The sequence below is a fragment of the Stenotrophomonas sp. 10L48 genome (genome assembly GCF_056395105.1).
This window is the reverse complement of the sequence record NZ_JBFTIX010000004.1, coordinates 54,613-110,500: the sequence shown is the minus strand read 5'-3', so window position 1 is coordinate 110,500 and position 55,888 is coordinate 54,613. Positions and strand designations below refer to the sequence as shown.

Genomic DNA, 55,888 nt, shown 5'->3' with positions numbered 1-55,888 from the left:
TCCCGATACGCAACCAGAGCGAGGACGGCGGCACCACCCAGATCAACAGCATCTACATCAAGAACCGCCACGACCGCTGGGACCGCAGTAACCGCGGCGCGATCGCCAGTTTCAACTGGGATATCGGTGACCTCTCGCGGCTGACCCTGCGTGCCGGCCACACCGAAGAGACCTTCCACAACAACCAGGTCTACTGGGGCGTGCGCGCCTACCCGAGCAACCTGTTCGTTGACTATGCCAACGACAGCCATGGTTTTCCGAACGCCGTGGGTGTTTCCGATTCCAGCCTGCTGACCAGCTCGGCGTTCAAGCTCAATCCGGCGCAGGCCTATATCTCGCCGCGCGACGCCAAGGAAAGCATCGACAACCTGCGCGCCGACTTCAGCTACAACATCGATGCCGATGCACGCGGTTTCGGTCTGGCTGCCGGTGCCGAGTATCGCCACCTGAAGATCTGGCAGGACATCGATTTCGATTACTACAAGACCAGCGCGACCTTGAATGACTATCTGTACCCGGGTTCGACCCTGCTTGGCAGCGTTCCCGGTTTCCCGTTGATCGACAACCGCAAGTGGCATGACGAGCTCTACCCGAAGCTGGGCAACAACGATGCGGCGTACCCGAATGCCGACTTCACCAGCGATTACAAGTACGTGGAAGACATTGCCAACGCCTACGTGTCGGCGCATTACGCCTGGGACCGGCTGCTGCTGATCGGCGGCCTGCGCTACGACCACACCACCTTCGATGCGTTCAGCCCTTTCAGTGAGGATGGTGGCACCACCTACACGTCTGCATTCCGCAAGAGCAGTGGCGGCTACAACAACCTGCTGCCGTCGCTGAACGCCACCTTCAAGCTGAGCGAAGACCAGCGCCTGAGGTTCTCCGCCAGCCGCACGCTGGGCCGGCCGACGCCCAGCAACATCGCCCAGGCCACCAGCACCAGCTGCGGCGACGACGAGCTGGGCGGAGGCTTCTGCACCATCAAGCAGGGCAATGCCTCGCTGCAGCCGCGCCGCTCGACCAACCTCGATCTTGCCTGGGACCTGTACTTCAACGGCAACAACGGCCTGGTCTCGGTGGCGTTGTTCGACAAGGTCATCAAGGACGACATCTACACCCTGACCACGTTCGAGAACGTCGGCGACATCCGCTACCGGATCACCCAGCCGATGAACACCGATGAGTCGACGCTGTGCGGTGTCGAGTTCGCGGTAGCCAACCGCAACCTGCAGTGGGGCCGCCACCGCTTCGACATGTACCTCAATGCCACCCGCCTGGACGGGCAGACCAACTACCGCATCAGCGACGGCAGCGAGCGCCGCCTGGACCGCCTGCTGTACCAGCCGGACTGGTCGGTGAACGGCTCGGTGATCTGGCGCATGCCATGGAAGAGCTCGCAGCTGCGCGTATCCGGCACCTACCGCAGCCGGATGCTGGTCGACTTCGGCGATACCCAGTGGCTGGATTCGTACTACGACCCGTACATGACCTTCAACCTGGCCTTCAGCCACAAGGTCAGCAAGCACGTGACGCTGAAGTACGAGGCCAAGAACCTGTTCAACACCCAGCCGACCTACAGCACCGGTCCGAACGGGCGCTTCCGCACCGAGATCGATGACTACGGCCGCTTTTTCTACTTCCACATCATCTACAACTGAAGGCGACCGTCTTGGATACGATCAATCGCAGGCGCTTCCTTGCCCTGTCCGGACTTTCCGCATTGGGTGCGTGGGCCGGAACGGCCCGCGCGCTGGCCGCGCAGAACGATGTGGCAGCGCTGAATCCGCGCAATCTGCTCGCATCGCCGCGCTTTGCCAGTACACCGTTCACTCTCGGCGTGGCGTCGGGTGATCCGTCGGCCGACGGCGTGGTGCTGTGGACGCGGCTGGCCACCGAGCCACTGGTGTTCGGCGGCGGCATGCCAACCCGGCCGATGGCGGTGGCATGGCAGCTGGCCGCCGACGAGAGCATGCGCACCGTGGTGCGGCAGGGCACCGCCCTGGCCCACCCCGAGCTCGGCCACGCGCTGCACGTGGAACTGGACGGCCTGCTGCCGGGGCGGCCGTACTGGTACCGCTTCACCGTGGGAGGCCATGCCAGTGCGATTGGCCGCACCCGCACCCTGCCTGCGGCCAACGCGCGGGTCGACCGCGTGCGCTTCGCGGTGGCCGGTTGCCAGCACTACGAGGAGGGGCACTACAGTGCATGGCGGCACATTGCCGAGGAGCCGCTCGACTTCGTGTTCCATTACGGCGATTACATCTACGAGGGCGAAAGCCAGCCTGGCGTGCGCAGGATGAACGGCCAGCCGTTCACCAACCTGCGCAACCATGTTGGCCCGCAGACCTACACGCTCGACGACTATCGCCGGCGCTACGCGCAGTACAGGACCGATACGGACCTGCAGGCCGCGCACGCCGCGTCGCCGTGGTTCGTCACGTTCGATGACCACGAAGTGGACAACAACTGGGCCGGCGCCGAGGACCAGGACGGCACGCCCAGTGAAGTGTTCCTGCTGCGCCGCGCACAGGCATTCCAGGCGTACTACGAGAACATGCCGCTGCGTGCTTCGTCGTTCCCGCGCGACGGCCATATGCAGATGTACCGGCGCGCGCGCTATGGCACGCTGCTGGACCTGCACCTGCTCGATACCCGCCAGTACCGCAGCAAGCAGGTGGACATCGCGCAGCGCGGGCAGGTGGAATCTCCCGAACGCAGCATTGTTGGCGCAAAGCAGGAGCAATGGCTGTTCGACGGCCTGGCCGATGCCGCACCACGCTGGCACACCATCGCCCACCAGGTTTCGCTGGGCAACTACCTGCGCGAGAAGGACGGCGTGGTGCAGGCCTCCGACGACCAGTGGTCCGGTTATCTGTCCAGCCGCCGCCGCCTGCTCGATCACATCCAGAAGGTGGGCTTCGGCAACGTGGTAACCGCCTGTGGCGATGCGCACCGCCACTATGCCAGCGACCTGGTGCAGGACAATGCCGATTCCGGGGTGATTTCCAGTGAGTTCCTGGCCACTTCGATCACGTCGGGCGCGGACGGGCAGGGCGTGGATGCCTATGCAGAGAACCAGCTGCGGCACAGTCCGCACCTGAAGGCGACGACGGACAAGCGTGGTTATGTGCTGTGCGACGTCACCCGTGATGCCTGGATCGGTGACATGAAGACGCTCGATACCGTCATGCAGCCAAACGGCGCGCTGCAGAGCTGGAAGCGCTATGCCGTGGAGCACGGCCGGCCGGGGTTGCAGGAGGCCTGAGCGGGATGTCCCACCCTGTGGAGCCGAGCACGCGCCCGGCTCCACAGAATCACTTTCAGCCGTGATCGAAGCGCAGCGGTTCGCTGCCCATGGCAGGGTCGCTGGTGCCAGGCCGGCCGTCTTCGGCACGTCCGGCGAGGCGTTGCTCGACGCCCTGCGAGCGCACGATCAGGTCGTACCAGCCTGCGGTTGGTGCGGGATCCCAGGCCAGTACGGTTTCCGCGCCGGCCACCAGCTGCAGTTCGCGGGTGGGCATGTGGCCGGCGTAGGCGCCGGCCTGCACCTGGACCTTCCGCGCTGAAGGCGATGGATTGCGCAGTGTCAGGCGCATCTGGCCGTCCGCGCGCTCCACGTGCGCGTGCAGCGGCGCGAGCGTGCCATCGCCGCGATAATGGCGATGGAATCCATTCGGTCCCAGCAGCCAGAGATCGTAACGACCCTGCGCATCCAGCGGCCAGCGATCCTGCAGCGGGGCACCCGGTACCACGGTGTAACGGCGCGGAACGGCGTCCAGGCGCAGGCGGTCGTAGACATGCAGCACGGCCGCGGCGCCATCGCTGGCCAGCTGCAGGGTGAGACCAGCACCATCCACCGATGTGGCCTGCACGTGCGGCCGATAGGGCAGTGCCCGTGCAGGACGTACGCCGGGCTCCTGGCGGGCCGGATGCAGGCCATCGGGCAGCGCGGGCACGGTACGGCCGGGCAGGGCGGCAGCGCGCGCGGCGACAGCGGTGACATCGGGCAGCGCCTTGGCGAAGGGGCGGGTGTCGCGCTGGGCGAAGTCGAAGGCGTTGCTCAGATCACCGCAGACCGCACGCCGCCACGGCGAGATGTCCGGCGCGGCGACGCCGAAGCGGCGCTCGATCAGACGCAACACCGACGTGTGGTCGTACACCTGCGAGTCGACCCAGCCGCCGCGGCTCCACGGTGAAATCACATACAACGGTACGCGCGGGCCAAGCCCATAGGGGCGCCCACGCAGCTCGGCGGCATCGTATTTCTGGTCGCCCGGTGCCGGGTGGCGGTGGTATTCGCCCTCGGTGCTGACCGCCGACGCACCGGCCCAGCCGGCACCAAGCGGGGAGGGCGGTGCGGGTGGCGGCACATGGTCGAAGAAGCCATCGTTCTCATCGAACATCAGCAGCAGGGCGGTACGGCTCCACACCTCTGGATCGGCGGTCAGTGCATCCAGCAGGCGCGCGGTATAGGCGGCGCCCTGCGCGGGGCTGGACGGACCGGGGTGCTCGCTGCCGGCTGCGTCGGCAATGATGAAACTGACCTGCGGCAGGCGGCCGCTGATCGCGTCCTCGCGCAGCTGCGCCAGGCCACGGGTACTGACGCCGCGCGCGCGCAGCTCCGGGTCATGCCCCGGGGCGCCGCGGTACGCCTGGCGGAAGGTCTCGAACCCGGCAAGCGGGTTGTCGGTGAAGTTGTCGGCCATGTCCTGGTAGATCTGCCAGGACACGCCGGCCTGCTGCAGCCGCTCGACATAGCTGGCCCAGCGGTACGAGTCCGGATGGCCGCCCAGCTCGGGGAAATTGTCGTGCGAATTGGCGATCACCGGGCCGCCTGCCTGGCCTTGGGCGTCGTTGTGGCCGGTCCACAGGAACACGCGGTTCGGGTTGGTGCCGGCCTGCATCGCGCAGTGGTAGGCATCGCACAGCGTGAACGCATCGGCCAGGGCGAACTGGAACGGCATGTCGCTGCGCTGGAAGTAGCCCATCGAGTGGTTCTGCTTGGCCTTGGGCCAGTGCGCCATGCGCCCGTGGTCCCACGCCTGCTGTGCATCAGGCCAGGTGTGGGGCGTGCCTTCCACCCGCATGTAGCCGAAGTGCGCAGCGGTATCCAACGGGAAGGGGGCGATGGCGCGTTGTCCGCTGGCGTCGGGCTGCAGCCACAGGCTGCGCGGGCGGTCGCCAGCGGGCAGCGGCGATGCCGGGGCAACGAAACGGTCACCGAAGCCACGCACGCCTGGCAACGTGCCGAAGTAGTGGTCGAACGAGCGGTTCTCCTGCATGAACACCACGATGTGCTGCAAGTCCTGCAGGCTGCGCGTGCGCGAAGCAGGGGCGATCGCTGCTGCCCGGGCGATGCTGGGCAGCAGCGGCGAAAGGCCGGCGGCGACGCCGGCCTGCAACAGTCGGCGTCGGCCGGTATCAGTCACAGGGTCACACTCACAAGTCCACGCGGAAGGAGATGCCGACGGTGCGCGGGGCGCCGATGAAGGCGTTGTCGCGGCCGTCCACCCCTGCAAGATAACGCTTGTCGGTCAGGTTGCTCACCACCAGGTTGGCGCCCATGCCCTTCAGGCGCGGCGACAGGCCCTGCAGGTCGAAGCCGATGTTGGCGTTGAACACGGTGGCCGAGGGCAGCTTGTTGACGTTGGCCGCATCCAGGTAGCGTTCGCCCAGGTAGCGACCGGACAGGCCGAAGTTCCAGTTCTCGCCCTGCCAGTCGGCCGACACCACCAGGATCTGCTCCGGCTGGCCGATCACCTTGGCGCCATCGACGATGCCCAGCTGCGTGTCGCGCGCGTCGTTGCCGCTGCCCAGGTACTTGGAACGGTTGTAGGTGTAGGCCGCATTGATGCGCCAGCCATTGTCCCAGCCGTAGCCGAAGGCCGCTTCCAGGCCGTTGCTCTCCACGCCGCCGAAGTTCTCGTAGACGCCATCGGTCTCGCCGAGGTAGTCGATGCCGCTGACCAGGCCGGCCGGCAGGTAGACGATGCGGTTGTCGAACTTGATGTTGTACAGGGTGACCGAGGCGGTCAGCGGCCAGCGGCTGATGCGCATGCCCAGTTCGATGTTGTCGGCGGTCTCCGGTTCGACGTTGCGGAAGCGCTGGGGATCGGTTTCACCCAGCACGCCGGACGGGATCGCGGCGAAGTTCTGCGAGTAGCCGGCGAACAGTTCCATGCCCTCCACACCCGGGGCCCAGGTGAAGCCGGTGGACAGCAGCGGATCGGACTTCGAGTCGGACTTCACATTCTCGGCGGCGCCGATCACGCGGCGGCGGGACTGGTCGACGAAGAACTGCTTTACGCCCAGGCGCGCGCTGAACGGGCCGAAGCGGGCCACGTCCTCGACGTAGTACATCTGCTCATCGACCTTGTACTTGTCCTCGAACTGCACCCAGTAGGGCTGGTGGTCGAAGGCGATGTCCTGGCCGACGTTGAGCAGGCGGTGCCAATCGCGGCGCACGGAGCGGTCCAGCTTCTCCACCCACAGCCCGCCGCGCACGGTGTTGTCGATGGCGCCGAAGGTCTGCCGCCATTCAACGTCGGCGGTAACGCCCATGCGATCGTTGTCGTAGTGGGAGTGGCGGTAGGACTGCGCGCCCTGCACGTTGCCGGCGTAGCAGTTGGGGTCGTACTCGGCGCTGAAGCCGAGTCGCGGCGTGCAGCTGGCCAGGCGCTGGGCGGAACTGCCGTCGGGGTTCACGAAGTAGATCTGGCCGCGGTTGCTGCCACCGTAGACCGTCCTGCCGCCGAGGTACTCCGACTGCGGGCGACCGGCACCGTCGTCGTTGACGTCGGCCAGGTACGGCGGCAGCCAGTCACCGCGGCCCTGCATGCGGTGCCCGTAGGCGGCCATCGAGGCCTTGAAGCCGTTGCCGCCATCGAAGGCTGCGCGCAGGTAGCCGAACGTGTTCTCGCGCAGTGCGCGCGAACCGGAGCGGTAGTTCTGGTCCAGGTACGGAATGCCGGTCAGGGTGCCGACCAGGCCGTCGCGGTCGGGGTTGGTGGCGAACCCCTTCGGCGAAACACTGGTGTACTCCGGCTCGTCGGCATCGTTGTAGGACAGGTAGCCGGTCAGGGTCCAGCGGTCCAGTTCGGTGATGAACTTGCCGGCGATGTTGTCGTTGCTGGTGTGGCCGGTGCCGTCGATCCAGTCATGCACGCGCGCCGACGATGCGCTGATCCACGCGCGGGTGTGTCCTGCAAGCAGGCCGGTGTCGTAGCGCACGTAATACTTGCGCGCTTCATTGTCACCGGCACCCACCACCATGCGCAGTCGCTGCTCCTGCAGTGGGTCGCTGGTGAGGAAGTTCAGCGTGCCACCGAGTGCTTCGTTCGAGCGCGAGGAGATATCGGCCGTGCCCTGGCTCACTTCCACCGTTTCCAGGTCGAGCGTGTCGATGTAGCGGTTGGCCAGCGAGCCGCCGCCATAACCGGAACCACCATTGGGCAGGCCATCGATGGTGGTGCCGATCTGCTGGGTGTCGCGGTTGGTGACAAAGCCGCGCATGCTGATCTGCGTGCCCCACACCGACGAACCGGTGGCATCGGCTTCGCTGACGACCACGCCGGGCACTTCGTTGAGCGCGCCATTGACGCTGCTCAACACCGTCTGCCGGTTCAACGTTTCCTGGCGCACCGAGGTCTTGGCATAGCTGGTGGCCTGGCCGATCACCTGTACCTGGTCCAGGGTCCGCGCGTCGGCGCTTCGCGTATCGGCCACATCGCCCTGCGGTGCTTCAGCCAGGGCATCCAGTGCGGGAGCAATCAGCAGGGCAAGCAGCGAGATACGGGGAAAGCGCGCAATCGTTCGCATCGAAACCGGACCTTCAAGGGAGGAAAGTCCGGGAGTGTCGGCAGCGCCGATGACATGGCGGTGACGCGCAGATGCAGGGAGTGTGTTGTGTGACGGCCGGCAAGACCGGGGCGTTGGTCAGTAGCGCGCGTCCTTCGGTTTCGGATCACGCGGCCAGTCCTTGGCTTTGCCGGCGAAGTCCGGGCGCGGCTGGTTGATGAAGTAGCTGGCGATATCCACCGCGTCCTGGTCGGGCATCACCTGCTGGCCCAGTGGCGGTTCACGGGTCATTGCCGGCGGCATGTTGTGCTTGACGAAGCCTGCGGCCTTGTACAGCCGCGCCATGCCGGCACCGATGTTGAAGCTGCGCTCGCCCCACAACGGCGGGAACGCGATATCGCCGCTGGCGTCGCGCCGGCCTTCGCCGTTGTCGCCGTGGCAGGCGGCGCACTGCGCGGCATACAGCGTCTGTCCACGTATCGGGTCCGGTGTCAGCGTGCTGTCGATCGGCCCTTCGCTGGGCGCGGCCACGCGCGCACCCTCTGGTACCGGGCGGCTCAGCCACGCCATGTATTCCAGCATCGCACGCATCTCCGGCGCGTCCTTGGCCAGCGGCTTGCCGTTCATCGAACGCTGCAGGCAACCGTTGATGCGCTCGGCCAGGCCGATTTCCCTGCCCGGTCGCGGCATGTAGCGCGGGTAGCTGCCGCCTCCGGTGTTCAAGTAGTGGTTGCCGAACGGTCGCTTGCCCTCGGCCATGTGGCACGAATTGCAGTTCAGATCGTTGCCGACGTTGTCCGGCAGCAGGCGTGCGGTCTCGTTGAGCAGGCGACGGCCGAACATCACCGCGTCGGCGTTGCCGAGGCTGGCGATCTCCTCGGCACTGGGCACGTGGTACTGGCCCACCACCTGGCCGTGGCTGTCGAGGATGTCCAGGGTCCTCGCGACTTCCGCGTCCAGGTCCGGGTACAGGTGCTGGTACAGCAGCGTGCCAGCACCGGCCAGCAGCACCGCAACGACCGCGCTGGCGATCAACACTGTCGAACGCTTCTTCGAACGCCTCATTGCGCCGTCTCCTGCGGGACCACATGCGCCGGCTTGTCACGCACCACCCGGCGCATGCGCGCTACGTCCAGTTCAGTGACCGCGCTGGCCTGGTTGCCCCAGCTGTTGCGGATGAAGGTGAGGATATCGGCGAGCTGCGCATTGGGCAGCTGCTCGAAGCCCGGCATGGTGAATGCCATGCGGTCATGCGCGGTATGTGGCGTGCGCCCGCCGGTGAGGGTTACCTGCACCAGCGAGCTGGGATCATCGGCGAAGACGATGGAGTTGCCCGCCAGGGCAGGGTAGACCCGTGGCATGCCGCGGCCATCTGCGCGATGGCAGGCCTGGCAGTGTTCGGCGTAGGCCAGCGAACCGGCCACCCGGTAGTCGCCGCCGCGCAGTGCGGCGGTAGTGGTGTCGGTGCCCGGCGTCCACTGCGCGCTGCGCCCTTCGCGGGCCGGCAGCTGCTTCAGGTACCGCGCCATCGCCAGCAGATCGGCGTCGGACAGGTACTGCGTGCTGTGCTCGACCACATCGGCCATGCCGCCGAAAGCCGCGGAGCGATCGGTGCGGCCGGTACGCAGGAACTCGACGATTTCGGCTTCGCTCCAGCTGGCCAGGCCGGTCTGTTCATTGCGCAGGTTCTTCGCATACCAGCCTTCCAGCACCGAGCCGGACAGGAACTGGCGGCTGCCATCGTCGGCCATCGCCTTTTCCTGGAAGGCCAGCCCACGCGGGGTATGGCACGCGCCGCAATGGGCCAGGCCTTCAACCAGTTCGGCGCCGCGCTGCTGGCCGGCATCCAGGGTGGGATCAGGGCTGAAGCTGCGCGGGCGTGCGAACAACAGCTGCCACCAGGCAAGCGGCCAGCGCATGTTTGCCGGCCACGGAATCGTGCTGTCGGCGTTGTCCTGCCGGACCGGCTGCACCGCACCCATGAAGTAGGCATACAGCGCCTTGATCTCGGCATCGCTGGCGATCACGTACGAGGCGTAGGGCATGGCCGGATACAGCGGCTGGCCGTCATGGCGGATGCCACGCCGCACCGCGCGCTCGAAATCGGCGTAGTCGTATGCGCCGATGCCGGTCTCCGTGTCCGGTGTGATGTTGGTCGAGTACAGCGTGCCCATCGGGGTCTGCATGCCAAGGCCACCGGCGAACGGCCTGCCGCCCGGTGCGGTATGGCAGGCGGCGCAGTCGGCAGCACGCGACAGGTACCGGCCCTGTTCGATCAGGGCCGGGTCGTGGATGTCGACCTCGGCGTGTTGCGGTGGGGCGAACCAGTACGGTGTACTGCGGGCGATGCCGTAAGCGGCGGCCAAGGTGGCGGCCAGGGCAATGGCGAGCTTGAACGGGGTGCGCATGCCGGCACTGTGGCCATTCGTGCGATGGCGTTCATTGATCCGGATCAATGCTTTGGCCGGTCGCGACATTGTGACAAGCTGAATCGATCCTGCGCTGTCATCAACCCGTCATCCAGCTGCGATAGATGGCGCCGGGCGTGGCCGCTAACCTGCCACGCTGTCGCACTTTTCCCCTGACTGCCCATGAAGCGCCTGCTGCTGCTTTTGCTGGCGTGCGCCGGCCTGTGGCTGGCTGCATGCTCTTCCTCGATGACGGCCTCGTCCACCTCGCTCAGCGACCGCCTGATCGCGCCCGGTGGCGTCTCGCCCCTGCTTGATCAACCGCGTATCGCCGCAGCTGTGGCCGCGCTGCCGAACCGGCATGGCTTCGCCCCGGGCCGTGATGGCGTGCCGATCTTCTGGCGTGCTTTCGATCCGGGCGACTACGGTGCGCGCTACCACTACCTGCCGCAGCAGCACCAGAACGGCCTGCCGCTGGATACCGGGTTGAGCCTGTCCGTACCGCAGCCGTTCCGCGCGCAGGCGCCGCGCGGCACTGTGGTGCTGCTGCACGGCTGGATGATGAACGGTGATTCGATGCTGCCATGGTCGCTGCAGCTGGCCGAGTCGGGCTACCGCGTGATCACCCTGGACCTGCGCAACCATGGCCAGTCCGGCGCCGGTCCCTCCGGCTACGGCACCTACGAGTCGGACGATGTTGTGGATGTCATCGCCGAACTGCGCGCGCGCGGCGAAGTGATCGGCCCGCTGTACCTGTTCGGTGTTTCCTACGGCGCTGCCACCGCATTGTTCACCGCCGACAAGCTGGGCGACCAGGTCGCCGGCGTGGTGGCGATGGAATCGTTCGCCAATGCCGGGGTTGCGATCCGCACCATGATTCCGCATCTGATGGCCCTGCAGCCGGAAGGGTTGAAGGCACAGGCCATCGCTTCGTATGCACGCTGGCGCTACGGCAGCCAGGACATCAACCAGGTGGTGGCCGCCGCCAGCCGCCGCATCGACGTGGATCTGGACAAGGTGGATGTTGCCCGCGCGCTGGCCGATACCCGCGCCTGCGTGCTGCTGCTGCACGGGCAGGGCGACCAGCACATTCCGGTCAGCCAAGGCCGCGCGTTGGCGCAGGCCAATCCGCGTGCGCACTACATCGAGATGCGCGGCGAAGATCACATCACCCTGCCGCTGCGGCTGGACCTGCTGGCCAGAGTGGTCGATGACTGGATGGCGCGCGACGAGCACCATCCGAAAGCCGCGTGTCCGGCACCGCAGTTGCCGGCCCAGGCCGAATGGCTGGTGCATGGCGTCGACACACCCGCAAAAACCCCAGCACGCGGCTGAGCTTCAGGGCAGGCGGCGGGCCAGCGAACGTGCAGATGCCGCTACACCCAGCAGCATCGCTGCCACGCACAGGAAGGCAAAGCCCAGGCTGGTGGCATGGGCGAGCGCGCCGATCGCTGCGGGGCCTGCAAGAATGCCGGCATAGCCCAGCGTGGTGACTGCGGTGATCGCAATGCTCTCCGGCATCGCGCGCTGCTGGCCCGCCATCGAGAACAGGGCGGGCACGATGTTGGCGCAGCCCAGGCCCACCAGCACGTAGCCGACCAGCGCCATGGCGAAGGAGGGCACCAGTGTGGCCAGCGCGAAACCGGCCGCAGCGGTGATGCCGCCGATGACGATGGTACGGGTGCGGCCAAGGCGCTCGACGATGCCATCGCCGAACAGGCGCATCGCCGTCATCGCCAGCGTGAAAACGGCAAAACCGGCACCGGCCTGGTCGCGCGGCACGTGGCGTATTTCGGCCAGGAACACCGCGCTCCAGTCCAGCATCGAACCCTCGGCCAGGAACACCACGAAGGCGAGCACGCTGATGAACAGCACCACGCCGTGCGGCAGGGCCAGCATCGGGCCGTCATGCAGAATGCGCTGCGGGCGCCAGTGCGGTGCCGACAACAGGGCCACCAGCAGCATCGCCGCCACGGCAACCAATGACGCCAGCCACAGGGGCGTGCCGAGAACCAGCAGGCCGGTCATGCAGCCGGCGCCGATGAAGCCGCCGATGCTGTAGAACGCGTGGAAGCCGGACATCATCGGCCGCCCTGCATCGCGCTCGACGGCCACCGCCTGCATGTTCATCGTGCAGTCCATCGCCCCCACACCCGCACCGAACACGAACAGCGTTGCTCCCAGTGCCAGCGGCGTGGGGGCGAGCGTCAGCAGTGGCAGGGCGAGCAGGATCAAGGCCGTGGTCGCGATCATCAAGCGGCGCGAGCCCAGGCGCGCGGTCAACGCACCGGCCAGTGGCATCGCCAGCAGCGAGCCGAGGCCAAGGCACAGCAGCAGCCCGCCCAGGCTGGCATCGGACAACCCGGCCTTGGCCTTGGCGAAGGGCACCATCGGTGCCCAGGCAGCGGTGGCAAAGCCAGGAATGAAGAACGCAGCGCGGGTCGCGTGCTGCTGGGCGCGGGGAGAAGAGGGCGTCATGCGCGAGGAAGGCTCCAGAAGATCCTCTTCATGAAAACGTTTTCAGAAGCCATCGGCAAGTGCCATGGATGACATCGGGCGACGCATACGAATGCAGTGGTCCGGATGCGTCACCGTTGATTAACGCCATCAGTGGAGAGTAGCCCGACGGTCGGCATTCCGCCCGGCCGCCGCCGGAGATCAGCGCATGAGCACCACACCGACCATCCTCCTCGTCCATGGGTTCTGGGGCGGGGCCGCACACTGGGGCAAGGTCATCCTGGAGCTGCACCGCAAGGGCCACGACCAGGTGAAGGCGGTCGAACTGCCGCTGACCTCGCTGGTCAACGACGCCGAGCGGACGCGCAGGATGATCCGCCAGATCGATGGCCCGGTCGTACTTGTCGGGCACTCCTACGGAGGCGCGGTGATCACCGAAGCCGGCAACCAGCCGAATGTGCAGGCGCTGGTCTACATCGCCGCATTCGCGCCGGACAGTGGTGAGAGCCCCGGTGGCATCACCCAGCAGCACCTGCCCGAAGCAGCACCGAACCTCGCCCCGGACAGCGATGGCTATCTGTGGCTGCGTGCCGACAAGTTCCATGAGAGCTTCTGCCAGGACCTCAGTGCCGACGAAGGCTGGGTGATGGCGGTGACCCAGAAGGCGCCGCTGGCCAGTACCTTCGGCGATGCGATCAGCGATCCGGCGTGGAAGCACAAGCCGAGCTGGTACCAGCTTTCCAGCCAGGACCGGATGATCGCGCCACAGAACCAGAAGGCCATGGCCGAACGCATGCAGCCCAAGCGCCTGCTGCAGCTGGAGGCAAGCCATGCCTCGCTGGCCTCGCATCCCTCCGAAGTGGCAGCGCTGATCCTGGAGGCCGTGGCTGCCGTCGACGGCTGACTATCGCCAGGCAGCAGTCCCAGGTCAGGCACTGGCGCCACCCCACGACAGCGGGGGCGCAGGAGAGTAAACTCCTGCGCCGGCCGCCCTTGGCCGCATTTCCCCCTTCCCCTCGAGCCGCCGCCAGAGGATCCCACCCCTTCGTGGAGGTCCCGTCGTGTCGTCTGTGCCTGTTCGTTTTTCCGTGCTGTCCCTGCGTCGCCGCCCATTGGCGAGGGCCCTTGCCAATGGTCTTCTGCTGACCACAGTGGCCACTGCCGGCGCCGCCTCGGCGCAATCGGCGCCGGTTGAAGAAGAGGGCAGGACAGCCTCGCAGACCCTGCAGACCGTGCAGGTCACCGCCAACCAGCTGGGCACCATCACCGAGGGCAGCGGCGCGTACACGCCGGGTACCATCGCCACCGCCACCCGCTTGGTGCTGACTCCGCGGCAGACCCCGCAGACCATCAGCGTGATCACCCGTGCGCAGATGGACGACTTCGGTCTGGATGGCATCGATGACGTGATGCGGGTGACCCCGGGCATCAGCATCGTCACCTACGACAGTGAGCGCACCGAGTACTACGCACGTGGTTTTGCCGTGCAGAACTTCCAGTACGACGGCATTCCGATGTCACGCGACTCGGCGTACTCGGCCGGCAATACGCTCAGCGATACCGCGATCTACGACCGCATCGAAGTGCTCAAGGGCGCCACCGGCCTGCTGACCGGCATGGGCGACCCCGGCGCGACCATCAACCTGGTGCGCAAGAAGCCGGGCAAGGAATTTGCTGGCAGTGCGACGCTGGGGGTCGGCCGCTGGGACGACTACCGTGCCGAAGTCGATGTCGGCGGACCGTTGACCGCCGATGGCCGCGTGCGCGGGCGCGCGGTAGGTGCCTGGCAGGACAAGCATTCCAATCTGGATTTCTACCAGCGCACCAGCAAGGTCGGCTATGCCGTGCTGGAAGCCGATCTGGGCGAACGCACGCTGCTGACAGTCGGTGGCGACGTGCTGGAGAGCGATCCCAAGGGCTCGACCTGGGGCGGTATTCCGCTGCTGGACAGCCAGGGCAATTTCAACGACATGCCGCGCTCGTTCAACAACGGCACCCACTGGAGCGGTTGGCGCCAATACGTGCGCACCGGCTTTGCCACGCTGGAACATACCTTCGACAACGACTGGGTAGCCAAGCTGCAGCTCAACCATCAGGTCAACGGCTACGATGCGGCACTGGCCGGTGCGGCCGGTGGCAATCCCAATCCGGTCACCGGCGAAGGCGTCTCGTTGTGGCTGGGCAAGTACGTCGGCAAGACGGTCAGCAACGCGGCCGACTTCTATCTGAGCGGCAATTTCGGCCTGTTCGGTCGCCAGCATGAACTGGTGGTCGGCGGCAGTGCCTCGCGCAAGCGCTGGACCAACACCGGCTATTCGCCGCAGCCCGGGTACCCGACCGCCGTTGCCGACTACAACAGCTGGAAGGGCGACATCCCGGAGCCGGAATGGCAGCGCGGTTATGGCAACAATGAGGTGACCCGCGAGAACGGCCTGTACGTGGTCGGTCGCTTCGACGTGGCCGACCCGTTGAAGGTGATCGTCGGCAGCCGCCTGGCCAGCTACCGTTCGCCGCAGACGCGCGAGACCGGCGTGTTCGTGCCTTATGCCGGCGTGGTCTACGACCTTGGCCAGCACTATTCGGTGTATGCCAGCTACAGCACCATCTTCAAGCCGCACAGCGAACGCGACGAACAGGGCAAGGCACTGGATCCGCTGGAAGGCCGCAGCTATGAAATGGGCCTGAAGGCGGAGTTCCTCGACGGCCGCTTCAATGCCAGCGCGGCACTGTTCCAGCTCGACCAGGACAATTTCGCCCAGCCTACAGGYGGCAAAACGCCCAACGGAGAAGACGCCTATCGCGCACTGATGGGCGTACGCACCAAGGGCTACGAACTGGAGATGTCCGGGCAGTTGGCCGAGGGCTGGCAGGTGCAGGGTGGCTTTGCGCACAAGATCGCCCGCCAGGCCGGCAGCAAGGTGACCACGCTGGAGCCGGAAAACCAGTTCAGCCTGCACACCAGCTACCGCCTGCGCGGCGACTGGCAGGGCCTGACCGTCGGTGGCGGTGCGCGCTGGCAGGACTCCACGTTCGGCGACATCACCAACCCCGCCAGTGGCACGTCGGTGGTTCATCGCACCCAGCCGTACTGGCTGCTGGATGCCATGGCCCGGTACCAGTTCAACGATCGCCTGTCGGCCACGGTCAACGTCAACAACCTGCTGGACAAGCGCTATTACACGATCTTCAGCTGGTACAGCACCTACACCTGGGGCGAGCCGCGCAACGTGCGGCTGGCAGTGACGTACAGGTTCTGATCGCGTTGCAACAGGACATGCCCGCGATGCCGGATGGCATCGCGGGCATGCTGGTTACAGCTTCAGGTCGAACACCAGCACTTCGGCGTCGTTGCCGTTTTCCAGGGTCAGCTGTGCCTCGTCGCTGACCTGCAGTGCGTCACCCGCTTCCAGGGTGATGCCGTTGACCTGCAGCTGGCCACGCGCCACCTGCACATACGCGCCGCGGCCGGCAGCCAGGGCGTGGTGCAGCTTCTGCTCGCCATCGAGGATGGTGGCGAAGATGCGCGCATCCTGATGGATATGCAGCGAACCATCGGCGCCATCCGGCGAGGCGATCAGGCGCAGCTGGCCGCGCTTGCTCTCCGGCGTGAAGTGGGTCTCCTCATACGACGGCGCGATGTTCTCGGCCTCCGGGAAGATCCAGATCTGCAGGAAATGCACCGGATCGCTGGCCGAATGATTGAACTCGCTGTGGCTGACGCCGCTGCCTGCGCTCATGCGCTGCACGTCGCCGTAGCGCAGCACCGAACCGGTGCCCATCGAGTCCTTGTGTTCCAGCGCGCCGCCCAGCACGTAGGAGACGATCTCCATGTTGCTGTGGCTGTGGGTGCCGAAACCCTGGCCGCCGATCACCTTGTCTTCGTTGATGACCCGCAGCGGGCCGAAGCTCACATAGCGGGGGTCGTAGTAGCTGGCGAACGAGAAGGTATGGCGCGAGGACAGCCAGCCATGCTCGGCCAGGCCACGGGTAGCGCTCTTGCGGATCTGCAGCATGATGGAATCTCCTTGTTCGATGGTTTCGATGGGGCGGGGTGGGCGGGTAGCCGCTGTGTTTCCCCGTTGAAGAGAAGTATCCGCTTGCACCTTGGGTTTGAAAAACGGATAGTTTTGACAGCCATCATCGAAAATTTCGAATGCTCAAGCTCAGCCTCGATGCCCTGCAGATCCTGGATGCGATCGACCGCCGAGGCTCCTTTGCCGGCGCCGGCAAGGCCCTGCACAAGGTGCCTTCGACCATTTCCTACACCGTGGCCAAGCTGGAAGAGGATCTGGGGGTGCAGCTGTTCGACCGGATCGGCCCGCGGGCGGAGCCGACCGAGGCCGGGCGCGCGCTGCTGGAGGAGGGCAGGCACCTGCTGCGTGCGGCCCGGGAGCTCGAGCTGCGGGTGCGGCGGGTGGCCTCGGGCTGGGAGGCGGAATTGACCCTGGCGGTGGATTCGGTGTTTCCGACCTGGCTGCTGGGGCCGGATATCGCCGCGTTCCGCGAGGTGGCGGCGCCCACCCGGCTGCGCCTGTTTGGCGAAGCACTGTCCGGTACCTGGGAAGCGCTGCTGGACCGGCGCGCCGACCTGTTGGTCGCGGCTCCCGGTGAGGGTCCCAGTGGCGGGGGCTACGTGGTCGAGCCGCTGGGCAGCGTTGATTTTGTGTTTGCGGTGGCACCCGGGCATCCGCTGGCGTCCGTACCGGGTGTGCTGGGCCGCGAGCAGTTGGCGCCGTATTGCGCGATCGCCGTGTCCGACTCTGCGCGGCGGCTGCTGCCACGAACGGTGGGGCTGTTGATGGGCCAGGAGACGTTGACCGTGCCGGACATGGCCAGCAAGTTGAAGCTGCAGTGCCAGGGGCTGGGATTCGGCTTCCTGCCCGAGCCTTGCGCGCGCGCGGCGGTGGCGCGCGGCCAGCTGGTGATCCGCGAGGTCGAGGAGCACAAGCCGGAAGAGACCTTCTGGCTAGCCTGGCGCACCGGTGAAGATGGCGCGGCCCTGCGCTGGTGGCGCGAGCGCTTGCGGCGGCCGGAGCTGCTGGCGCAATGGTGGCAGGCGATGGCAGAGGGGTAGGGTTCGGCAGGGCTGCGCCCTGCACCTGCAGTAGTGCCGGCCGCTGGCCGGCAACCTCAACAGCAACAGCAACAGCAACAGCAACAGCAGAAGCTGGTTTCCTGTGGGGAGGCGGGGTGGGTCCGGTTGCGGGAGACGCCGTAAACCCGTCCATGGGGGCTTGGCCGCGGCATCCATGCCGCGGACACTCCCGCAACCGGACCCACCCCGCCTTCGACAGATTTCCGGCGATCTGTCGGTGCTGTTGCGGTTGGTGGGTGTCGACCCTGGTCGACACGGTAGATCCACGCCATGCGTGGATGCTCTTCGATCAATTGTCGAAATATTCGAACTCCAACTCGAACTCGATGGAGATTCATCCACGCATGGCGTGGATCCATCGGATCGCGAGAATCTGTCAGAGGTGGGGCGGTGTCGGAGTGCGGGGTGTCAGCCGCATGGATGCGGCTGCCAAGCCTACAGGGACGTACTTGCGGCGTCCCCGCACTCCGGCACCGCCCCGCCACCCCACGGAATGCCAGCTGTTGCTGTTGCTTGCGCAGTGGCTTCTGCAGGTGCAGGGCGCAGCCCTGCCGAACACGCATAAAAAAACAGCAGGCCGAGGCCTGCTGTTTCGGTGTAATGGTGCGCCCGGAGAGATTCGAACTCCCGACCGCCTGGTTCGTAGCCAGGTACTCTATCCAACTGAGCTACGGGCGCCAATTACATAAACTTGTTGTGTTGATCGTGTGTGGTGCGCCCGGAGAGATTCGAACTCCCGACCGCCTGGTTCGTAGCCAGGTACTCTATCCAACTGAGCTACGGGCGCGCGGTACACAATCAAATTTTACTGCACTTCCAGCGGCGGATGCTGAAGGTCTGTCGAGTGGTGCGCCCGGAGAGATTCGAACTCCCGACCGCCTGGTTCGTAGCCAGGTACTCTATCCAACTGAGCTACGGGCGCCCTGCGACAGGAGCGGAATTATGCGGATGTCGGCGCGAGTCGTCAACGCTTTTGTGAAAATTTTCACCCAACTGAATGAAAAACGCCTCTGCGACAGCCTCCGGGTGTTTCATCCACGCGAAGTGATCGGCCTGCGTACCCAGCTCCTGCGCAGAAAGCACGCGTAATTCCGAGGCGACATTCGGCAGTTTCGCCAGCAGCGCCTGCATTGATCCGCTCGGCGCCAGCCAATCGTCTTCCATCAGCACCGCCTGCGCACTGCCGTGCACGCGCGCCATCTGCGCATCCAGGTCCTCGTCCATGCCTGCGGCGGCGTAGTGATTGCTCAGCCCTACGCGTGCCCAGTCAGCGATCAGTCCGCGTGCTTCGGTGCCGCCGAAACCGAGCCGGCGCCCGTGCAGCACGCCCTGGCGCCGCGCGATCCACGGCAGGAAGCGATAGATCAGTGGCAGCAGCCAACCGCGTGGTGGCGGGAACGTGCGCCAGAACGGTGTGCCGCTGGCGGCCAGCCACAATCGATCGAACGCCTGTGGTTGGCGTCCGGCGTGCACGCAGGCCAGCTGCCCACCCAGGCTGTGGCCACCGATGATCCATGGCAGTGCCTCCTGCGCGTCATCGGCATCGGCGAGCAGGGCCTCGCTGGCCGGCAGATCGTGGTCGAGAATCTGCCGGTAGCCCCAATCCTGGCTGCGCGACGGGCGCAGCGAACTGCTGCCATTGCCACGCCATTCGTGCAGGTAGACCGCCACGCCCCTGGCTGCAAGTGCCTGCGCCAGTGGTACGTAGTGGCGCGCGGCCACGCCCAGCGCCGGCAGCCACAACAGCCGTGCCAGCGGCTGTGCGGGCGCACAGGCGATCACGTCGAAACGGTGGCCATCGCCGCTGTTCACAGTGAGCGCGCGTAGCGAATCACTCATGCGTGGGGCGCCGCGCCGAAGTGGTCCAGTACCAGCACCTCGCTGCGACCGGGCGCATAGCCCTGCTGCAATCCGCGCGCTACGTAGTCGATGCCGGCTTCGCAGGCGTTGGCCAGGCTCAGCCCGTTGCAGAGCTGCGCGGCGATGGCCGAGGCCAGCGTGCAGCCGGTGCCATGCGCATCCAGTGGCAGGCGGGCATGGATGAATTCTTCGCTGCTGACGCCGTCGAAGTAGCGGTCGACCACGCGGTTGCCTTCGTGCAGGTGCCCGCCCTTCAGCAGCACTGCACCGGCGCCCAGATCAAGGAGCGAGGCGGCGGCCCGCTCTGCATCGTTGCCATCGGCGATGCTGCGGCCGACCAGCAGCTCCGCTTCGGGTGCATTGGGGGTGACCAGGGTGGCCAGTGGCAGCAGCCGTTGACGCATTGCCTGCAGCGCGCTGTCCTCCAGCAGGCGCGCACCGCTGGTGGCCACCATCACCGGGTCGAGCACCACGTGCGGTGGTCGATGGCGTTCCAGTGCATCGGCCACCGCGTGGATCACCTCGGCGTTGGCCAGCATGCCCAGCTTCACCGCGTGGATGTCGAAGTCGTCGAAGCAGGCTTCGATCTGCGCGCGCAGGAAGTCGATCGGTGGCACGTGCACGGCGCGGACGCCGCGGGTGTTCTGCGCGGTCAGTGCGGCAATCACCGACAGCCCATGCACGCGATGCGCGGCGAAGGCCTTCAGGTCGGCCTGGATGCCGGCGCCGCCGCCGGAGTCGGAGCCAGCGATGGTCAGGGCGGAAACAGGGGTGGTCGGGCTCATGCAGCGATTGTGCCGTGCTGCCTTGCCAGGGGGTAGTGCCGGCCGGGCTGCGCCCGGCACCGGCACAAGCAACAGCAACACCTGGAGCAACGGCGGCATGTGGTGGGATGCGGGGTGGTGTGGGCCTGCAGGACACGCCGTAGACCCGTCCGTGGGGGCTCGATGGCGCCATCCATGGCGCCAACGGTCCTGCAGCCCCACACCGCCCCGCATCTGACGGCTTCCTGCGCAGTAGATCCACGCCATGCGTGGATATCGCGGAAAAGATCGGATGGACAACGTAGAACCACGCCATGCGTGGATGACGCCATGCTCAACGCCGCCAGCGCGCCCACTGCTGGTAGGACACATAGCCCAGCCCGGTCAGGCCGGTCAGCAGGGCAGGGGCCAGCAGGGCGTCGTATTGCCAGCGCACGAACAGCCAGGCGCCGATCACGCCGCCAGCAAGGAAGCCGCTGATGATCAGGCCGCTCAGGGTCAGGCGTCGTACCTGCAGCGGCAGCCCGCGCAGCAGGTGGCCCAGGCCGATGCCGAGGTCGGTGAACATGCCGCTGAGATGAGTGGTGCGTACGACGGCACCACTGAAGGTGGTGGCCATCGCATTCTGCAGTCCGCAGGCCATCGCGGCCGCCAATGCGCCCCATATCTGATGCTGCTTGAACAGCGGAATGGCCGCCAGCAGCAACAGCGATTCCAATGCCAGCGCCACGCCGTAGCGCCGGCCGAGCTGCAGTGCGCTGTCCTGGATCAGCAGTCCGCTGACCATCGCGCCCAGCGAAAACGCGATCAGCAGCCCCCACAAATGGCCGACCGCGCGCCAGTCACCTTGCGCCAGTGCCATGCCAAGCTGGCTGGTGCTGCCGGTCATGTGGCTGACCGCCTGGTGTTCAAAACCGAGGAAGCCAACCACATTGACCATGCCGGCCACGCACGACAGGGCGACCGCGCCGATCCAGACCCAGGTGGGCAGGCGGATTCCCATGGCAGGCCCCTCAGGGCCCGCCGAAGCCGCCGTTGAACTGCAGCTCGCTGAAGGTCCCGCTGGCCGGGTCGAAGACCGCGCCCCAGAACTGCGCGCCGCCATCGCAGACCCGTACCGCCTCGCGGGCGGGCCGCAGGCTGTTGTCTTCAGGCAGATGGAACGCGTTGATGTAGATCACCTGCTTTCCGTCCAGCTCGATGCCGACGTACTGGCGATCGAAATCCAGCACGTGCGGCACCTGCGCTTCCAGCGATGCCAGCTTCGCTTCCAGCTGGTCCACCTGCTGCCGGCTCGGTGCCCAGTAGCCGCTGACCCGCCCGGCCTCGCGGCCGGGGCTGGGGCGCGAGCAGGTGTCGAGCACCTGCGCGGCGATGATCGGGCGGGTGACCACCCAGGACTGGCCACTGCGTTCTGTGGTCGGCACGCTGGCCGGTCCCTGCGTGGTCGCGCAGGCACCGAGCAGCGTGGCAATGGCGACCGCCAGCGATGGCAGCAGCAGACGGGTGCAGCGGTTCACAACACCTCCGAGGCGTAATCGGCCAGCCGCGAGCGTTCACCGCGACGCAGCGTGATGTGCGCGCTGTGCGGCCAGTTCTTGAAGCGGTCCACGGCGTAGGTCAGGCCCGACGTGGTTTCGGTCAGGTACGGGGTGTCGATCTGTTCGACGTTGCCCAGGCAGACGATCTTGGTGCCGGGACCGGCACGGGTGATCAGCGTCTTCATCTGCTTGGGGGTCAGGTTCTGCGCCTCGTCCAGGATCAGGTAACGCGACAGGAACGTACGGCCGCGCATGAAGTTCATCGAGCGGATCTTGATGCGGCTGGCGAGCAGGTCGTTGGTGGCCTGGCGGCCCCAGGTGCCGCCTTCCTGGTTGTGCGTCAGCACTTCCAGGTTGTCGGTCAGCGCGCCCATCCACGGCGTCATCTTCTCTTCCTCGGTACCGGGCAGGAAGCCGATGTCCTCGCCGACGCTGACCGTGGCGCGGGTCATGATGATCTCGCGGTAGCGCTGCTGGTCCATCGTCTGCGCCAGGCCGGCGGCCAGTGCCAGCAGGGTCTTGCCGGTGCCGGCGGTACCGAGCAGGGTGACGAGGTCGATCTCCGGATCCATCAGTGCGTTGAGTGCGAAGTTCTGCTCGCGGTTGCGCGCGCTGATGCCCCACACGGCATGGCTGCCGTGGCGGAAGTCATCGACCAGCGACAACACCACCTTGCCATCGCCGACGATCCTGCTGACGCGCAGCTCGACTTCGTCTTCGCCCGGCAGGTACACGTACTGGTTCGGGTACCACTCTTCGCCGTCCTGGGCGAGGATTTCGTAGTGCGTGCGGCCCTTGTCGCTCCAGCTGCGCAGATCCTCGCCGTGGCGCTTCCAGAAGTCTTCCGGCAGCTCGGTGGCGCCGGTGTAGAGCAGGCTGAAATCGTCCAGCGCGCGGTCGTTCTCGTAGTCTTCCGAGACGATGCCGGCGATGGCCGCCTTGATGCGCAGGTTGATGTCCTTGGAGACGAACACCACCGGGATCTCCGGCGTTTCTTCCTTCAGCGCCAGGATCGCGCCGAGGATGGCGTTGTCCGGGATGACCTTGCCAAAGCTCTTGCCCGCGTCGAAATGGCTGGTCTGGAAGCGCAGCAGGCCCACGCTCTGCTTGCCGCGCAGCTGCAGGCCCTGCGGCCGCTGCAGCGGAATGCCCTCGGCCAGGTTGTCCAGGCCCGAAGCCTGCACCAGCTCGTTGAGGAAGCGGCTGACCTGGCGGGCATTGCGGCTCGCTTCGGTCGTGCCCTTCTTGCCGTTGTCCAGCTCCTCGATCACCTGCATGGGCAGGTAGACATCGTGCTCCTCGAATTTGAACAGCGCGGTGGGATCGTGCATCAGCACGTTGGTATCCAGCACGTAGATGCGCTTGCCTCGGGTCATCATCGGTTCCTGGTTACGGACAGGGAAAAACCACCACGGCCTGCTGCAGGGCAGGGTGGTGGCGGACAAAGTGGGCGATGGGACTCACTTGGACTGATTGGCCTTCAGTTCGGCGAGGACGGCGTCGGCATGGCCGGCGACCTTGACCTTGCGCCATGACTGCACGATGCGGCTGTCGGGGGAAATCAGGAAGGTGCTGCGCTCGATGCCACGTACCTGCTTGCCGTACATGTTCTTCATCTTGATCACGTCGAAGGCGCTGCACAGCGCTTCGTCGGCATCACTGACCAGCGGGAACGCGAAGCCCTGCTTGGCACAGAAGTTGTCGTGGGACTTCACCGAGTCGCGGGAGACGCCAAGCACGACCGCGCCCGCTTTCCTGAAGTCGGGCAGCAGTGCGTTGAAGTCGATGCCCTCGGTGGTGCAGCCCGGGGTGCTGTCCTTGGGGTAGAAGTACAGCACCAGCCACTGGCCGGCGTAATCGCCGAGGGTGGCCTGGGCGCCGCCGGACAGCGCCAGCGGCAGGGAAAGGGTGGTGCTGTCCAGGGTATCGCCGTTGTTCATGAGGTCCTTCTGTCGAGCCTGGGTTCTTTCTACGACAATTGCATGAAACGCCACGCGCCCGTGAGGAGCGCGCGAAGAATCAGGGTTTCAATCAGAACTTCATCGGGTCCATGATCGCGTCCAGGTTCAAGTGGTCGCAGAACTCGAGGAAATCATCGCGCAGGGCGGCGATATGCATGTTGGCCGGCACGCCGATGGTGACCTGTGCGCTGAACATTTCCGCACCGGTCTGCATGGCGCGGTAGCGCGTGCTCTGCAGGGTCTCGATGGTGATGCCCTGGCGGTCGAAGAAATCGGCCAACTGGAACAGGATGCCCGGCTTGTCGGCGGCGATCACCTCGACGATGTACGGCAGCAGGTTGGACTGCGCCTGCTTGGCTTCGGTGCGATACCACACCAGCTTCAGGCCTTCCTCGCGCTCGAGCCGGGTCAGCATCGCTTCCAGCTTGGCGACCGAATCCCAGGAGCCGGTGGCCAGCGCGGTCACCGAGACATCGCGGCCCACGGTGGCCAGGCGTGCATCCACCAGATTGCACCCGCTGTCGGCGATGCGGCGGGTGACGGACAACAGGGGGGACTCCGGATGCGTCGTATAGGCGTTGATCAGGAGGTGGTTTTCGCTCGGCGCTGGGCGCGGGGTGGTGTCGGTCAAGGCGATTCCGGGTAATGCATGCGTTAGTCTGAATGCCCGCCAGAGGCGGGGATCCACCGGTGTCCAGCATACTTGCCCGTGCTTTCGCGCCGCAAGTAACATTCAGAACGCCCGCGCCCTTCCGTGGCGGACGTTTTCCCTCCCCAGCCAAGAGCAGCACGTCCTTGTCCCTTTCCGGCCTCATCACCGCGCTGGCGACCCCCTTCCGGGCCGACGGCGCACTCGACCCCGACGGTTGGCAGCGCCTGCTGCACCTGCAGCTGGAGGGCGGCGTCCAAGGCGTTGTCGTTGCCGGCTCCACCGGCGAGGCAGCCACCCTGTCCGATGCGGAGTACGACCAGCTGCTGGCCAGCGCGGTCGAACGCATCGCCGGCCGCGTTCCGGTCCTGGCCGGTACCGGCCTGTCCGGCACCGCCAAAACCATCGAGCAGACCCGCCGTGCTGCCGCGCTTGGCGCCACCCACGCGCTGGTGGTCACCCCGCCGTACGTGCGGCCGACCCAGGCTGGCCTGATCGCGCATTACCGCGCGGTCGCCGACCAGGCCGGAGTGCCGGTGGTGCTGTACAACGTGCCCGGCCGCACCGGCTGCGACATGCTGCCGGAGACCGTGGCCGAGCTCGCCAGCCATCCGAACATCGTCGGCATCAAGGAAGCGGTGGGCGATACCGGCCGCGTGCGGGCACTGCTTGACCTGCGCAGCCCGACCTTTGCCGTGCTCACCGGCGATGACGGCACGGCCGCACGTTCGATCCAGGCCGGCATGGACGGTCTGATCTCGGTCGGTTCCAACGTGCTGCCCGGCGCCTATCGCCGGATGTGCGACCTGGCCGCTGCCCGCGACCATGAAGCCGTTGAATCCTGGGACGCTCGCCTGCAGCCGTTCCATGACTTCTGCGGTGTCGAATCCAACCCGATTCCGGTCAAGGCGCTGTTGCGTCGGATCGGCATCGGTCACGATCTGCGCCTGCCGCTGCTGCCGCTTTCGGCCGCACACGCGCCTGCCGCCGACCATCTCGCCGGCGATATCGCCGCCCTCGAAGCCCTTTCCAGCCACTGACCTTCCGTCTTGGTCTGATCCAGGAGATTCACATGCGCCAATCCGTTTCCGCCGTCCGCGTGCTGTCCTTCGCGCTCCTTGCCGTGGCCACCGCAGCCGGCACCACCGGTTGCTTCAAGCGTGGCGTCAAGGGCGACTACGCTCTGGCCCCGGAAGTGCGTCCGCTGGAAGTGCCGCCGGACCTGAACCTGCCGGCAGGCGCCGGCAACAACCAGGTGCCGACCCTGAGCTCGGCGACCAAGCCGGCCACCCCGGCCGCCGCTGCCCCCGCCGTCAGCGCCACCGGTTTCACCATTGCCGGCAGCAAGGATGAAGCCTTCGCCAAGGTCGGTACCGCGCTGGAAGGCGTGGAAGGCCTGACCATCGCTACCCGCGCGCAGCTGCTGGGTTCGTACGACGTGGCCTATGAAGGCAGCAACTTCCTGGTCCGCGTGGTCGCCGTCGACGCCGGTGCCTACATCTCCGCGGTCGACCCGCGTGGCCTGCCGGCCACCGCCGAAGCCCCGGTGAAGCTGATTGCCGCGCTGAAGGCCAAGCTGGCCCCGTAATGGCCGGTTGGGCGGGTGCGGAGCCTGCTGGTTCGCACCTGCCGTGGTAGACGCCGGCCCTGGTCGGCGCCTTTGTGCCAACCAAGGTTGGCAGCTACCAGGGCCAGAACGGAAAAGGGCGCCCTGGGCGCCCTTTTCATTGCCTGCGGGTTCGCACCTGCCGTGGTAGGGGCCGACCTTGGTCGGCGCCTTTGYGCCAACCAAGGTTGGCAGCTACCARGGCCAGAACGGAAAAGGGCGCCYTGGGCGCCCTTTTCATTGCCTGCTGGTTCGCACCTGCCGTGGTAGAGGCCGACCTTGGCCGGCGCTTTTGTGCCAACCAAGGTTGGCAGCTACCAGAGCCATGGTGCCTGCGCCTCAGCGCTCCAGCAGCTTCAGCTTGTCCGGCTTGCCATCCCACTCACCGGCGTCGGCCGGCGGGTCCTTGCGCACGGTCAGCACCGGCCATTCCTTCGCCAGTTCTGCATTGAGGGCGACGAAACCTTCCTGGCCGGCGGGAACATCGTCTTCCGGGAAGATCGCGTTGACCGGGCACTCGGGTTCGCAGAGGGTGCAGTCAATGCACTCGTCCGGGTCGATCACCAGGAAGTTCGGGCCTTCGTGGAAGCAATCCACGGGACACACTTCCACGCAATCGGTGTGTTTGCACTTGATGCAGTTTTCGGTGACGACAAATGGCATGGGTAGGGGGCGAATCGCTTTCTGAACCTGCCAATTCTAGAACAGGTTGGCCCCCGGTGTCGGTTGCCGTGTGAAAGTGGGGCGGATGGGTGGCCCGAAGACCCATTTGGCGGCGTGCCCGCCCTGTGCGACGCTGCCAGGGCCGCCGGCCCGCTTCGGTCGGCCCCTTCCTTGCAGGATCCTTCATGTCGCCAGTCCAGCCCGGTGCCGCTTCCAACGGCGGTGAGAACACTGCCTTCATCGTCCTGATCAGTTGCGCCGCCACCCTCGGCGGGTTCCTGTTCGGCTTCGATAGTGGCGTCATCAATGGCACCGTCGATGGCCTGCGCCAGGCCTTCAACTCCAGCGAGGCCGCGCTCGGCTTCGAGGTCGCCTCGATGCTGCTGGGGTGCGCGATCGGGGCGTTCGTGGCCGGTTGGCTTGGCGATCGGCTGGGACGTCGCGGCGTGCTGATCGTGGCGGCCGTGATGTTCCTGGTGTCGGCGCTGGGCGCCGGCGCTGCACATGCCTCCTGGTTGTTCGTCTGCGCACGCGTGCTCGGCGGGTTCGCTGTCGGTGCGGCCAGCGTGATGTCGCCGGCCTACATCGCCGAAGTCGCCTCTGCGCGCTATCGCGGCCGGCTGGCGACCGTGCAGCAGATGGCGATCATCTGCGGCCTGTTCGCAGCGTTCCTCAGCAACTATCTGCTGGCTCGGGCGGCGGGTGCGTCGACCGAGCCGCTCTGGCTGGGGCAGGAAGCCTGGCGCTGGATGTTCTGGATGCAGGCACTGCCGTCGCTGCTGTTCCTGCTGTTGTTGCTGGTGATCCCGGAAAGCCCGCGCTTCCTGGTGATGAAGGGCCGGCAGGCGCAGGCGAGGGCGGTGCTTGGCCGGTTGTACGGCGAACGTGCCGCGGTGAACAAGCAGGCCGAGATCGAAGCAAGCCTGGCCCAGGACCAGCACAAGCCGCGATTCGGCGACCTGATCAACAAGGCCACCGGCAAGCTGCGCCCCATCGTCTGGGTCGGCATCGGCCTGGCGATGTTCCAGCAGCTGGTCGGCATCAATGTGGTGTTCTATTACGGCGCGGTGCTGTGGCAGGCGGTGGGTTTCTCGGAAAGCGATGCGCTGCTGATCAACGTCCTGTCCGGTGCGCTGAGCATCGGCGCCTGCCTGCTGACGGTGGTGCTGATCGATCGCATCGGCCGCAAGCCGCTGCTGTGGGTCGGTTCGGTCGGCATGTCGGTGGCCCTGGTGCTGATGGTGGTGGCCTTCGCCAGCGGCAGCCTGGCCGAGGGGCGCCTGCAGCTGTCCGACGGCATGGGCCGGTTGGCGCTGGTAGCGGCCAACGTCTATGTGGTGTTCTTCAACATGTCGTGGGGCCCGGTGATGTGGGTGATGCTGGGCGAGATGTTCCCGAACCAGATCCGCGGCCCGGCGTTGGCCGTGGCCGGTGCGGCGCAGTGGACCTCGAATTTCGCGATCACCGTGACCTTCCCGATGCTGCTGGCCGGCATCGGCCTGGCCGGTGCGTACGGCATCTACACCGTGGCCGCGATCCTCTCGATCATCTTCGTCGTCCGCTACGTGCGCGAGACCAAGGGCAAAGAGCTGGAGCAGATGGAAGGCTGATGGCTTGGCCTGAGTTTCAGCGCCTCCCTGTTCCGAGGGGAGGCGGCAGGCCAGCCGCTCCAGGACACGCCGTATACCCATCCATGGGGGCTCGATGGCGCCATCCATGGCGCCAACGGTCCTGGAGCGGCTGGCCTGCAGCCTCTCGACAGATCGCGGGTGGCGGACACACGCAAGCGCGTCCGGGCTGATCTGCTTCGGAGGAGCGAGGCTGTTCTTGATCTTGCCGCCGGCGCGGGAATTGTCAGGAGGGGGCGGGCCACCCTGTCCTGGACCGTTGGCGCCATGGATGGCGCCATCGACCACCATGGATGGGCTTTTGCGTGTCCAGGACAGGGTGGCCCGCCCCCTCCCTCGCAGGAACAAGGAGGCGCTCAAGCGACCAGCCCAGTCGGCGACACGATTCCGGAAAACAGAAAAGCCCGCACAAGGCGGGCTTTTTCGGTTCCTGCTGCGGCGACTGGTGCTCCCTAGGGGACTCGAACCCCTGTTTTAGCCTTGAGAGGGCCACGTCCTAACCACTAGACGAAGGGAGCAGTGTGTCGCTGCCGGTGCAGGAGCGCTAGTATATGCACCTCGATGCCATTGGGCAATCCCGAAACTTCAACCGGAAGCGCCAACATCATTTCCTCTGCTACATCACCGTTCAGCCTGCGCGTCATCCCGCGCGACCAGCACACGATCTCCCGCAAGGACATCAGCCCGAACGCTTTGCGCGTGCTTTATCGACTGCGCGATGCCGGCTTCGGCGCCTACCTTGTCGGCGGCGCAGTGCGCGATCTGCTGGTCAATGGCCAACCCAAGGATTTCGACGTGGCCACCGATGCCACGCCCGAACAGGTCAAGCAGTTGTTCCGCAACTGCCGCCTGATCGGCCGCCGTTTCCGCCTGGCCCATGTTGTGTTCGGCCGCGAGATCATCGAAGTCGCCACCTTCCGAGCCAACATCGATGACGGCAGCGGCGACCGCGAAATGGAAAACGGCATGCTCGTGCGCGACAACGTGTACGGCAGCATCGAAGACGACGCCATCCGCCGCGACTTCACCTGCAATGCCCTGTATTACGCCATCGAGGACTTCTCGGTGCGTGACTACACCGGCGGCTTCGAAGACGTGCAGGCACGCCTGATGAAGCTCATCGGCGACCCGGTGCAGCGTTACCAGGAAGACCCGGTGCGCATGCTGCGTGCGGTCCGCCTGGCGGCCAAGCTCGGCTTCCAGATCGAAGAGGGCACTGCCGCACCGATCCCGCAGCTGGCCGGCCTGCTCAACGAAGCCGCACCGGCGCGCCTGTTCGAGGAAGTCCTGAAGCTGTTCCTGTCCGGGCATGGCGTTGCCAGCTTCGAAGGACTGGAACGCTACGGCCTGTTCGACGTGCTGTTCCCGGAAAGCGCCAAGGCGCTGAAGTCGAACCGCACCGGCGCGCTGCGCCGCATGCTGGTCGAGGGCCTGGCCAACACCGATGCACGCGTGGCCAATGACGAGCCCGTGTCGCCGGCGTTCCTGTTCGCGCTGCTCCTGTGGCCGGCGTATTGCCGCGCACAGGCAACGCTGCTCAAGCAGGGCGTGGCACCGGAAGAGGCGCAGCGTCGTGCCGCCGACCGTGTCACCGTGCAGCAGCTGAGCACCATTGCATTGCCGCGCCGTTTCTCGCTGCCGATGCAGGAGATCTGGCTGCTGCAGGCGCGCTTCAGTTCGCGCCAGCGCAAGCGCGTGATGCGCACGCTCAGCCACCCCCGTTTCCGTGCCGCCTTCGATTTCCTGGCCCTGCGCCAGGTGGCATCGGCAGAGCACGAAGCCGACGTCGCGTTCTGGCGCGAAGCGCAGGCGCAGTCCGGGCATGAGCTGGATTCGTCGCTGGATTCCCTGCACAGCGATGCCGGCGATGAGGAGGGTGGAGCGCCGCGCAAGCGTCGTCGTCGCCGTCGTCGTCCCGATGGCGCAGCTGCCGGTGCTGCCGAGTAATCCATGACCGGTGCCTGGATCGGGCTGGGTGCCAATCTTGGCGACGCAGCCAACACCGTCCGCGCGGCCATTGCCGCGCTGGACGAGCTGCCCGGAACCCGGCTGACGCAGGCGTCGCGGTTGTACGCGACGCCGGCATGGGGCAACGAGGACCAGCCACCCTTTGTCAACGCAGTGGCCTCGGTCGACACCGATCTGCCCGCCGTCGAGCTGCTGCAGGCCCTGCTCGCGCTGGAGCAGCGCTTCGGCCGCGTACGCGACCCCGCCGTGCACTGGGGGCCGCGTGCGCTGGATCTGGACCTGCTGCTGTTCGGCGAGCAGGTGCTGGACCTGCCCGAGCTGAAGGTGCCGCATCCCTACCTGCACGAGCGTGCGTTCGTGTTGGTGCCATTGGCCGAAATCGCCGCCGATCTGGCCATTCCCGGCCACGGTCGCGTACGGGATGCAGTGATGCGGGTGGATGCCTGCGGGATCGCGCCGTTAGGGTGATAATGCCCGGGTTATCTCCCCCGGTTATCAGCACATGAGCACCCACGCAGACAGCAAGCCCTGGACCGTTCCCGCCCTGGCCGAGGCCAAGCGCAATGGCCAGAAGCTGGTCATGTTGACCGCCTACGACGCAGGCTTCGCCCGCACCTTCGATGCCAATGGCGTCGACCTGATCCTGATCGGCGATTCGCTGGGCATGGTCGTGCAGGGGCACGATTCGACCCTGCCGGTGACCGTCGCCGACATGGTCTATCACACCCGCGCAGTCGCCCGCGTGCTGCAGCGTGCGCTGCTGATCGCCGACCTGCCGTTCGGCGCCGATGCCACCCCGGAACGCGCGCTGGATGCTTCGCTGCAGCTGCTGCAGGCGGGTGCGGAGATGGTCAAGATCGAAGGGGCCGGCTTCAAGGTCGACATCATCCGCTACCTGGTCGAGCGCGAGATCCCGGTCTGTTCGCACCTGGGCCTGACCCCGCAGTCGGTGCTGCGCCTGGGTGGCTTCAAGATCCAGGGCCGTGGCGATGCCGCGCGCCAGCTGGTGGACGATGCCAAGGCCGTGGCTGAAGCCGGTGCCAGCATCATGGTGCTCGAATGCGTGCCGACCCCGGTTGCTGCTGCCGTCACCGCCGCGGTGCCGGTGCCGACCATCGGTATCGGTGCCGGTCCGCAGTGCGACGGCCAGGTGCTGGTGCTGCACGATTTCCTCGGCCTGGACAGCGGCCACCGTCGCCCGAAGTTCGTCAAGGACTTCCTGGCTGAAGGCGGTTCGGTGGCCGGCGCCACCCGTGCCTACGCCGATGCCGTGCGCGATGGCAGCTTCCCCGACGAAGAACACGCGTACGCCCAATGATCCAGACCTTCAACGAACTCGGTGCGCTGCGCGCGCAGATCGCGCAGTGGAAGGGCGAGGGCCTGCGCGTGGCGCTGGTGCCGACCATGGGCAACCTGCACGGCGGGCACCACGCGCTGGTCACCCTGGCAAAGCAGTACGCCGACAAGGTGGTGGCCAGCATCTTCGTCAACCCGACACAGTTCGGGCCGAACGAGGATTTCAGCCGCTATCCGCGCACCCCCGAAGCCGATGTGGCCGGGCTGGAGCAGGTGGGCTGCGATGCGGTGTGGCTGCCCAGCGTCGAAGCGATGTACCCGCTGGGCGTGGACAAGACCACGCAGATGCATGCGCCTGGCGTCAGCGAGGTGCTGGAAGGCGCCAGCCGCCCGGGCCATTTCGATGGCGTGTGCACGGTGGTGGCGCGGCTGTTCCTGCAGGTACAGCCGGATGTGGCCGTGTTCGGCCGCAAGGACTACCAGCAGCTGGCGGTCATCAAGCAGATGGTGGCCGAGCTGTCGTTCCCGATCCAGATCGTCGGTGCCGAGATCGTGCGCGATGAGGATGGCCTGGCCAAGAGCTCGCGCAACCAATACCTCAGCGCCGAGCAGCGCCCCTTGGCGACCACCCTTCACCGCACCCTGCTGGGCATGCGCGAAGGCTATGTGGCCGGGCACGCGCGTGAACGCATCGAGGCCGACGCCGTCGCTGCGCTGCAGGCAGCGGGCTTCCAGGTGGATTACGCGGTACTGCGCACTCCGGAGCTGGCCGAGCCGAGTTTCGATGGTGGCGGCCGCGTGGCCCTGATCGCCGCGCGCCTGGGCACCACCCGGTTGATCGACAACCTGGAGTTCTGAACCGCCCCGCGCGGTTGTGCAGGGCGCCCGCAGTGGGCGCCCGTGTTCGCCGGACAAGGATGACCTGCCGATATGACCTCGTTTCCAGCCAGCCCCGGCCGCCGCGCCGTGGCGGCGATCCTGGCGGTGTTCGCCGCCGCGCTGCTGCCTTCGCTGGTGATCGGTGGCCTGATTGCCGGTCTCAGTCTCGGCCAGGAAGTGGCCACGGCCGCGCTGGCGGCCGCCTTGATGTTCGTACTGGCCTTCGCCCACGCCGTGGCGGTGCTGCTGCCGATGGGCCTGATCCTGCTGTCTTCCGGCCGCCTGCGCTGGGTGTGGTTCGCGCTGGTCGGGGCAGGGCTGGGCGCGCTGGCCATGGCCACCTGTGCCTGGCCCGACGGCTCTGGCGGTGCTCTTATGAGCCAGCTGTCCTCTGCGGGCAACTTCGACTGGGCCAGCTATGCCTTCTCGGTACTGGTGGCGGCCGGATTCGGCCTGATGGCCGGACTGGCGTTCCATGCCGTGTTCCGGGCCGTGCTGGCCGGTGCCGCGGCGCCATCGCCGGGCGCGCAGCAGCGCACCGGCTGAACGGTCTTCAGCATCCTGCGGCCGCTACCTGACCGCTGCCGCGTGGGTGCTAGAATCCGCTCTTTCCTTTGCCGTTGCAGCGCCCCCATGCACCTGTCCCTGCTCAAGACCAAGATCCACCGCGCCACCGTCACCCATTCCGAGCTGAACTACGAAGGCTCGATCGCCATCGATGACAACCTGCTGGCTGCCACCGGCATCCGTGAGTTCGAGCAGGTGCACATCTGGGACGTGACCAACGGTGCGCGCTTCTCGACCTATGCGATCCGCGCCGAAGCCGGCAGCGGCGTCGTCTCGCTCAATGGTGGCGCCGCGCGCCACGTGCAGGTCGGTGACATCATCATCATTGCCGCCTTCGCCAGCATGACCGAGCAGGAAGCCGACAGCTTCAAGCCGAAGCTGGTGTACGTGGATGGCAACAACCAGATTTCCCACACCAACGACACGATCCCGACCCAGGCCGCATGACAACGAACAACGGATTCGACTCGCTGCATTCCCACGCCCAGCGCCTGAAGGGCGCAAGCATTCCCGGCCTGCTCGCCGCCGAACCCGGCCGTGTACAGGACCTGGCGCTGCGGGTCGGTCCGTTGTATGTCAACTTCGCCCGGCAGAAATACGATGCCGCAGCGTTGCAGGCGCTGTTGGCGCTGGCTGCCGAACGTGATGTCGGCGGCGCCATCACGCGCCTGTTCCGTGGCGAGCAGGTCAACCTGACAGAAGGCCGCGCTGCGCTGCATACTGCGTTGCGCGGTGACGTAGTCGATGCGCCGGTGGCGGCCGAGGCGTATGCCACCGCGCGCGGCATCCGCCAGCGCATGGGCGTGCTGGTGCGCGCGCTGGAAGACAGCGGCGTGACCGATGTGGTCAGCGTCGGCATTGGCGGTTCCGATCTCGGCCCGCGACTGGTCGCCGATGCGCTGCGCCCGGTCACAGGCGCACGCCTGCGCGTGCATTTCGTGTCCAACGTGGACGGCGCCGCCATGCAGCGCACGCTGGCCACGCTGGATCCGGCGAAGACCGCCGGCATCCTCATTTCCAAGACCTTTGGTACCCAGGAAACCCTGCTCAACGGCCAGATCCTGCATGACTGGCTGGGTGGCAGCGACCGTCTGTACGCGGTCAGCGCCAATCCGGAACGCGCCGCCAAGGCCTTCGCCATCGCCGCCGATCGTGTGCTGCCGATGTGGGACTGGGTGGGTGGCCGCTATTCGCTGTGGTCGGCCGTCGGTTTCCCGATCGCACTGGCCATCGGCTTCGAGCGCTTCGAGCAGCTGCTGGAAGGTGCCGCGCAGATGGATGCGCATGCACTGGACGCGCCGTTGGAGCGCAACCTGCCGGTGCTGCACGGCCTGACCGACATCTGGAACCGCAATCTGCTGGGCTACGCCACACATGCGGTGATGACCTACGACCAGCGCCTGGCGCTGCTGCCGGCCTACCTGCAGCAGCTGGTGATGGAAAGCCTGGGCAAGCGCGTGCAGCGCGATGGCCAGCCGGTCACCACCGACACCGTGCCGGTGTGGTGGGGCGGTGCGGGCACCGATGTGCAGCACAGCTTCTTCCAGGCGCTGCACCAGGGCACCAGCATCATCCCGGCCGATTTCATCGGCTGCGTGCACAACGATGATCCGTATACGGTCAACCACCAGGCGCTGATGGCCAACCTGCTGGCGCAGACCGAAGCACTGGCCAACGGCCAGGGCAGCGACGATCCGCACCGCGATTACCCGGGCGGCCGCCCGAGCACGATGATCCTGCTCGACGCGCTCACCCCGCAGGCGCTGGGCGCGTTGATCGCGATGTACGAGCACGCGGTGTACGTGCAGTCGGTGATCTGGAACATCAACGCTTTCGACCAGTTCGGTGTCGAACTGGGCAAGCAGCTGGCCAGTGGCCTGCTGCCGGCCCTGCAGGGCGAGGATGTCCAGATCAATGATCCGCTGACCCGTGAGCTGCTGGCTCGGCTGAAGGGCTGAGCGCGGCGCGCCGGATGCGTGCGTCGATGCACTGGCGCGACCTCGTTCGACGAAGGCAGCCCGAGGTGTGGGCGGGTCTGCACCTGACCGTGCAGGCCCCCGTGCGCCCTGCGCTTGTGGTTTCGGTCTGCCCGCCGGACCGGATACGGGTGGGCACCGAGGAACGCCCCATGTTGTGGGCGAGGGTGGAGCCCGACTATTTCGGCGTGGACCTGCTTCGCAGCGCCTCCCCGGCCTCGCCGGCGATCATTCCACCGATCACGGCTGCCGAGGTGCGGGCGTTGCATTCGGATGATCCGGTGCGGACTGCCGCAGCGTGGGCACGTCATTTCGCACAGGCCCTTACCCGTTCGGATCGATCTCCGCTGGCCCAGGGCGAATGGCTGCTGCAGCCGACGCTGCATGGCCTGGAGCGTGCGCGGATGCCGCTCACGTTCGCGTCAGATGCGCTGGCCCGACCGGCGGTGGATACCTTGGACTGGTCGAGCGTGACGCACGGCGAATGCCTGCCTCCCGTCCTGCTGCGGGCACCGTCACTGGCCACGGATGGGCGGGTCAAGGCCTGGGCCAGGCAGGCCCGGGCAGGATCACTGCCACCGGTGCTGCTGATGTGGGTCAGTGGCCTGCAGGCACACGTGGTGCTGGACGGACACGACCGGCTGCAGGCAGCCGTGCAGGAGGGCGCCGATGTGCCGGTGCTGGTTCTGCTGCGTCATGGCGAGCGGTGCGTGGATGAGCAGGGCCTGGCGCGCGCTGACATCATCGTCGAGCGGTCTGGCGGCGCGGACATGACAGTCGAGGCCCGCAACCGACTGCTGCTCGATCTGTATAGCCCTGCGCGCGACGTCCTGCCCAGTCGGGCTGATCTGATGCGTGGTGGGGTGGATCAATGGATTGCAGAAGTGGACGCCGAGGCCAGGCAGGGCGAGGATGTCCAGATCAATGATCCGCTGACCCGTGAGCTGCTGGCGCAGCTGAAGGGCTGAGCGCGGGCGGGGAATGCCGCCGGGCATGGCCCGGCGCTACCCTTCGTCATGCCGGTAGCGACGGGCCATGCCCGGCGAATACGACGACGCTTCACCGGCTCGGATCGCGTTCCGGGCTCGGCCGCTTGGCCAGCTTGCGCTGCAGCGAACGCCGGTGCATGCCGAGCAGCCGCGCGGCCGCCGACACATTGCCGCCGGTTTCATGCATCGCCTGCTGGATGTGTTCCCACTGCAGGCGGCTGATCGGGGTCATCGCATCGGGCACTTCCATCTCGCCGTCATCGGCGGGGCCATCGTCTTCCTCGCCCAGCGCACGCAGGATCATCGGCACCGTCGATGGTTTCGGCAGGTAGTCGTCGGCGCCCAGCTTGATCGCCTCCACTGCGGTGGCGATGCTGGCATAGCCGGTCACCAGTAGGATCCGCATGTCTGCGCGCAGGGCGCGCAGCGGCTGTATCAGGGCCAAGCCGGAATCGCTGCCCAGCTTCAGGTCGATCAGCGCGAACGCCGGCGGATGCTGGCGGGCCAGTGCCAGCGCGCTGGCGGCATCCTGTGCGGTCTGCGTCTCCAGCCCTTTGCGGGCCAGGCTGCGCTGCAGGGTGCGCAGGTAGAGTTCGTCGTCGTCGACCAGCAGGCCAAGGGTGGAAGCAGTCATGGTCATTCCTCGCGGGGGGCCAGCGGCAGGCGGAAGCCGACGCGGCTACCGGCCCCTTGGGCCGGGCGCATCCACATCTCGCCGTCCAGGCGTTCGATGGTGGCATGGGACAGGGCAAGACCGACGCCCATGCCTTCACTCTTGCTGCTGCCGAACAGCTTGCCCGGCAGCACGGCGGCGCGGGCGTTGAAGCCGTGGCCGTAGTCGCGCACTTCGCCGATCAGGTCGTCGCCTTCGATGCGCAGGCTGAGATCGACGCGCGGACGGCCGGCCTGCTCGCCGGCATCGGCAGCGTTGTTCAGCAGCACCATCAGCAGGTGGCCGACGCCCGGGTCCAGCGGCAGGCGCAGCGGTGCGTCGTCGTTGCGATGCAGGTCGATGGTCGGGCGCACCAGCCGCCATTGCTCCAGCACCTGCTGGGCCGTGGAGTGGGCGCGCCCGGGGCCGTCATTGGAGGCCGGGGCGGCCAGGGCCAGCACGCGCTCCCGGCACTGCACCAGCAGTTCGCGCAGGGTTTCCATGTCCTCGCGCACTTCCGGTTCTTCGCTGCGTTCGGCCACGTCGTCGGCGAGCAGGGTCATCGTCGCCAGAGGCGTGTTCAGTTCATGCGCCACCGAGGCTGCATGCGTGGCCAGGGCGACGATGCCCTCGTTGCGCGCGAAGCGTTCGCGCAGTGCCGACAGTTCCAGCTCGCGCTCGCGCAGCGCGATCGCCAGCCGGGTAGAGAAGATCAGTACGACCGCAGCGGACAGCAGGAAGGTGGCGATCACGCCCCAGCGATTGAGGTCCAGTGCGTTGAAATAGCCCGCCGGCAGCGGTTGCCCGAACAGTCCGCTGGCGGCGTAGCCCAGCAGGCAGGCGCTGGCCACGGCCAGTGCCCAGCGCAGGGGCAGGGCGAAGGCCGCCAGGGCGATCAGGATCAGGAACAGCGAGCCGAACGGATTGGCGATGCCGCCGCTCCAGCTGACCATCCAGGTGAGGATGATCACGTCCACCAGGATGTGGCCGAAGGCGGTCAGCGGCGCGGTATCGGCCGGCTCCGGGCGCAGCTGCGTATACAGGTTGAATACGGCGAGCACGGCCACGCCCGACCACAGCGGCAGTTGCGGCAAGGGCAGCCCCAGCACCCAGGTCGCAACCAGGATGGTGGCCGCCTGGCCAGCCACGGCCAACCAGCGCAGGCTGCACAGGGTTCGGAGAAACGGGGCGTCGGGACCGGTCATTCGCGCCCATCGTATGCGTTCGCGGGGACGGCTGCCTGCGACAATCGGCCGCAGCCGGACTGTCGCCTGAATGCGACACACCCGGAAGGTCGGGGCGGGCGTTAGAATGCCGGCATGCATGACGCCGTCACCCGCCCTACAGCCCCCTCCGATGCCACTTCCTGGCCCCGTCGCCTGACCCAAGCGGTCCAGATCGGTGGAGTCACCGTGGGCGGTGGCAAGCCGGTCGTGGTGCAGTCGATGACCAATACCGACACGTCCGATGTGGCGTCCAGCGTCAAGCAGGTCGCTGAGCTCTGGCGTGCCGGCTCGGAAATGGTGCGCCTGACCGTCAACACGGTCGAAGCGGCCGCGGCGATCCCGCGCATCGTCGACAAGCTGGCGATGATGGGCATCGACGTGCCGCTGATCGGCGACTTCCACTACAACGGCCACCAGCTGCTGACGGCCGAGCCGGCCTGCGCCGAAGCACTGGCCAAGTACCGCATCAACCCGGGCAACGTAGGCTTCGGCAAGAAGAAGGACCTGCAGTTCGCGCAGCTGATCGAGTTCGCCATCCGCTACAACAAGCCGGTGCGCATCGGCGCCAACTGGGGCTCGCTGGACCAGGCCCTGGCGGCCAAGCTGATGGACGAGAACAACCACCGCGAACAGCCCTGGGACGCCGGCCGCGTGCTGCGCGAGGCGCTGATCCGTTCGGCACTGGATTCGGCCGAGCAGGCCGTCGAGCTGGGGTTGCCGCGCGATCGCATCATCCTGTCGGCCAAGGTCAGCGGCGTGCAGGAGCTGATCGCGGTCTACCGCGACCTGGCCCAGCGTTCGGACTTTGCCCTGCATCTGGGCCTGACCGAAGCCGGTATCGGCAGCAAGGGCATCGTCGCCTCGGCGGCGGCGCTCAGCGTGCTGCTGCAGGAAGGCATCGGCGACACCATCCGCATTTCGCTGACGCCCGAACCGGGCCAGTCGCGCACGCAGGAAGTGATCGTCGCCCAGGAACTGCTGCAGACCACCGGCCAGCGCGCCTTCACTCCGCTGGTCACGGCGTGCCCGGGCTGCGGCCGTACCACCTCGGAATTCTTCCAGGAGCTGGCCAAGGTGGTGCAGAACCACGTGCGCGAAAAGATGCCGCTGTGGAAGATCCAGCACCCGGGTGCGGAGAACATGACCCTGGCGGTGATGGGCTGCGTGGTCAACGGGCCGGGTGAGTCGCGGCATGCCAACATCGGCATCTCGCTGCCGGGCACCGGTGAAGCACCGTCGGCACCAGTGTTCGTCGATGGCGAGAAGAAGGTGACCCTGCGTGGCGAGAACATCGCCCAGGAATTTGTCGCCCTGATCGATGATTACGTTGAACGCACCTATGTCCGAAGCGCCGGGTAAGCCGACGATCCTCGCTGCACCGGAGCCCGCCTCCGGCTTCCGCCACTGGATGGCGCGCAATGCCTGGCGGCTGCTGCTGCTGTTTGCCGGCGTGCTGCTGCCGCTGGCCGGATTCGTCGCCCTGGCCGACGAGGTGCACGAGTTCGAATCCTTCCATTTCGATGCGCCGCTGCTGTGGCAGATGCACGGCCTGCATTCGCCGTGGCTGGACCACGTGTTCGTGCTGCTGTCGAAGCTGGGCTACGAGTGGTTCCTGATCCCGGCCGATGTGCTGATTGTCGGTGCACTGGCCTGGCACCGGCGTTGGCGTGAAGCGACCTTCGTGGCGGTGAGCTTCGTAGGGTCGGCGCTGCTCAACATGGGCAGCAAGCACTTCTTCCAGCGCGACCGGCCCAGCTTGTGGGAATCGATCGCGCCGGAATCCACGTTCAGTTTCCCCAGTGGCCACGCGATGGGCTCGATGACCCTGGCGGTCACCCTGGTGCTGCTGGCCTGGAATACCCGCTGGCGCTGGCCGGTGCTGCTGCTGGCGCCGTCGTTCAGCCTGCTGGTAAGCGTTTCCCGGGTCTATCTGGGGGTGCATTACCCCTCGGACATCCTCGCCGGGTGGTGTGCCGCGCTGGTTTGGGTGGTAGGGTGCTATCTGGTCATGTTCAGCCGTCGTCATCCATGGCGACGGCACGGTTCGCCGCCAGCGACGGCCAGCGAAGCGATCACGCAAGGGGAGTGACGTGGATGCCCTCCCAAGGGCGTCTACCTGAGGGACGGGTTGTTTCGTTGTAACGGGTTCTGCAGGGCAAGGGGCACGATCAGTGCGTGAAGAATGTGATGCGCAAGGCAGAACGCCGGAATTGCGCAACATCCGCGCTTGCAGTGGTCAGGTGCTCCTGCCTAGGTTGACCCGTATTGGCCGCATTCGAAGAGGTACGTGAATGACGATTCGAGTCTACCTGGTGGATGACCATGCGTTGGTCCGCACCGGGATGAAAATGATACTGTCGAGTGAAACCGACATTGAAGTGGTGGGCGAGGCCGAAACGGGCGAAGACGCGCTGCCCGCGATCCGCCAGCTGCAACCGGACGTGGTGCTGTGTGATCTGCACCTGCCCGGCGTAAGCGGGATGGAAGTAACCGAGCGCATCGTCCGTGGCCACCGCAGCACGCGGGTGGTGATCGTGTCGGTGCTGGAAGACGGTCCGCTGCCCAAGCGCCTGCTCGAGGCCGGCGCCGCCGGTTACATCGGCAAGGGCTGCGATGCGCAGGAACTGCTGCGTGCGGTGCGCGACGTGGCCGCCGGACGACGTTACCTGGGCACGAGCATCGCGCAGAACCTGGCGTTGTCCACCGTGGAAGGCAACGGCTCGCCGTTCGACAACCTGTCGCCGCGTGAGCTGGAAGTGGCATTGCTGCTGACCCAGGGCCTGCGCCAGGAAGATATCGCCCGTCGTCTGAGCCTGAGCGCGAAGACGGTCAACACGCACAAGGCGCGGTTGTTCGAGAAGATGGGAATCCACGACAACATCGCGTTGGCGCGGATGGCCAGCCAGTACGGGCTGGTGGATCCGGCACGGCCGCTGTAAGGGTTTCGGCCAACGGCTGAACCCCTCGCGGTGGTGGGACGGAGTTCGTGGGGTTGGCCCTGCGGAGGGATCGCGCAGGGGACGCCGTGAATCCATCCCTGGAGGCTCGGGCGCGCCATCCATGGCGCTTACGCCCCTGCGCGATCCCTCCGCAGGGCCACGGACAGGTTCCGTGCGCTGCCACCGCGGAATGAAGAAGGGAACGGAAGGAGCGGGTCGCGCGCTTTGCGCGCTTGGGGTCGGCTCTGACCCCGCAGTGCGTCAGTTGCCGCGTACGCGCTTGACGATCTTTGCGGCCTGCGCGGCGCTTTCGCGCACCTTGTCCCACTGGCCGGCCTCGATCCAGCTGCCCGGCACCATCCACGATCCACCGATGCAGACCACATTCTTCTGCTCCAGGTACTCGGCGGCGGTGTTCTCGGTAATGCCACCGGTCGGGCACAGCTTGAGGTCGGCGATCGGGCCGGCTACGCCCTTGATCATCGCCAGGCCGCCCACGGCCGTGGCCGGGAACAGCTTGCACACGCGGAAACCGCGCGCGTAGAGCGCCAGCAGTTCGGTCGGCGTCGCCGCACCCGGTACCACCGGCAGCGGTGCCGCAGCCAACGCATCGGCCAGCGCCGGCGGCGTGCCCGGGGTCACCAGGAAATCGGCGCCCGCATCGATCGACTGCTGCATCTGCTCCACCGTCAGCACCGTACCGGCGCCGACCACCACATCCGGCAGCTCACGCTTGAGCATCGCCAGCGCTTCCATCGCCACCGGCGTACGCAGCGTCAGCTCGATCGCCGGCAATCCGCCTTCCAGCAGCGCCGCGCTGACCGCACGTGCCTGGTCCAGCGTATGAATCGTCACCACCGGCAGGATGCCGGCCGCATGCAACAACTCCGCCGCCCGCACCTGATGTTGTTCGATACCCATAGCTCTGCTTCTGCCTTTGCTTTCGCTCTAGTTGTGCTTTCAATGATCACTTCGCGGCGTATCGGCGCCGGAAACTGTGATGCGGCGGAGGGCAGGGCGTCGCCAGGACCGTTCGCGCCATGGATGGCGCGATCGAGCCTACAGGGATGTATTTACGGCGTGTCCTGGCGACGGCCTGCCCTTCGCCGCCCCCTGGAAACCAACCGCCGCCACATACCCGCAACGCGCTTCAATCCCTCAGGCGTCCTTCGCCTCATGCGGCGCCGCCGCCGCAGCAGCATCGTGCCCCAGCTCATACTCCGCGTCGTAGTCCCACGGCCCACCGTCAGCCGCCGCCGGACCGCACGAAATCGAGATCGCGCCCTGATCGGCCGGACCCACCACGCGCCGGTTGATCGCGAACAGGTTGCGGCCCAGGTCATTGGCGGCCGGCGCCGTATTCGGCGCATGTGTACGCGCGGCCCATTCGGCTGCGTCCACCAGCACTTCAAGCGTGCCGGCCTCACCATCCAGGCGGATGATGTCGCCCTCGCGCACCTTGCCCAGCGGACCGCCGCGTGCAGCTTCCGGCGTCACGTGGATGGCGGCGGGAATCTTGCCCGACGCACCAGACAGGCGACCATCGGTGACCAACGCCACGCGCCGGCCCTGGTTCTGCAGCAGGCCCAGCAGCGGCGCCAGCGAATGCAGTTCCGGCATGCCGTTCGCACGCGGCCCCTGATAACGCACCACCGCCACGAAATGCTCGGGCAGCAGGCCGCCGGCGTGCAGCTTGTTCAGCACCTGCGGCGCATCAACCACCACGGCCGGCGCTTCGATGGTGCGGTACTGCGGCTTCACTGCCGACAATTTGATCAGCGACTTGCCCAGGTTGCCGCGCAGCAGGCGCAGGCCGCCCTGGCTCTCGAACGGGTTGTCGACACCGCGCACCACTTCTTCATCGGCGCTGCGTTCCAGGCCCGGCAGGTACACCAGCTTGCCATCGCGCAGCTGCGGCTCGCGCGCGTAGTCGGCCATGCCGCCACGGGCAACGCTGACCAGGTCGCCATGCATCAGGCCGGCCTTGATCAGTTCACCGAACACGAACGCCGGGCCACCCGCTGCAGCGAAGCGGTTCACGTCGGCCTCGCCGTTCGGATAGACGCGCGCCAGCAGCGGGATCAGCTGCGACAGCTCGTCGAAGTCGTCCCAGGTCAGCACGATGCCGGCCGCACGTGCCACCGCGATCCAGTGGATGGTGTGGTTGGTCGAGCCGCCGGTGGCCATCAGCGCGATGATCGCGTTGATGATCGCGCGCTCGTCGATGATCCGGCCCAGCGGACGGAAGTCGTCGCCCAGCGCGGTGATGTCCAGTGCGCGCTCGGTGGCTTCGCGGGTCAGTGCATCGCGCAGCGCCGTGTCCGGATTGACGAACGATGCGCCCGGCAACTGCACGCCCATCGCTTCCAGCAGCACCTGGTTGGAATTGGCGGTGCCGTAGAAGGTGCAGGTGCCCGCGCCGTGGTAGGACGCCGATTCGGCTTCCAGCAGTTCTTCGCGGGTGGCTTCGCCGGCGGCGTAGCGCTCGCGCACTTCGGCCTTCTGCTTGTTGGGAATGCCCGGCGTCATCGGGCCTGCCGGCACGAACACCGCCGGAAGGTGGCCGAAGGCGAGGGCGCCGATCAGCAGGCCCGGCACGATCTTGTCGCACACACCGAGGTACACGGTGGTATCGAACATGTCGTGGCTGAGTCCGATCGCGGTGGCCTGGGCAATGACATCGCGCGAGAACAGCGACAGCTCCATGCCGCCACGGCCTTGGGTGACGCCGTCGCACATCGCCGGCACAGCGCCGGCCACCTGTGCCGTCGCGCCCAGTTCGCGGGCCACCGCACGGATCTGTTCGGGATAGGTCTCGAACGGCTGGTGCGCTGACAGCATGTCGTTGTAGGCGGTGATGATGCCCAGGTTGGCCGTCACGCCGCCGCGCAGGCGGCTCTTGTCGGTGCCACCACAGGCGGCGAAACCGTGGGCGAGGTTGCCGCAGCTGAGGCGGCTGCGGAACGGGCCATCGCGCAGGGAGGCGTCGATCGCTGCCAGATAGGCGGCGCGCGAAGCGGCGCTGCGGCGGATGACGCGCTCAGTGATGGCTTGCAGTTGCGGATGGAGGCTCATTGGCTACCGGCGTTCGAGGTGGCGAGAGGCAAGCGGCAGCAGGGCGCCGCCGCCGACATCAATCAGCCCAGTGGACGCGCAGGCGCGCGCCTTCCAGGTTGATTGCGTTGAGGATCGGATACTGCTGCGGGTCGTTGCTGTCCAATGCCTGGCGCAGCACCTGCAGCTTCTGCTTGCCGCGCAGCAGCAGCAGGCGCTGGCGGCACTGGCCGAGGCCGCGCGGGGTCAGGGTGATGCGCAGCGGCCACTGGTTGGCACCGGGGCATCCGGTGGCATCCAGTGCGGCGTACGGCAGGGTGCTTTCCAGCGCGCGGGTCAGGTCCTTCGAGCCCGGGAACAGCGAGGCGGTATGGCCGTCGTTGCCCATGCCCAGTGCGACCAGGCTTGGCGCCTGGCTGTGCTGGGCCTGCAGGTTGGCGGTGTACACGCATTCGGGCAGCGGCTTGCCGATCCGCACCAGCGGATCGAAGTGCGCACCTTCGGCACGCGTGAGCAGGTTCTCGCGCACCAGCCATGCATTGCTGTCGCGATCCTGCGGCGACAACCAGCGCTCGTCGGCCAGGCTCACTTCAACGCGGTCCCAATGCACGTCCAGCTCGGCCAGCGCCTGGTACACCGGTGCCGGCGTAGTACCGCCGGACAGCAGGATGCGTGCGCGGCCCAGTTCGGTGATGTCGTGGTTGATCGCCTGCGCCATTTCGGCTGCAACCGCCTCGATCCAGCCATCGGCATCGCCGTGGTTGATGAAGTCGATACGGTCGTCCTGGAAGATGGGGGTCATGCGGCAACTCCTGGTGCGTCACGTTCGGCGTCGGCAGCATAGGCAGCGGCGCCCAGCAGTCCGGCGTGGGGATGCATCACGGCCAGCGACGGCACCCGCGCCATGATCGAAGAGAACCGGCCCTTGTGTTCGAAGCGCTGGCGGAAACCGGAGTGCTGCAATGAATCGAGCATCTTCGGAGTCAGCCCACCGGTCAGGAACACACCATCCCAGGCGCCCTGGGTCAGCACCAGATCACCGGCAATGGCGCCGAACACCGCGCAGAACACATCCACGGTACGCATCGCCTGTGGATCGCCGTGCAGGGCGCGGGCGGTCACGTCCACCGGTTGCAGCTGGCCCGGGTCGATACCCGCCATCTCGCAGATTGCGCGATGGATGTTGACCAGGCCGGGGCCGCAGATCAGCCGCTCGTTGGAGACGCGCCCGAACTGCTCGGACAGGATCTCCAGGATGCGGATCTCTTCCGGCGTTCCCGGCGGGAAGCTGACATGGCCGCCCTCGGTTTCCAGCGGGTAACAGCGGCCGTGGCGAAGGATCAGGCCGCCGACGCCGAGGCCGGTACCTGGGCCGATCACTGCGTAGTTGCGCGGCTGACCCGGCTTGCCCGGAACCCAGGCGGCACCGCCGACCTGGACCACGTCATCGGGTTGCAGCAGCGAAATCGCCATCGCCTGCGCGGCGAAGTCGTTGATCAGGTGCAGTTCGTTGAAACCAAGCATCGCGGCCGTGCGGCTGCGCGAGATCACCCACGGATGGTTGGTGATGCGGGCTTCGTCACCATCGACACGACCGGCGACTGCGAACACGCCACGGCTTGCGGTGGCGCCGATCTGCTCCAGATGGTGGCGCGCGGCATCACCCAGCGACGGGAACTCCGCCACGGCGTACTCGCGGATGCTCTCTTTCAGCAGCGGGGCGTCCTGCGAGGTGTCGGCAAGGGCGAAGCGGGCATTGGTGCCACCGATGTCGGCGACCAGCACGGGCTGCGAGCTGGCACTCATTCCGACGCTCCGCTATCTGGCGCATCCACGCCCTGCGGCAGGAAGTCGACCGCGTTGGCCGGGCCCCACTGGCCGGCAGGGTAGGGTTCCAGCGGCAGGTTGGCCGCCTTCCAGGCATCGGCAACGCTGTCGATCCAGGCCCAGGCGGCACGCACTTCGTCATCGCGCACGAACAGGGTGTGGTTGCCGTTGAACGCGTCCAGGAACAGGCGCTCGTAGGCGATACGGCGATGCAGGCCGGTCGGCACCGACAGCTCCAGCTCCAGCGGCTGCAGTTCCAGCGCGCCCCATTCCGGCCCGGCCAGGCTGCTCATCAGGCCCAGTTCGATGTTCTCCTGCGGCTGCAGCTGGAAAACCAGGCGGTTCGGTGCGGCCTGCGCACGCTGCGGACGCTCGAACAACCAATGCGTGACCGGCTTGAGTGTCACCACCACGCGGGTGGTGCGCTCGGGCAGGCGCTTGCCGGTGACCAGGTGGAACGGCACGCCGCTCCAGCGCCAGTTGTCGATGTGCGCGGTGACACCGGCGAAGGTTTCCACGTCGCTGCCTTCCGGCGGCTGGTAGGCCTGTGCGGGCTGGCCGTTGATGCTGCCGGCGGTATAGCGGCCGCGCACGCTGTCACGCGCGGCGTGCTTGGCATCCAGCGGGCGCAGTGCGCGCAGCACCTTGACCTTCTCATCGCGGATGCGGTCGGCTTCCAGTGACGCCGGCGGCTCCATCGCCACCATGCACAGCAGCTGCAGGATGTGGCTCTGCACCATGTCGCGCAGGGCGCCGGAGCGCGCGTAGTAGGCATCGCGGCCATCCACGCCTTCGCTTTCGGCGACCAGGATGTGCACCGATTCGATGTAATTGCGGTTCCACACCGCTTCCAGCAGCGTGTTGCCGAAGCGCAGCGCGATCAGGTTCTGTACCGCTGCCTTGCCCAGGTAGTGATCGAGGCGGAACACGCGGTCTTCGTCGATCCACTGGCCGATGGTGGTGATGATCTCCTCGGCGCTTTCGCTGTCGCTGCCGATCGGCTTCTCCAGCATCAGGCGCGCGGGTGCGGCCAGCGCGCCGCCCTTGGCCAGGCCCTCGCAGGTGGAGATGTACAGGCCCGGCGGGATCGCCAGGTAGCTCACGCAGCGGCGGTCGACCAGGTCGGACACGGCAGCGGCGACCGAGTCGACGTCGCGCAGGTCCACCGAGCGGTAGTCGATGCGGCGCAGCAGGGAGGCGATGTCCTCCTGGCTGGCCATCGGCATGGCCTGCTGCAGGCGCGGGCGCAGGATGTCATGGAAGGCTTCGGTGTCGTGGCCCGACAGGGCCAGCGCACGGATGCGGAAATCCTCCGGCAGCAGGCCGTCGCCGAGCAGGCGCAGCAGCGAAGGGAACAGGTAGCGCTGGGCCAGATCACCTGTGGCACCAAACAGGAAGAGTGTGTCGTGCATCGCTCGAGTTTCAGATCCGGGTGACATCGTTGTCAATCGCTTCATGGCTGGGTTCGGGGGACATCCGCGCAACTGCCTGTCCGAGGCTCATCTGGATCGGTTTTCCGGCTTGCCGGAGCACCGTTCCAATCGAAACCACTACAGCGGCAACCCTTCGTTCGGTCGACGATGCAGGTCGGCGCGCACCGACTGTCGGATAGTGCCACGTGAAAACGTTTACATGGCAGAATGGGCAACTGTATTCGATTGCAGTGGTCGCCGTCATGCGGCAACCGCGCAATCATCACTGCCATCGGGAGGGCCGAGGCAGTCCCAAAAGACAGCCCGGCGTCGGGCGGACTGGATGAGTGAAATGGCAAAAGTGCAGTTGCAGGGTGTGCGCAAGGTCTACGACAACGGCCAGGTTGCAGTGAAGGACGCCACCTTCGAGGTCGCCGACGGCGAGTTGATGGTGCTGGTTGGTCCGTCGGGGTGTGGCAAGTCGACCCTGTTGCGGATGGTGGCCGGGCTGGAAGAGATCAGCGGCGGCACGTTGACCATCGGTGATCGCGTGGTCAACGACGTGGCGCCGAAGGACCGCGACATCGCGATGGTGTTCCAGAGTTATGCGCTGTATCCGCACATGACCGTGGCCGAGAACCTGGCCTTTGGCCTGAAGCTGCGCGGGCACGACAAGGCGACCATCGACAAGCGCATCAGCGAAGCCGCGCAGACGCTGGGGCTGACCGACATGATGGACAAGTTGCCCAAGGCGATGTCCGGTGGCCAGCGCCAGCGCGTTGCATTGGGCCGTGCGCTGGTGCGTGAGCCGGCGGTGTTCCTGCTGGACGAGCCGCTGTCCAACCTGGATGCCAAACTGCGCCACAGCGTGCGCACCGAGATCGCGCAGCTGCACCGCAAGCTGGGCACCACCATGATCTACGTGACCCACGATCAGGTCGAGGCGATGACCCTGGGCCAGCGCATCGTGGTGCTGAAGGACGGCATCATCCAGCAGATCGATACGCCGATGGCGCTGTACGACCGCCCGGCCAACCTGTTCGTGGCCGGCTTCCTCGGCAGCCCGGCGATGAACGTGCTGCGCGGCACGCTGCAGGGCGACGCCGGTGGCGTGACCGTGGTCGATGGCCAGTGGCGTGCCCCGCTGGGGCAGGCGACGATCGATCCGGCGTGGCTGCAGAAGCCGATCGCCGTGGGCGTGCGTCCCGAGCACCTGCAGCCGGCAGGCAGCGAAGACACGCATGCGTTCACCGCGCGCATCGAAGGCATCGAGCCGGTCGGCAACGAGATCTTCGTCAACATGAGCAGCGGCCAGCACGCGCTGACCATGCGCGTGGCGCCGCAGTCGCTGCCGGGCGTGGGCGAGGACATCCGGGTGGCGATCCACCCGCAGGGCCTGCATTTCTTCAACCCGGAAACCGGCGAGCGCCTGTAACCGGTAGTGCCGGCCGCTGGCCGGCAACCTCAACCCGGCGTGGTTGCCGGCCAGTGGCCGGCACTACCTTCCTTCGCCGAAGGCGTGCGGACCAACGGTCCGCACCCGCCAGGCCAGTGGTAGCGCCGGGCCATGCCCGGCGGGCGCCTCAGCGCGCCAGGCCGTCCAGCAGCGGCATCCGCTGCGCGACCGCGTTGCCCACCTGCAGTTCGCTGTCGCCGGTCTCCAGTGGCAGCACAGCCAGTGCCAGATCGCCGGCCACGCTGGCCAGGGTGCCGAGCGCGACGCCGTCCTGCTGCACGCCATCGCCTGCCTGCGCAGGTGCAGCGGTATGCAGCAGCTGCACCGCGCGCTTGGCCTTGCCGAGGAAATGGGTGCGCGCGACGATTTCCTGGCCGGGGTAGCAGCCCTTCTTCACGCTGTAGCCATTGAGGCGGTCCAGGCCCAGCTGCTGCGGGGTCCACACCTCGCGCTGGCTCTCTGCCAAGCGTGGCAGGCCAAAGCGCAGGTCGGCCTGGCGCCAGGCCAGGGCGAAGGCGGCATCTTCGGCTCCGTCGCTGGCCGGGAAGGCCTCGACCGGGCCGATGCGCAAAGTACGGGGAAGTGCGTCGCTGCCCAGATCCAGCTCCCAACCCTGACTGCCGACCAGCGCGATGGCGGCGCCAGCGGCGGCTTCCGGCGCAGTAAAGGCACCGGCCACGGCCAGGTCTGCATGCACCTGCAGTTTCACTTTGCGGCGGAACACGAAGCGCTGCAGTTGCGACGCAATCGCATCGGCATCACCGTCGGCGAGCACCAGCAGCACATGGTCATCGGCCAGCCGCAGCAGCTGGAACACCGCCAGGGTGCGGCCCTTGGCGCTCAGCCACGCGCTCCACTGCCAGTGCAGCAGGGGCAGGGCGGTCACGTCGCTGCTGAACTGGGCATGGGCAAAAGCCACTGCATCCACGCCCTGCAGGCTCAGCAATTGATGGCCGGGCAGGCGCGGATATGCGACGAAAGCAGGGGGAAGGTTGTCAGGCACGTGAACGAGGTCTAAAATTTGTGCGTTGCGAGACCCATCATGATAGGCCAAACAACCCCCACTCCCGACGCCGAAGCTGAAGCCCCGCTGGTTCCCCCGGTCCCTGTGCCCGTGGAACAACCAGAGGTGGAAGAAGAATTCGGTGGCCGCGGCGGACTTGATCCGGTGCGGTATGGCGATTGGGAAAAAAACGGACGCTGCATCGATTTTTGATCAGCATTGAGCCAACGCGGCCTTATGCCGCCCAGCCGAGACAACGAGCCCAGCGAATGGCGACCAGACAACGTCCCCTTTCTCCGCACCTTCAGGTGTATCGCTGGCAGATTCAGATGGCCACCTCGATCCTGCATCGAGCCACTGGCGTCTTTCTGTCTGTTGGTGCCCTCATCATCGCCGGAGGCCTGTTGGCTCTGATGATGGGGCCCGAATCCTGGAACTGCTTCACCGGCCATGCCGGGGCCTGGTATGGCCGCGTGTTCCTGTTCGCGTGGACATGGTCGTTCGCCTATCACCTGTGCAATGGCATCCGCCATATCGTGCAGGACTTCGCGATCGGATTCCGCATTGCCACCTTCATCCGCAGCAGCTGGATGTCGGTGATCGGCAGCCTGCTGATCACCCTGGCCGTGTGGGCCTATGTGCTGTTCGGAGGTGCCGCATGAGCAAGTTCCGTACCCCGTTGAAGGGCGTGCGCGGTCTCGGTTCGGCCAAGACCGGCACCGAGCACTTCGTGCATCAGCGCCTGACCGCCGCCGCGCTGGTGGTGCTGGGCATCTGGTTCCTGGTGTTCGTGCTGGGCCTGCTGGGCTCGGATTACGTGACCGCCACCGCCGCGATCGCCAAGCCGTGGAACGCCGTTCCGCTGATCGGCCTGCTGATCGCCATGTTCTGGCATGCCCAGCTCGGCCTGCAGGTCGTGCTGGAGGACTACATCCACGAATCGCTGCTGGCCCTGGTGCTGCAGACCGCGGTGAAGTTCGTTGCCGTGCTCGGCATGATCGTCAGTGTGTTTGCGGTGGGCCGCATCGCCCTCGGCGTTGCCTGAGCCCAGGCGCCAAGACAGGAATCCAGACTAGATGTCCGCTTACAAGATTACCGAACACAAGTACGACATGGTCGTGGTGGGCGCCGGCGGCGCCGGCCTGCGTGCCACGTTCGGCCTGGCCGCCAAGGGCCTGCAGACCGTGTGCCTGACCAAGGTCTTCCCGACCCGTTCGCACACCGTTGCCGCCCAGGGCGGTATCTCCGCCGCGCTCGGCAACATGGGCGAGGACGACTGGCGTTACCACTTCTTCGACACCATCAAGGGTTCGGACTGGCTGGGCGACCAGGACGCCATCGAGTACATGTGCCGTGAAGCGATTCCGGCGATCATCGAGCTCGAGCACTACGGCGTGCCGTTCAGCCGCACCGCGGAAGGCAAGATCTACCAGCGTCCGTTCGGTGGCATGACCACCCAGTACGGCGAAGGCCCGGCGGCGCAGCGTACCTGCGCGGCGGCCGACCGTACCGGCCACGCGATGCTGCACACGCTGTACCAGCAGTCGCTGAAGCACGACGCACGCTTCATGATCGAGTACTTCGCACTCGACCTGATCTTCGATGACGAAGGCGCCTGCCGTGGTGTGCTGGCGCTGGACATGTCCGACGGCACGCTGCACCTGTTCCGCGCCCAGGGCGTGGTGCTGGCCACCGGCGGCTACGGCCGCGCCTACTTCAGCGCCACCTCGGCGCACACCTGCACCGGCGACGGTGGCGGCCTGGCCATGCGCGCCGGCATCGCCATGCAGGACATGGAGTTCGTGCAGTTCCATCCGACCGGCATCTACGGCGCCGGCTGCCTGATCACCGAGGGTGTCCGCGGTGAAGGCGGCATCCTGCGCAACAGCAGCGGCGAGCGCTTCATGGAGCGTTACGCACCGCACTACAAGGACCTGGCTTCGCGCGACGTGGTCAGCCGTTCGATGACCATCGAGATCCGCGAAGGCCGTGGCGTGGGCGAGCACAAGGACCACATCCTGCTCGACCTGACCCACCTCGGCCCGGGCGTGATCGACGACAAGCTGCCGGGCATCGCCGAGAGCGCGCGCATCTTCGCCGGCGTCGACGTGCACAAGCAGCCGATCCCGGTGATTCCGACCGTGCACTACAACATGGGCGGCATCCCGACCAACTACCACGGTGAAGTGGTGCGCAAGGACGGCGAGAACCCCGATGCGGTCGTGCCGGGCCTGTACGCCATCGGCGAAGCGGCCTGCGTTTCGGTGCACGGTGCCAACCGCCTGGGTTCGAATTCGCTGCTGGACCTGGTGGTGTTCGGGCGTGCGGTGGCCAACCGTTGCGCGGCGACGATCACCCCGGGCGCGGCGCACAAGACCCTGCCGGCCGACGCCTGCGACAAGGCGCTGGGCCTGCTGGACAAGCTGCGTCACGCCAACGGCGATACCCCGACTTCGGTCATCCGCGATCGCATGCAGCGCACCATGCAGGCCGACGCGGCGGTCTTCCGTACCAGCCAGACGCTGAAGGAAGGCTGCGAGAAGATGGACAAGATCTTCGACTCGTTCCAGGACGTGAAGGTCTCCGACCGTTCGCTGGTCTGGAACTCGGACCTGATCGAGACCTACGAGCTGAACAACCTGCTGCTGAATGCAGTGGCGACGATCAACTCGGCCGAGCAGCGCAAGGAAAGCCGCGGCGCACACGCGCACGAGGACTTCCCGGACCGCGACGACGTCAATTGGCAGAAGCACACCCTGGTCAGCGTGGACGAGAAGGGCAAGTGCAGCTTCGACTACCGTCCGGTGCACATGTACACGTTGACTGATGACGTGTCCGTGGTGCCGCCGAAGCCGCGCGTGTACTGATCCGACCCCGCCTAACATGCAATCCGCGCCCCCGGGCGCGGGCCGCCTGAGCCAACGAGAGCAGCCATGGCCGAGTTTTCACTCCCCAAGAATTCCAAGATCACGAAGGGCAAGCACTTCCCCGCCAAGACCGGCGGCAAGAACGTGCGCACCTTCAAGATCTACCGCTGGAGTCCGGACGACGACAGCAATCCGCGCACCGACACCTATGACGTCGATCTGGACGCCTGCGGCCCGATGGTCCTGGACGCGCTGATCAAGATCAAGAACGAGGTCGACCCGACCCTGACCTTCCGCCGCTCGTGCCGCGAAGGCATCTGTGGTTCGTGCGCGATGAACATCGACGGCACCAACACCCTGGCCTGCACCCGAGCCATCTCGGACTGCGGCAAGAAGGAAGTGCCGATCTACCCGCTGCCGCACATGAACGTGGTCAAGGATCTGGTTCCGGACCTGACCCACTTCTACGCGCAGTACGCCTCGATCAAGCCGTGGATCCGCACCCAGACCCCGGCACCGCCGGACCGTGAGCGTCTGCAGTCGCCGGAAGACCGCAAGAAGCTCGATGGTCTGTACGAGTGCATCCTGTGCGCGTGCTGCTCGACCAGCTGCCCGAGCTACTGGTGGAACGGCGAGCGTTACCTGGGCCCGGCGATCCTGCTGCAGGCCTACCGCTGGATCATCGATTCGCGCGACGAGGACACCGGTGCGCGCCTGGACGATCTGGAAGATCCGTTCAAGCTGTACCGCTGCCACACCATCATGAACTGCGCCCGGACCTGTCCGAAGGGCCTGAACCCGGCGCTGGCGATCGCCGAGATCAAGAAGCTGATGATGGAACGCCGCGCCTGATACGGTGCCGGGTAGTTGCATGACCCCAGCAGAGCCACGCCATGCGTGGCTTTGCTGTATCTGGAGAAACACAATGGATGAAGAAGTCCTGCTGAAGAAGCTGCGCTGGCGTTGCCGGCGCGGCATGCGCGAACTGGACCAGTTGTTCGGTCGCTACCTGGACCGCGAATGGAGCAGTGCGCCGACCGAAGACCGCGAGGTTTTCCTGTTCCTGCTCGATTGCGAGGACGATAAGTTGTGGCGCTGGTTCATGGGCTACGAGGCCTGCCCGCATGCACACGCCGTCCCCCTCATGCACAGGATCCTCGCCCTCAAGCCTTGAGTGGCGCCCGTCGCGGCTGCAGGCCGGCGCCCAGCTGGCGGTACTGCTGGCCGCACCGTGGCTGCTGCATGCTTCGGATCTGCCGTCCGCGCATCTGCTTCCGGCGTTGATCGGGGTCTGGGCGCTTGGCCTGGCTGAGCTGGCCTGGCGCCTGCGGCGGCGCCCTGTCGTGCTGCAGCTGCCGCCCCTGCCTGAGCTGCTGCGGCTGGACGGCGGCGATATTGCCGAGCCGCGGCTGGTGGTGCGCGGGCCCTGGCTGCTGCTGCACTGGCGCGAGGGCTGGCGTCGCAGGCGCCTGTTGTTCTGGCCGGACGTGCTTGATCGCGCACAACGACGTGAACTGCGACTGGCCGTGGCCGCACGAAGCGTTTCCCGTCGGCCCCGGTCGGTGGCACCATAGGCTGAATCGACTGGCGTGCCTGCATGTTCAAACCCATTCCCGTGGCCATTGGCCTGCGCTATCTGCGCGCCAAGCGCCGCAACGGCTTCATCTCCTTCATTTCGATGGCATCGATCCTGGGCATCGCGCTCGGGGTGACGGTGCTGATCACCACATTGGCGGTCATGAGCGGTTTCCAGAAGGAAATCCGCAGCCGCCTGCTGCAGATGACCGCGCACACCACCATCAGCCGCGACGGCGAACCGATGCCGGACTGGATGCGCGTGGTCGATGTGGCCAACAAGGATCCGCGCGTGGCCGGTGCTGCGCCGTATATCGAGATCCAGTCGATGATCAGCGGCCCGCGCGTGCAGGGTGCGATCATCCAGGGCATCGACCCGGCACTGGAACCGAAGGTGTCGGTGATCGACAAGAAGGTCACCAAGGGCAGCTACGGCAGCCTGACCCCGGGCAGCTTCAACCTGTTGCTGGGCAAGGAACTGGCCGTCTGGCTGGGCGTGGACGTCGGTGACCAGGTGCTGGTGACCTTCGCGGAAGTGCAGGGCACGCCAGCGGGCGCGGTGCCGCGGATGAAGCGCTTCACCGTCAGCGGCATCTTCGAGGCCGGTTACAACGAGGTCGATCGCGGTGTGGGTTTTGCCAACATGAAAGACCTGGAGCGCGTACTGCGTTCCGATGGCGCCACCGGCGTGCGCCTGAAACTGCATGACATGGACCGCTCGCTGGAGGTGGGCGTGGACCTGGCGCAGAACCTCGGCGGTGCCTATCGGGTCAGCGACTGGACCCAGCAGAACGCCAACCTGTACCACTCGCTGCGCATGGAAAAAGTGGTGATGGGCATCCTGCTCTCGCTGATCATCGCCATGGGCGCGTTCAACCTGGTGTCCTCGCAGGTGATGCTGGTGACCGACAAGCAGGCCGACATCGCGATCCTGCGCACCCTCGGCCTGACCCCGGGCGGGGTGATGCAGGTGTTCATGGTGCAGGGCTCGCTGATCGGCATCTTCGGCACCCTTGCCGGCCTGATCGGCGGCATCACCCTGACCTTGAACCTGGAACGCATCCTCGGCGCCATCGAGTCGGTGTTCAACGTCAAGCTGCTGCCGGAGGATGTGTACTACATCACCGGCCTGCCGACCGACATGCAGACCAGCGACATCGTGGTGATCACCCTGGTCGCGCTGCTGATGAGCTTCCTGGCCACTCTGTATCCCGCCTGGCGGGCAGCACGCACCCAGCCGGCGGAGGCCCTGCGCTATGAATAAGGTCTTCAACCGCGGCGATGAAGTGATCCGTGCCGAAGGGCTGGGCAAGACCTACGCCGAAGGGCGCATGCAGACACCGGTGTTCGACGGGCTGGACCTGACGGTGACTGCAGGTGAGACGGTTGCGATCATCGGTGCCTCCGGTGCCGGCAAGAGCACGCTGCTGCACCTGCTGGGCGGGCTGGATACGCCGACTGCGGGCGAGGTCTATGTCACCGGCCAGCGCATGTCGGCGCTGTCGGACACCTCGCGCGGCCTGCTGCGCAACCAGGCGCTGGGTTTCGTCTATCAGTTCCACCACCTGCTGCCGGAATTCACCGCGCTGGAAAACGTGATGATGCCGGTGATGCTGGCCGGTACCGCGGTGGCCGAGGCCAGCACGCGTGCGACTGCGCTGCTGGAATCGGTCGGCCTCGGCCATCGCCTGGACCACAAGCCCGGCGAACTGTCCGGTGGCGAACGCCAGCGTGCTGCGGTGGCGCGCGCGTTGGTCAATCACCCGGCCT

General features: G+C 66.6%; 52 protein-coding genes and 4 tRNA genes (2 of these 56 running past the window's edge). 30 read left to right on the top strand and 26 right to left on the bottom strand.

Annotated features, from left to right (window positions below; all coding sequences use genetic code 11):
- On the top strand, positions 1–1,661 hold the 3' portion of the coding sequence (locus AC1DCU_RS07860; protein WP_442251495.1) for a TonB-dependent receptor. 1,273 nt of this gene lie to the left of the window's left edge; 1,661 of the gene's 2,934 nt are visible here — the last part of the coding sequence; the start codon falls outside the window, past its left edge; the stop codon is at positions 1,659–1,661.
- An 11-nt stretch (positions 1,662–1,672) separates the two neighbouring features.
- Complete coding sequence (locus tag AC1DCU_RS07855) at positions 1,673–3,268, top strand: alkaline phosphatase D family protein (protein WP_099842260.1); 1,596 nt, start codon at positions 1,673–1,675, stop codon at positions 3,266–3,268.
- A gap of 55 nt (positions 3,269–3,323) precedes the next feature.
- Here AC1DCU_RS07855 and AC1DCU_RS07850 read toward each other — a convergent pair whose 3' ends face one another.
- The 4 genes from AC1DCU_RS07850 to AC1DCU_RS07835 form a co-directional block, all read right to left on the bottom strand.
- Positions 3,324–5,432, bottom strand: coding sequence for a phosphocholine-specific phospholipase C (locus AC1DCU_RS07850; protein WP_313115660.1), 2,109 nt, complete (start codon positions 5,430–5,432; stop codon positions 3,324–3,326).
- Between the two features lie 10 nt (positions 5,433–5,442).
- Entirely contained in the window at positions 5,443–7,821 is a 2,379-nt protein-coding gene (locus tag AC1DCU_RS07845) for a TonB-dependent receptor (RefSeq protein ID WP_313115658.1), read from the bottom strand.
- Positions 7,822–7,938: 117 nt separating this feature from the next.
- Positions 7,939–8,865, bottom strand: a complete 927-nt coding sequence (locus AC1DCU_RS07840) for a c-type cytochrome (protein ID WP_313115655.1) — start codon at positions 8,863–8,865, stop codon at positions 7,939–7,941.
- Entirely contained in the window at positions 8,862–10,208 is a 1,347-nt protein-coding gene (locus tag AC1DCU_RS07835; protein WP_154881325.1) for a c-type cytochrome, read from the bottom strand. Before AC1DCU_RS07835 ends, AC1DCU_RS07840 begins: the two co-directional genes overlap by 4 nt.
- A 183-nt stretch (positions 10,209–10,391) precedes the next feature.
- On the opposite strand from AC1DCU_RS07835, the gene AC1DCU_RS07830 reads away from it, so the two are divergent.
- On the top strand, positions 10,392–11,543 hold the full coding sequence (locus AC1DCU_RS07830; protein WP_313115652.1) for an alpha/beta fold hydrolase: 1,152 nt from the start codon (positions 10,392–10,394) through the stop codon (positions 11,541–11,543).
- A 3-nt stretch (positions 11,544–11,546) separates the two neighbouring features.
- On the opposite strand, the gene AC1DCU_RS07825 is transcribed toward AC1DCU_RS07830, so the two are convergent.
- Positions 11,547–12,686 (bottom strand): MFS transporter, encoded by a 1,140-nt coding sequence (locus AC1DCU_RS07825; RefSeq protein WP_032976527.1) that lies wholly within the window; start codon positions 12,684–12,686, stop codon positions 11,547–11,549.
- A 187-nt stretch (positions 12,687–12,873) separates the two neighbouring features.
- Between AC1DCU_RS07825 and AC1DCU_RS07820 the strand changes: the two genes are divergently transcribed.
- Together AC1DCU_RS07820 and AC1DCU_RS07815 are read left to right on the top strand one after the other, a co-directional pair.
- Positions 12,874–13,569 (top strand): alpha/beta hydrolase, encoded by a 696-nt coding sequence (locus tag AC1DCU_RS07820; protein WP_033830819.1) that lies wholly within the window; start codon positions 12,874–12,876, stop codon positions 13,567–13,569.
- A 157-nt stretch (positions 13,570–13,726) separates the two neighbouring features.
- Positions 13,727–15,922, top strand: coding sequence for a TonB-dependent siderophore receptor (locus AC1DCU_RS07815; protein ID WP_313115650.1), 2,196 nt, complete (start codon positions 13,727–13,729; stop codon positions 15,920–15,922).
- A gap of 54 nt (positions 15,923–15,976) precedes the next feature.
- On the opposite strand, the gene AC1DCU_RS07810 is transcribed toward AC1DCU_RS07815, so the two are convergent.
- Positions 15,977–16,678: a pirin family protein gene (locus AC1DCU_RS07810; RefSeq protein WP_025878940.1), complete on the bottom strand. Its 702-nt coding sequence runs from the start codon at positions 16,676–16,678 to the stop codon at positions 15,977–15,979.
- Between the two features lie 140 nt (positions 16,679–16,818).
- Between AC1DCU_RS07810 and AC1DCU_RS07805 the strand changes: the two genes are divergently transcribed.
- Positions 16,819–17,739: a LysR family transcriptional regulator gene (locus AC1DCU_RS07805; protein ID WP_025878941.1), complete on the top strand. Its 921-nt coding sequence runs from the start codon at positions 16,819–16,821 to the stop codon at positions 17,737–17,739.
- Positions 17,740–18,361: 622 nt separating this feature from the next.
- Here the strand turns inward: AC1DCU_RS07805 and AC1DCU_RS07800 are convergent.
- The 10 genes from AC1DCU_RS07800 to AC1DCU_RS07755 all read right to left on the bottom strand — a co-directional run bounded on the left by AC1DCU_RS07800 (position 18,362) and on the right by AC1DCU_RS07755 (position 24,517).
- Positions 18,362–18,438, bottom strand: a tRNA-Arg gene (locus AC1DCU_RS07800).
- A 32-nt stretch (positions 18,439–18,470) separates the two neighbouring features.
- A tRNA-Arg gene (locus AC1DCU_RS07795) sits at positions 18,471–18,547 on the bottom strand.
- 58 nt (positions 18,548–18,605) lie between these two features.
- A tRNA-Arg gene (locus AC1DCU_RS07790) sits at positions 18,606–18,682 on the bottom strand.
- Entirely contained in the window at positions 18,673–19,599 is a 927-nt protein-coding gene (locus AC1DCU_RS07785) for an alpha/beta hydrolase family protein (protein ID WP_282280229.1), read from the bottom strand. The genes AC1DCU_RS07790 and AC1DCU_RS07785 overlap by 10 nt, the downstream gene beginning before the upstream one ends.
- The gene (gene thiD, locus AC1DCU_RS07780) at positions 19,596–20,405 is read right to left on the bottom strand and encodes a bifunctional hydroxymethylpyrimidine kinase/phosphomethylpyrimidine kinase (protein ID WP_032977907.1); all 810 of its coding nucleotides are present in this window, start codon (positions 20,403–20,405) and stop codon (positions 19,596–19,598) included. The genes AC1DCU_RS07785 and thiD overlap by 4 nt, the downstream gene beginning before the upstream one ends.
- 313 nt (positions 20,406–20,718) lie before the next feature.
- A complete protein-coding gene (locus AC1DCU_RS07775; protein ID WP_059063786.1) occupies positions 20,719–21,387 on the bottom strand; it encodes a YoaK family protein in 669 nt (222 codons plus the stop codon).
- 10 nt (positions 21,388–21,397) lie between these two features.
- A complete protein-coding gene (locus tag AC1DCU_RS07770) occupies positions 21,398–21,904 on the bottom strand; it encodes a hypothetical protein (RefSeq protein WP_025879447.1) in 507 nt (168 codons plus the stop codon).
- Entirely contained in the window at positions 21,901–23,301 is a 1,401-nt protein-coding gene (locus AC1DCU_RS07765; RefSeq protein WP_313114434.1) for a PhoH family protein, read from the bottom strand. Before AC1DCU_RS07765 ends, AC1DCU_RS07770 begins: the two co-directional genes overlap by 4 nt.
- A gap of 84 nt (positions 23,302–23,385) precedes the next feature.
- Complete coding sequence (locus AC1DCU_RS07760; protein WP_032977901.1) at positions 23,386–23,865, bottom strand: peroxiredoxin; 480 nt, start codon at positions 23,863–23,865, stop codon at positions 23,386–23,388.
- Positions 23,866–23,956: 91 nt separating this feature from the next.
- Positions 23,957–24,517, bottom strand: coding sequence for a glycine cleavage system transcriptional repressor (locus AC1DCU_RS07755; RefSeq protein WP_025879444.1), 561 nt, complete (start codon positions 24,515–24,517; stop codon positions 23,957–23,959).
- Positions 24,518–24,681: 164 nt separating this feature from the next.
- Between AC1DCU_RS07755 and dapA the strand changes: the two genes are divergently transcribed.
- Positions 24,682–25,575, top strand: a complete 894-nt coding sequence (gene dapA, locus AC1DCU_RS07750) for a 4-hydroxy-tetrahydrodipicolinate synthase (protein ID WP_025879443.1) — start codon at positions 24,682–24,684, stop codon at positions 25,573–25,575.
- A gap of 32 nt (positions 25,576–25,607) precedes the next feature.
- Positions 25,608–26,123, top strand: coding sequence for a hypothetical protein (locus AC1DCU_RS07745; RefSeq protein WP_025879442.1), 516 nt, complete (start codon positions 25,608–25,610; stop codon positions 26,121–26,123).
- 357 nt (positions 26,124–26,480) lie between these two features.
- Here AC1DCU_RS07745 and fdxA read toward each other — a convergent pair whose 3' ends face one another.
- Positions 26,481–26,804 carry a ferredoxin FdxA gene (gene fdxA, locus AC1DCU_RS07740; RefSeq protein ID WP_005409054.1) on the bottom strand — a complete coding sequence of 108 codons (324 nt, stop codon included), beginning with the start codon at positions 26,802–26,804 and terminating at the stop codon, positions 26,481–26,483.
- A 185-nt stretch (positions 26,805–26,989) separates the two neighbouring features.
- Here fdxA and AC1DCU_RS07735 point away from each other — a divergent pair, with 185 nt between their 5' ends.
- Complete coding sequence (locus AC1DCU_RS07735; RefSeq protein ID WP_088101378.1) at positions 26,990–28,414, top strand: sugar porter family MFS transporter; 1,425 nt, start codon at positions 26,990–26,992, stop codon at positions 28,412–28,414.
- Positions 28,415–28,875: 461 nt separating this feature from the next.
- Here the strand turns inward: AC1DCU_RS07735 and AC1DCU_RS07730 are convergent.
- A tRNA-Glu gene (locus tag AC1DCU_RS07730) sits at positions 28,876–28,950 on the bottom strand.
- Between the two features lie 49 nt (positions 28,951–28,999).
- On the opposite strand from AC1DCU_RS07730, the gene pcnB reads away from it, so the two are divergent.
- The 8 genes from pcnB to AC1DCU_RS07690 all read left to right on the top strand — a co-directional run bounded on the left by pcnB (position 29,000) and on the right by AC1DCU_RS07690 (position 36,086).
- Complete coding sequence (pcnB, locus tag AC1DCU_RS07725; protein ID WP_033830828.1) at positions 29,000–30,379, top strand: polynucleotide adenylyltransferase PcnB; 1,380 nt, start codon at positions 29,000–29,002, stop codon at positions 30,377–30,379.
- A gap of 3 nt (positions 30,380–30,382) precedes the next feature.
- Positions 30,383–30,868 (top strand): 2-amino-4-hydroxy-6-hydroxymethyldihydropteridine diphosphokinase, encoded by a 486-nt coding sequence (gene folK, locus AC1DCU_RS07720; RefSeq protein WP_093820004.1) that lies wholly within the window; start codon positions 30,383–30,385, stop codon positions 30,866–30,868.
- Positions 30,869–30,902: 34 nt separating this feature from the next.
- Positions 30,903–31,718 (top strand): 3-methyl-2-oxobutanoate hydroxymethyltransferase, encoded by an 816-nt coding sequence (gene panB / locus AC1DCU_RS07715; RefSeq protein WP_025878796.1) that lies wholly within the window; start codon positions 30,903–30,905, stop codon positions 31,716–31,718.
- On the top strand, positions 31,715–32,554 hold the full coding sequence (gene panC / locus AC1DCU_RS07710) for a pantoate--beta-alanine ligase (RefSeq protein ID WP_032977891.1): 840 nt from the start codon (positions 31,715–31,717) through the stop codon (positions 32,552–32,554). Before panB ends, panC begins: the two co-directional genes overlap by 4 nt.
- 72 nt (positions 32,555–32,626) lie before the next feature.
- Positions 32,627–33,121 carry a hypothetical protein gene (locus tag AC1DCU_RS07705; protein WP_088101379.1) on the top strand — a complete coding sequence of 165 codons (495 nt, stop codon included), beginning with the start codon at positions 32,627–32,629 and terminating at the stop codon, positions 33,119–33,121.
- A gap of 87 nt (positions 33,122–33,208) precedes the next feature.
- Positions 33,209–33,589: an aspartate 1-decarboxylase gene (panD, locus tag AC1DCU_RS07700; RefSeq protein ID WP_004153087.1), complete on the top strand. Its 381-nt coding sequence runs from the start codon at positions 33,209–33,211 to the stop codon at positions 33,587–33,589.
- Positions 33,586–35,100, top strand: a complete 1,515-nt coding sequence (pgi, locus tag AC1DCU_RS07695) for a glucose-6-phosphate isomerase (RefSeq protein ID WP_478013585.1) — start codon at positions 33,586–33,588, stop codon at positions 35,098–35,100. The genes panD and pgi overlap by 4 nt, the downstream gene beginning before the upstream one ends.
- 26 nt (positions 35,101–35,126) lie before the next feature.
- The gene (locus AC1DCU_RS07690) at positions 35,127–36,086 is read left to right on the top strand and encodes a hypothetical protein (protein ID WP_442251909.1); all 960 of its coding nucleotides are present in this window, start codon (positions 35,127–35,129) and stop codon (positions 36,084–36,086) included.
- A 91-nt stretch (positions 36,087–36,177) separates the two neighbouring features.
- Here the strand turns inward: AC1DCU_RS07690 and AC1DCU_RS07685 are convergent, their stop codons facing one another.
- Both AC1DCU_RS07685 and AC1DCU_RS07680 read right to left on the bottom strand, forming a co-directional pair.
- Entirely contained in the window at positions 36,178–36,747 is a 570-nt protein-coding gene (locus AC1DCU_RS07685) for a response regulator transcription factor (protein WP_032952096.1), read from the bottom strand.
- Positions 36,744–37,964: an ATP-binding protein gene (locus AC1DCU_RS07680; RefSeq protein WP_032952097.1), complete on the bottom strand. Its 1,221-nt coding sequence runs from the start codon at positions 37,962–37,964 to the stop codon at positions 36,744–36,746. Before AC1DCU_RS07680 ends, AC1DCU_RS07685 begins: the two co-directional genes overlap by 4 nt.
- 114 nt (positions 37,965–38,078) lie before the next feature.
- Here AC1DCU_RS07680 and ispG point away from each other — a divergent pair, with 114 nt between their 5' ends.
- From ispG to AC1DCU_RS07665, 3 genes are all read left to right on the top strand, one after another.
- Entirely contained in the window at positions 38,079–39,344 is a 1,266-nt protein-coding gene (ispG, locus tag AC1DCU_RS07675; protein ID WP_025878802.1) for a flavodoxin-dependent (E)-4-hydroxy-3-methylbut-2-enyl-diphosphate synthase, read from the top strand.
- Positions 39,325–40,074, top strand: coding sequence for a phosphatase PAP2 family protein (locus AC1DCU_RS07670; protein ID WP_025878803.1), 750 nt, complete (start codon positions 39,325–39,327; stop codon positions 40,072–40,074). Before ispG ends, AC1DCU_RS07670 begins: the two co-directional genes overlap by 20 nt.
- Before the next feature lie 202 nt (positions 40,075–40,276).
- Entirely contained in the window at positions 40,277–40,924 is a 648-nt protein-coding gene (locus AC1DCU_RS07665) for a response regulator (protein WP_025878804.1), read from the top strand.
- A 261-nt stretch (positions 40,925–41,185) separates the two neighbouring features.
- Here the strand turns inward: AC1DCU_RS07665 and eda are convergent, their stop codons facing one another.
- The 5 genes from eda to zwf form a co-directional block, all read right to left on the bottom strand.
- On the bottom strand, positions 41,186–41,845 hold the full coding sequence (gene eda, locus AC1DCU_RS07660; protein ID WP_442251910.1) for a bifunctional 4-hydroxy-2-oxoglutarate aldolase/2-dehydro-3-deoxy-phosphogluconate aldolase: 660 nt from the start codon (positions 41,843–41,845) through the stop codon (positions 41,186–41,188).
- A 237-nt stretch (positions 41,846–42,082) separates the two neighbouring features.
- Positions 42,083–43,999 carry a phosphogluconate dehydratase gene (gene edd / locus AC1DCU_RS07655; protein WP_025878806.1) on the bottom strand — a complete coding sequence of 639 codons (1,917 nt, stop codon included), beginning with the start codon at positions 43,997–43,999 and terminating at the stop codon, positions 42,083–42,085.
- Between the two features lie 58 nt (positions 44,000–44,057).
- Complete coding sequence (gene pgl / locus AC1DCU_RS07650) at positions 44,058–44,780, bottom strand: 6-phosphogluconolactonase (protein WP_032977874.1); 723 nt, start codon at positions 44,778–44,780, stop codon at positions 44,058–44,060.
- Complete coding sequence (glk, locus tag AC1DCU_RS07645) at positions 44,777–45,784, bottom strand: glucokinase (protein WP_025878808.1); 1,008 nt, start codon at positions 45,782–45,784, stop codon at positions 44,777–44,779. The genes pgl and glk overlap by 4 nt, the downstream gene beginning before the upstream one ends.
- Positions 45,781–47,217: a glucose-6-phosphate dehydrogenase gene (gene zwf / locus AC1DCU_RS07640; protein WP_025878809.1), complete on the bottom strand. Its 1,437-nt coding sequence runs from the start codon at positions 47,215–47,217 to the stop codon at positions 45,781–45,783. The genes glk and zwf overlap by 4 nt, the downstream gene beginning before the upstream one ends.
- A 352-nt stretch (positions 47,218–47,569) precedes the next feature.
- On the opposite strand from zwf, the gene AC1DCU_RS07635 reads away from it, so the two are divergent.
- Complete coding sequence (locus AC1DCU_RS07635) at positions 47,570–48,652, top strand: ABC transporter ATP-binding protein (RefSeq protein WP_025878810.1); 1,083 nt, start codon at positions 47,570–47,572, stop codon at positions 48,650–48,652.
- Positions 48,653–48,800: 148 nt separating this feature from the next.
- On the opposite strand, the gene ygfZ is transcribed toward AC1DCU_RS07635, so the two are convergent.
- The gene (gene ygfZ / locus AC1DCU_RS07630; protein ID WP_312963298.1) at positions 48,801–49,676 is read right to left on the bottom strand and encodes a CAF17-like 4Fe-4S cluster assembly/insertion protein YgfZ; all 876 of its coding nucleotides are present in this window, start codon (positions 49,674–49,676) and stop codon (positions 48,801–48,803) included.
- 39 nt (positions 49,677–49,715) lie between these two features.
- Between ygfZ and AC1DCU_RS07625 the strand changes: the two genes are divergently transcribed.
- The 9 genes from AC1DCU_RS07625 to lolD form a co-directional block, all read left to right on the top strand.
- On the top strand, positions 49,716–49,889 hold the full coding sequence (locus AC1DCU_RS07625) for a DUF1674 domain-containing protein (RefSeq protein ID WP_080149151.1): 174 nt from the start codon (positions 49,716–49,718) through the stop codon (positions 49,887–49,889).
- A gap of 56 nt (positions 49,890–49,945) precedes the next feature.
- Positions 49,946–50,338 (top strand): succinate dehydrogenase, cytochrome b556 subunit, encoded by a 393-nt coding sequence (gene sdhC, locus AC1DCU_RS07620; protein WP_025878812.1) that lies wholly within the window; start codon positions 49,946–49,948, stop codon positions 50,336–50,338.
- Positions 50,335–50,721: a succinate dehydrogenase, hydrophobic membrane anchor protein gene (gene sdhD / locus AC1DCU_RS07615; protein WP_025878813.1), complete on the top strand. Its 387-nt coding sequence runs from the start codon at positions 50,335–50,337 to the stop codon at positions 50,719–50,721. The genes sdhC and sdhD overlap by 4 nt, the downstream gene beginning before the upstream one ends.
- 31 nt (positions 50,722–50,752) lie before the next feature.
- Entirely contained in the window at positions 50,753–52,543 is a 1,791-nt protein-coding gene (gene sdhA / locus AC1DCU_RS07610) for a succinate dehydrogenase flavoprotein subunit (protein WP_025878814.1), read from the top strand.
- 66 nt (positions 52,544–52,609) lie between these two features.
- Positions 52,610–53,395 carry a succinate dehydrogenase iron-sulfur subunit gene (locus tag AC1DCU_RS07605; RefSeq protein WP_080149146.1) on the top strand — a complete coding sequence of 262 codons (786 nt, stop codon included), beginning with the start codon at positions 52,610–52,612 and terminating at the stop codon, positions 53,393–53,395.
- A 73-nt stretch (positions 53,396–53,468) separates the two neighbouring features.
- Positions 53,469–53,717, top strand: coding sequence for an FAD assembly factor SdhE (locus tag AC1DCU_RS07600; RefSeq protein ID WP_032977868.1), 249 nt, complete (start codon positions 53,469–53,471; stop codon positions 53,715–53,717).
- Positions 53,668–54,117 (top strand): hypothetical protein, encoded by a 450-nt coding sequence (locus AC1DCU_RS07595; protein ID WP_032977865.1) that lies wholly within the window; start codon positions 53,668–53,670, stop codon positions 54,115–54,117. The genes AC1DCU_RS07600 and AC1DCU_RS07595 overlap by 50 nt, the downstream gene beginning before the upstream one ends.
- Positions 54,118–54,140: 23 nt before the next feature.
- Entirely contained in the window at positions 54,141–55,382 is a 1,242-nt protein-coding gene (locus tag AC1DCU_RS07590; protein WP_025878818.1) for a lipoprotein-releasing ABC transporter permease subunit, read from the top strand.
- Positions 55,375–55,888 carry the 5' portion of a lipoprotein-releasing ABC transporter ATP-binding protein LolD gene (gene lolD, locus AC1DCU_RS07585; RefSeq protein WP_032977862.1) on the top strand. Its footprint extends 200 nt past the window's final position, so only the first 514 of its 714 coding nucleotides appear in the window; the start codon lies at positions 55,375–55,377; its stop codon lies off the right edge, out of view. The genes AC1DCU_RS07590 and lolD overlap by 8 nt, the downstream gene beginning before the upstream one ends.

Bases quoted from the DNA above. Each gene is read 5' to 3' on its own strand.
- AC1DCU_RS07845 (WP_313115658.1), bottom strand. From the start codon at position 7,821: ATGCGAACGATTGCGCGCTTTCCCCGTATCTCGCTGCTTGCCCTGCTG.
- AC1DCU_RS07840 (WP_313115655.1), bottom strand. From the start codon at position 8,865: ATGAGGCGTTCGAAGAAGCGTTCGACAGTGTTGATCGCCAGCGCGGTC.
- AC1DCU_RS07835 (WP_154881325.1), bottom strand. From the start codon at position 10,208: ATGCGCACCCCGTTCAAGCTCGCCATTGCCCTGGCCGCCACCTTGGCC.
- AC1DCU_RS07830 (WP_313115652.1), top strand. From the start codon at position 10,392: ATGAAGCGCCTGCTGCTGCTTTTGCTGGCGTGCGCCGGCCTGTGGCTG.
- AC1DCU_RS07825 (WP_032976527.1), bottom strand. From the start codon at position 12,686: ATGACGCCCTCTTCTCCCCGCGCCCAGCAGCACGCGACCCGCGCTGCG.
- AC1DCU_RS07820 (WP_033830819.1), top strand. From the start codon at position 12,874: ATGAGCACCACACCGACCATCCTCCTCGTCCATGGGTTCTGGGGCGGG.
- AC1DCU_RS07810 (WP_025878940.1), bottom strand. From the start codon at position 16,678: ATGCTGCAGATCCGCAAGAGCGCTACCCGTGGCCTGGCCGAGCATGGC.
- AC1DCU_RS07805 (WP_025878941.1), top strand. From the start codon at position 16,819: ATGCTCAAGCTCAGCCTCGATGCCCTGCAGATCCTGGATGCGATCGAC.
- AC1DCU_RS07785 (WP_282280229.1), bottom strand. From the start codon at position 19,599: ATGAGTGATTCGCTACGCGCGCTCACTGTGAACAGCGGCGATGGCCAC.
- thiD (WP_032977907.1), bottom strand. From the start codon at position 20,405: ATGAGCCCGACCACCCCTGTTTCCGCCCTGACCATCGCTGGCTCCGAC.
- AC1DCU_RS07775 (WP_059063786.1), bottom strand. From the start codon at position 21,387: ATGGGAATCCGCCTGCCCACCTGGGTCTGGATCGGCGCGGTCGCCCTG.
- AC1DCU_RS07765 (WP_313114434.1), bottom strand. From the start codon at position 23,301: ATGACCCGAGGCAAGCGCATCTACGTGCTGGATACCAACGTGCTGATG.
- AC1DCU_RS07760 (WP_032977901.1), bottom strand. From the start codon at position 23,865: ATGAACAACGGCGATACCCTGGACAGCACCACCCTTTCCCTGCCGCTG.
- AC1DCU_RS07745 (WP_025879442.1), top strand. From the start codon at position 25,608: ATGCGCCAATCCGTTTCCGCCGTCCGCGTGCTGTCCTTCGCGCTCCTT.
- fdxA (WP_005409054.1), bottom strand. From the start codon at position 26,804: ATGCCATTTGTCGTCACCGAAAACTGCATCAAGTGCAAACACACCGAT.
- AC1DCU_RS07735 (WP_088101378.1), top strand. From the start codon at position 26,990: ATGTCGCCAGTCCAGCCCGGTGCCGCTTCCAACGGCGGTGAGAACACT.
- folK (WP_093820004.1), top strand. From the start codon at position 30,383: ATGACCGGTGCCTGGATCGGGCTGGGTGCCAATCTTGGCGACGCAGCC.
- panB (WP_025878796.1), top strand. From the start codon at position 30,903: ATGAGCACCCACGCAGACAGCAAGCCCTGGACCGTTCCCGCCCTGGCC.
- panC (WP_032977891.1), top strand. From the start codon at position 31,715: ATGATCCAGACCTTCAACGAACTCGGTGCGCTGCGCGCGCAGATCGCG.
- AC1DCU_RS07705 (WP_088101379.1), top strand. From the start codon at position 32,627: ATGACCTCGTTTCCAGCCAGCCCCGGCCGCCGCGCCGTGGCGGCGATC.
- panD (WP_004153087.1), top strand. From the start codon at position 33,209: ATGCACCTGTCCCTGCTCAAGACCAAGATCCACCGCGCCACCGTCACC.
- pgi (WP_478013585.1), top strand. From the start codon at position 33,586: ATGACAACGAACAACGGATTCGACTCGCTGCATTCCCACGCCCAGCGC.
- AC1DCU_RS07690 (WP_442251909.1), top strand. From the start codon at position 35,127: ATGCACTGGCGCGACCTCGTTCGACGAAGGCAGCCCGAGGTGTGGGCG.
- AC1DCU_RS07685 (WP_032952096.1), bottom strand. From the start codon at position 36,747: ATGACCATGACTGCTTCCACCCTTGGCCTGCTGGTCGACGACGACGAA.
- AC1DCU_RS07680 (WP_032952097.1), bottom strand. From the start codon at position 37,964: ATGACCGGTCCCGACGCCCCGTTTCTCCGAACCCTGTGCAGCCTGCGC.
- ispG (WP_025878802.1), top strand. From the start codon at position 38,079: ATGCATGACGCCGTCACCCGCCCTACAGCCCCCTCCGATGCCACTTCC.
- AC1DCU_RS07670 (WP_025878803.1), top strand. From the start codon at position 39,325: ATGTCCGAAGCGCCGGGTAAGCCGACGATCCTCGCTGCACCGGAGCCC.
- AC1DCU_RS07665 (WP_025878804.1), top strand. From the start codon at position 40,277: ATGACGATTCGAGTCTACCTGGTGGATGACCATGCGTTGGTCCGCACC.
- eda (WP_442251910.1), bottom strand. From the start codon at position 41,845: ATGGGTATCGAACAACATCAGGTGCGGGCGGCGGAGTTGTTGCATGCG.
- edd (WP_025878806.1), bottom strand. From the start codon at position 43,999: ATGAGCCTCCATCCGCAACTGCAAGCCATCACTGAGCGCGTCATCCGC.
- pgl (WP_032977874.1), bottom strand. From the start codon at position 44,780: ATGACCCCCATCTTCCAGGACGACCGTATCGACTTCATCAACCACGGC.
- glk (WP_025878808.1), bottom strand. From the start codon at position 45,784: ATGAGTGCCAGCTCGCAGCCCGTGCTGGTCGCCGACATCGGTGGCACC.
- zwf (WP_025878809.1), bottom strand. From the start codon at position 47,217: ATGCACGACACACTCTTCCTGTTTGGTGCCACAGGTGATCTGGCCCAG.
- AC1DCU_RS07635 (WP_025878810.1), top strand. From the start codon at position 47,570: ATGGCAAAAGTGCAGTTGCAGGGTGTGCGCAAGGTCTACGACAACGGC.
- AC1DCU_RS07625 (WP_080149151.1), top strand. From the start codon at position 49,716: ATGATAGGCCAAACAACCCCCACTCCCGACGCCGAAGCTGAAGCCCCG.
- sdhC (WP_025878812.1), top strand. From the start codon at position 49,946: ATGGCGACCAGACAACGTCCCCTTTCTCCGCACCTTCAGGTGTATCGC.
- sdhD (WP_025878813.1), top strand. From the start codon at position 50,335: ATGAGCAAGTTCCGTACCCCGTTGAAGGGCGTGCGCGGTCTCGGTTCG.
- sdhA (WP_025878814.1), top strand. From the start codon at position 50,753: ATGTCCGCTTACAAGATTACCGAACACAAGTACGACATGGTCGTGGTG.
- AC1DCU_RS07605 (WP_080149146.1), top strand. From the start codon at position 52,610: ATGGCCGAGTTTTCACTCCCCAAGAATTCCAAGATCACGAAGGGCAAG.
- AC1DCU_RS07600 (WP_032977868.1), top strand. From the start codon at position 53,469: ATGGATGAAGAAGTCCTGCTGAAGAAGCTGCGCTGGCGTTGCCGGCGC.
- AC1DCU_RS07595 (WP_032977865.1), top strand. From the start codon at position 53,668: ATGCACACGCCGTCCCCCTCATGCACAGGATCCTCGCCCTCAAGCCTT.
- AC1DCU_RS07590 (WP_025878818.1), top strand. From the start codon at position 54,141: ATGTTCAAACCCATTCCCGTGGCCATTGGCCTGCGCTATCTGCGCGCC.